This is a genomic window from Pseudoalteromonas sp. MMG005 (assembly GCF_018101015.1).
Taxonomy (GTDB): Bacteria; Pseudomonadota; Gammaproteobacteria; order Enterobacterales; family Alteromonadaceae; genus Pseudoalteromonas; species Pseudoalteromonas aurantia.
In genome coordinates this window covers 1-47,064 of sequence record NZ_JAGJEK010000036.1, presented here as the reverse complement: position 1 = coordinate 47,064, position 47,064 = coordinate 1, and the positions used below count along the sequence as shown (strand labels likewise).

General features: G+C 40.1%; 38 protein-coding genes. 26 read left to right on the top strand and 12 right to left on the bottom strand.

The window, feature by feature from the left end; genetic code table 11:
• The first annotated feature begins 88 nt into the window (after positions 1–88).
• From J8M01_RS22755 to J8M01_RS24280, 6 genes are all read left to right on the top strand, one after another.
• The gene (locus J8M01_RS22755; RefSeq protein WP_211059445.1) at positions 89–2,455 is read left to right on the top strand and encodes a DPP IV N-terminal domain-containing protein; all 2,367 of its coding nucleotides are present in this window, start codon (positions 89–91) and stop codon (positions 2,453–2,455) included.
• A 705-nt stretch (positions 2,456–3,160) separates the two neighbouring features.
• Entirely contained in the window at positions 3,161–4,873 is a 1,713-nt protein-coding gene (locus J8M01_RS22750; RefSeq protein WP_211059444.1) for a VWA domain-containing protein, read from the top strand.
• A 20-nt stretch (positions 4,874–4,893) separates the two neighbouring features.
• Positions 4,894–5,511 carry a sigma-70 family RNA polymerase sigma factor gene (locus J8M01_RS22745; RefSeq protein WP_211059443.1) on the top strand — a complete coding sequence of 206 codons (618 nt, stop codon included), beginning with the start codon at positions 4,894–4,896 and terminating at the stop codon, positions 5,509–5,511.
• Positions 5,508–6,221, top strand: coding sequence for a hypothetical protein (locus J8M01_RS22740; protein ID WP_211059442.1), 714 nt, complete (start codon positions 5,508–5,510; stop codon positions 6,219–6,221). Before J8M01_RS22745 ends, J8M01_RS22740 begins: the two co-directional genes overlap by 4 nt.
• A gap of 876 nt (positions 6,222–7,097) precedes the next feature.
• Positions 7,098–7,937 carry a hypothetical protein gene (locus J8M01_RS22735; RefSeq protein ID WP_211059441.1) on the top strand — a complete coding sequence of 280 codons (840 nt, stop codon included), beginning with the start codon at positions 7,098–7,100 and terminating at the stop codon, positions 7,935–7,937.
• A 40-nt stretch (positions 7,938–7,977) separates the two neighbouring features.
• A complete protein-coding gene (locus tag J8M01_RS24280) occupies positions 7,978–9,726 on the top strand; it encodes a PKD domain-containing protein (RefSeq protein WP_211059440.1) in 1,749 nt (582 codons plus the stop codon).
• 52 nt (positions 9,727–9,778) lie between these two features.
• Here the strand turns inward: J8M01_RS24280 and J8M01_RS22725 are convergent, their stop codons facing one another.
• Entirely contained in the window at positions 9,779–10,849 is a 1,071-nt protein-coding gene (locus J8M01_RS22725) for a serine hydrolase domain-containing protein (protein ID WP_211059439.1), read from the bottom strand.
• Positions 10,850–11,133: 284 nt separating this feature from the next.
• Positions 11,134–12,069: a fibrinogen-like YCDxxxxGGGW domain-containing protein gene (locus J8M01_RS22720; protein WP_211059438.1), complete on the bottom strand. Its 936-nt coding sequence runs from the start codon at positions 12,067–12,069 to the stop codon at positions 11,134–11,136.
• 725 nt (positions 12,070–12,794) lie between these two features.
• Here J8M01_RS22720 and J8M01_RS22715 point away from each other — a divergent pair.
• The 5 genes from J8M01_RS22715 to J8M01_RS22695 all read left to right on the top strand — a co-directional run bounded on the left by J8M01_RS22715 (position 12,795) and on the right by J8M01_RS22695 (position 17,444).
• A complete protein-coding gene (locus J8M01_RS22715; RefSeq protein WP_192506409.1) occupies positions 12,795–13,640 on the top strand; it encodes an enoyl-CoA hydratase/isomerase family protein in 846 nt (281 codons plus the stop codon).
• Positions 13,640–14,041 (top strand): nuclear transport factor 2 family protein, encoded by a 402-nt coding sequence (locus J8M01_RS22710; RefSeq protein WP_211059437.1) that lies wholly within the window; start codon positions 13,640–13,642, stop codon positions 14,039–14,041. The genes J8M01_RS22715 and J8M01_RS22710 overlap by 1 nt, the downstream gene beginning before the upstream one ends.
• An 89-nt stretch (positions 14,042–14,130) precedes the next feature.
• A complete protein-coding gene (locus J8M01_RS22705; RefSeq protein WP_211059436.1) occupies positions 14,131–14,937 on the top strand; it encodes an SDR family NAD(P)-dependent oxidoreductase in 807 nt (268 codons plus the stop codon).
• A gap of 49 nt (positions 14,938–14,986) precedes the next feature.
• Positions 14,987–15,592 carry an NAD(P)H-dependent oxidoreductase gene (locus tag J8M01_RS22700; protein WP_211059435.1) on the top strand — a complete coding sequence of 202 codons (606 nt, stop codon included), beginning with the start codon at positions 14,987–14,989 and terminating at the stop codon, positions 15,590–15,592.
• A gap of 1 nt (position 15,593) precedes the next feature.
• The gene (locus tag J8M01_RS22695; protein ID WP_211059434.1) at positions 15,594–17,444 is read left to right on the top strand and encodes a monovalent cation:proton antiporter-2 (CPA2) family protein; all 1,851 of its coding nucleotides are present in this window, start codon (positions 15,594–15,596) and stop codon (positions 17,442–17,444) included.
• 331 nt (positions 17,445–17,775) lie between these two features.
• Here J8M01_RS22695 and J8M01_RS22690 read toward each other — a convergent pair whose 3' ends face one another.
• On the bottom strand, positions 17,776–18,669 hold the full coding sequence (locus tag J8M01_RS22690) for a LysR family transcriptional regulator (protein WP_211059433.1): 894 nt from the start codon (positions 18,667–18,669) through the stop codon (positions 17,776–17,778).
• Positions 18,670–18,780: 111 nt separating this feature from the next.
• Here J8M01_RS22690 and J8M01_RS22685 point away from each other — a divergent pair, with 111 nt between their 5' ends.
• Positions 18,781–19,770 (top strand): zinc-dependent alcohol dehydrogenase family protein, encoded by a 990-nt coding sequence (locus tag J8M01_RS22685; RefSeq protein ID WP_211059432.1) that lies wholly within the window; start codon positions 18,781–18,783, stop codon positions 19,768–19,770.
• A gap of 169 nt (positions 19,771–19,939) precedes the next feature.
• Here J8M01_RS22685 and J8M01_RS22680 read toward each other — a convergent pair whose 3' ends face one another.
• Together J8M01_RS22680 and J8M01_RS22675 are read right to left on the bottom strand one after the other, a co-directional pair.
• Positions 19,940–21,703, bottom strand: coding sequence for a HAMP domain-containing sensor histidine kinase (locus tag J8M01_RS22680; protein WP_211059431.1), 1,764 nt, complete (start codon positions 21,701–21,703; stop codon positions 19,940–19,942).
• A gap of 1 nt (position 21,704) precedes the next feature.
• Positions 21,705–22,406, bottom strand: a complete 702-nt coding sequence (locus J8M01_RS22675) for a response regulator transcription factor (protein ID WP_211059430.1) — start codon at positions 22,404–22,406, stop codon at positions 21,705–21,707.
• A 166-nt stretch (positions 22,407–22,572) separates the two neighbouring features.
• On the opposite strand from J8M01_RS22675, the gene J8M01_RS22670 reads away from it, so the two are divergent.
• From J8M01_RS22670 to J8M01_RS22660, 3 genes are all read left to right on the top strand, one after another.
• Positions 22,573–24,717, top strand: coding sequence for a TonB-dependent receptor (locus tag J8M01_RS22670; RefSeq protein ID WP_211059429.1), 2,145 nt, complete (start codon positions 22,573–22,575; stop codon positions 24,715–24,717).
• A gap of 353 nt (positions 24,718–25,070) precedes the next feature.
• Positions 25,071–26,414: a serine hydrolase gene (locus J8M01_RS22665; protein ID WP_211059428.1), complete on the top strand. Its 1,344-nt coding sequence runs from the start codon at positions 25,071–25,073 to the stop codon at positions 26,412–26,414.
• A gap of 247 nt (positions 26,415–26,661) precedes the next feature.
• A complete protein-coding gene (locus tag J8M01_RS22660) occupies positions 26,662–27,066 on the top strand; it encodes a hypothetical protein (RefSeq protein WP_211059427.1) in 405 nt (134 codons plus the stop codon).
• A gap of 97 nt (positions 27,067–27,163) precedes the next feature.
• Here J8M01_RS22660 and lodB read toward each other — a convergent pair whose 3' ends face one another.
• Together lodB and lodA are read right to left on the bottom strand one after the other, a co-directional pair.
• Positions 27,164–28,294 (bottom strand): lysine-epsilon-oxidase maturase LodB, encoded by a 1,131-nt coding sequence (gene lodB, locus J8M01_RS22655; protein WP_211059426.1) that lies wholly within the window; start codon positions 28,292–28,294, stop codon positions 27,164–27,166.
• Between the two features lie 6 nt (positions 28,295–28,300).
• Complete coding sequence (lodA, locus tag J8M01_RS22650; RefSeq protein ID WP_211059425.1) at positions 28,301–30,385, bottom strand: CTQ-dependent lysine 6-oxidase LodA; 2,085 nt, start codon at positions 30,383–30,385, stop codon at positions 28,301–28,303.
• Positions 30,386–31,024: 639 nt separating this feature from the next.
• Between lodA and J8M01_RS22645 the strand changes: the two genes are divergently transcribed.
• The 4 genes from J8M01_RS22645 to J8M01_RS22635 all read left to right on the top strand — a co-directional run bounded on the left by J8M01_RS22645 (position 31,025) and on the right by J8M01_RS22635 (position 33,735).
• Positions 31,025–31,447, top strand: a complete 423-nt coding sequence (locus J8M01_RS22645) for a hypothetical protein (RefSeq protein WP_211059424.1) — start codon at positions 31,025–31,027, stop codon at positions 31,445–31,447.
• 239 nt (positions 31,448–31,686) lie between these two features.
• Complete coding sequence (locus J8M01_RS24065; RefSeq protein ID WP_247671246.1) at positions 31,687–31,959, top strand: MerR family transcriptional regulator; 273 nt, start codon at positions 31,687–31,689, stop codon at positions 31,957–31,959.
• Between the two features lie 35 nt (positions 31,960–31,994).
• Complete coding sequence (locus J8M01_RS24060) at positions 31,995–32,186, top strand: hypothetical protein (RefSeq protein WP_247671245.1); 192 nt, start codon at positions 31,995–31,997, stop codon at positions 32,184–32,186.
• Positions 32,187–32,538: 352 nt separating this feature from the next.
• Positions 32,539–33,735: a serine hydrolase gene (locus tag J8M01_RS22635; protein WP_211059423.1), complete on the top strand. Its 1,197-nt coding sequence runs from the start codon at positions 32,539–32,541 to the stop codon at positions 33,733–33,735.
• A 49-nt stretch (positions 33,736–33,784) separates the two neighbouring features.
• Here the strand turns inward: J8M01_RS22635 and J8M01_RS22630 are convergent, their stop codons facing one another.
• The gene (locus J8M01_RS22630; protein ID WP_211059422.1) at positions 33,785–34,510 is read right to left on the bottom strand and encodes a transporter substrate-binding domain-containing protein; all 726 of its coding nucleotides are present in this window, start codon (positions 34,508–34,510) and stop codon (positions 33,785–33,787) included.
• A 300-nt stretch (positions 34,511–34,810) separates the two neighbouring features.
• Here J8M01_RS22630 and J8M01_RS22625 point away from each other — a divergent pair, with 300 nt between their 5' ends.
• The 5 genes from J8M01_RS22625 to J8M01_RS22605 all read left to right on the top strand — a co-directional run bounded on the left by J8M01_RS22625 (position 34,811) and on the right by J8M01_RS22605 (position 39,894).
• Positions 34,811–36,334: an EAL domain-containing protein gene (locus J8M01_RS22625; RefSeq protein WP_211059421.1), complete on the top strand. Its 1,524-nt coding sequence runs from the start codon at positions 34,811–34,813 to the stop codon at positions 36,332–36,334.
• Between the two features lie 642 nt (positions 36,335–36,976).
• Complete coding sequence (locus J8M01_RS22620) at positions 36,977–37,387, top strand: DUF6326 family protein (protein ID WP_211059420.1); 411 nt, start codon at positions 36,977–36,979, stop codon at positions 37,385–37,387.
• 18 nt (positions 37,388–37,405) lie between these two features.
• Positions 37,406–37,546, top strand: a complete 141-nt coding sequence (locus J8M01_RS22615; RefSeq protein ID WP_211059419.1) for a hypothetical protein — start codon at positions 37,406–37,408, stop codon at positions 37,544–37,546.
• Between the two features lie 187 nt (positions 37,547–37,733).
• Positions 37,734–38,468, top strand: a complete 735-nt coding sequence (locus J8M01_RS22610) for a DUF4386 domain-containing protein (protein WP_211059418.1) — start codon at positions 37,734–37,736, stop codon at positions 38,466–38,468.
• Between the two features lie 322 nt (positions 38,469–38,790).
• Positions 38,791–39,894 carry an AraC family transcriptional regulator gene (locus J8M01_RS22605; protein WP_247671244.1) on the top strand — a complete coding sequence of 368 codons (1,104 nt, stop codon included), beginning with the start codon at positions 38,791–38,793 and terminating at the stop codon, positions 39,892–39,894.
• A gap of 82 nt (positions 39,895–39,976) precedes the next feature.
• Here the strand turns inward: J8M01_RS22605 and J8M01_RS22600 are convergent, their stop codons facing one another.
• The 4 genes from J8M01_RS22600 to J8M01_RS22585 all read right to left on the bottom strand — a co-directional run bounded on the left by J8M01_RS22600 (position 39,977) and on the right by J8M01_RS22585 (position 44,234).
• Positions 39,977–40,414: a hypothetical protein gene (locus J8M01_RS22600; RefSeq protein ID WP_211059417.1), complete on the bottom strand. Its 438-nt coding sequence runs from the start codon at positions 40,412–40,414 to the stop codon at positions 39,977–39,979.
• Between the two features lie 94 nt (positions 40,415–40,508).
• Positions 40,509–41,384 carry a hypothetical protein gene (locus J8M01_RS22595; protein ID WP_211059416.1) on the bottom strand — a complete coding sequence of 292 codons (876 nt, stop codon included), beginning with the start codon at positions 41,382–41,384 and terminating at the stop codon, positions 40,509–40,511.
• A 738-nt stretch (positions 41,385–42,122) separates the two neighbouring features.
• Positions 42,123–43,151, bottom strand: a complete 1,029-nt coding sequence (locus J8M01_RS22590; RefSeq protein WP_192506430.1) for a methionine synthase — start codon at positions 43,149–43,151, stop codon at positions 42,123–42,125.
• Positions 43,152–43,259: 108 nt separating this feature from the next.
• Positions 43,260–44,234, bottom strand: coding sequence for a DUF1852 domain-containing protein (locus J8M01_RS22585; protein ID WP_211059415.1), 975 nt, complete (start codon positions 44,232–44,234; stop codon positions 43,260–43,262).
• A 675-nt stretch (positions 44,235–44,909) separates the two neighbouring features.
• Here J8M01_RS22585 and J8M01_RS22580 point away from each other — a divergent pair.
• The gene (locus tag J8M01_RS22580; RefSeq protein ID WP_211059414.1) at positions 44,910–45,722 is read left to right on the top strand and encodes a sulfite exporter TauE/SafE family protein; all 813 of its coding nucleotides are present in this window, start codon (positions 44,910–44,912) and stop codon (positions 45,720–45,722) included.
• Between the two features lie 602 nt (positions 45,723–46,324).
• Positions 46,325–47,064 (top strand): hypothetical protein (locus tag J8M01_RS22575; RefSeq protein WP_247671243.1); only part of this gene is annotated, 740 nt, incomplete at its 3' end.

Below are 47,064 nucleotides of genomic sequence, written 5' to 3'. Positions count from 1 at the left end.
CATAGGTGTTGTAGTAAGGGTTGCACAATGCAAGACCTGACCCTGTGACCTCATATGACCTTGTGCTCTTCAATTAAGGAAATAACAAATGAATTGTATACTTTATGCAATCTATTATAGTGGGCAGAATAAAGAATATGAAGTGGAGATAAAAATGTTTAAAAAAGTGGGGTTATTGATAACTTGCCTATCGTTAACTGCTTGTTCAATAACGACAAAGAATCAAGCTGTAATGGTAACTCAGGCAGATTATAAAAGGGCTGAAAAATTTTTACCTAAAAATGTAGCAACTAAAGTGCGTAATTTAGCTGTTGAACCACAGTGGATCAATCAAGCAAGTGATTTTTGGTACAGCGAAAAAGATAAATCAGGAAATAAAAATTACGTTAAAGTACAGCCAGCTTCTGCTGTGGTTTCCCCTTTATTTGATCATGAAAAACTCAAAGCCAGTATTAATCATGATCCAAACCAACCTTTTTCAATAGAGATAAAAGCGTTAGATTTAAGCAATGGCCGTTTAAAGCTAATCAATCAGAACCACGAATATCAATGCGACTTAAAAACGAGTCAGTGTAATAAACTCGCTGCACAAGTAAGCCCTACGCAACCTGAATACAGTTCACCAAACGGTTTATATTCTTTAAAGGTAAAACAATGGAACTTGTATTTAACTGAACATGAAACAAATAAAGTAACCCAGTTAACTTTTGATGGCAGCGAAGGTTACCCCTATGCTGTGCACAATATGAACCCAAAACAGTACATCAATAAAGATGCTAGCAATGTAAAGCAGCAACTTAGTGTATTTTGGGCGCCAGACAGTCGCACTGTTATCACACATAGATTAGATCGCAGACAAGTTGGCAAGCTACATTTAGTGCAATCTAGTCATGACCAAGGATTAAGACCCAAACTCTATAGCTATTATTATCCATTGGCGGGTGATAAACATGTCCCATTAGGTGATATTTACTCAATTGATATTGCGAGTAAAAAAGCCACTTTAGTTGATACGCCTAAACTACAGCAAACCTATTATGGTGGACCGATTTGGGGATGGTGGGAAGATAACAATCGCTTTTATTTTATGGATCAAGCGAGAGCGAAAAAACGTATTAGTCTACATGAATATAACCCTGACAATCAGCAAGTAAGATTAATCGTTGAAGAAAAATCCGCACAATTTATAGATCCTTGGGCACAACATGTACAGATATTACCAAATTCAAACGATGTGATCTGGAGTAGTCAACGCTCAGGTAAGCAACAGTATTACTTGTATGACCTTAGCAATGGTCGACTAAAAAATAAAATCACGCAATGTGATTGTTATGTTCGTATTAATAGAGGTATAGATGAAGAGTCGCGCACTTTATATTTTGAAGCCTCAGGTGAATTTAAAGATAGAGATCCGTATTTACGACATTTATACAAAGTACAGTTAAATGGGTCTGAACAAACGTTATTAACACCTGAGCCACTAGAGCACAGTACGCGACTTTCTCCAGACTTTAATTATTTTGTTGATATTGCGTCTGACCATAAAACAGTTCCTAATAATACGGTACGTAGTACCATAGATGGCAAAGTCGTCGCTTCCATAGGCTCGCCTGATATCAGTGAATTGCTCACGTCAGGCTGGCGTGCACCCCAAGCCTTTAAAATACAAGCTGATGATCAACAAACTCAACTCTATGGCTTAATGTATAAACCAAGTAATTTTGATGCCAATAAACGTTACCCTATCATTGATGCAACGTATACCGGCCCTCATGGTTTCTTTACGCCTAAATCGTTTTGGACCTATTATCAGCATGCACAATCTTTAGCGGAATTAGGGTTTATTGTCATAAAAATGGATGGCAGAGGTACCAGTAAGCGAGATCGTAATTTTCACTTAGCTGCTTATCAAAATCTAGCCGCTGGCGTAGATGATCATGTTTACGCAATCAAAGAACTCGCTAAGCAGCATGCATATTTAGATGTAAATAGAGTCGGGATATTTGGTTTTTCGGCCGGTGGTTATGATACAGCTCAGGCTATGTTTAGACATGCTGACTTTTTTAAAGTGGGGGTTGCCGCCTCAGGCAATCATGACTTTAGAGTGGATAAAACAGGCTGGAATGAAACATGGTTAGGTTACCCTGTTGCTGAACACTGGGATCAACAAACAAACTTAAACCCACAAAGTGTTGCCAAATTAAAAGGTAAGTTACTCCTTGCACATGGCGAATTAGATGAAAATGTTAACCCTGCTGCAACGATGCAATTAGTGAATCAGTTGATCAAAGCAAACAAAGACTTTGATTTGATGATTTATCCAAATCAAGATCATTTTTTAAACAACAGTGATTATTTTATTAGAAAGCGCTGGGATTATTTTGTAGAGCACTTACTTGGCACACAACCAGTAAAGGAATATCAATTTTCAAATAGTGAAAAACACAATGAATAATCTTATTAAAAAATTAATTTAACACACGCACAAGATAAGCGGCACTGAGTCAGCGCCGCTTATATTTAATTTATTTTTAGGTCCGCCATGCTTAACCAGCAAACTTACCTTTGACAAAAAGACGGCCGATTACTTTAGTGGGTTGATCTTCCTTGGATGAATATACACGTCTTTTTTTGTGCTTAACTTGCATTTTATAGTAGAGGGGAATGTCTTTACGCAGCAGCGCTTTTAAAATTGATCGGCCAGTAATGCCAATAAAAGTAGGGGCCACAGACATGAAACGTAGGCGTTTTAGACAAGGGTTTACGTATAACCAAATAACTGTGAAAAGTTGATTATTATTACTTGTGTTATTAACAACATTGACTCACAGGTTCCTCATAGTGTTAGGAATGATGGTGAAACTTGAGAGGTCACAAAGACACTATCAAGCGAACTCTTTAAAAACTAACAACATCCTTTTATTACAATTTATTGGCCAATGAATTGCCTACGATAAAGCGGGGAAACTGTATATGCAAAGCTGTTTAATACCATTAAGTGGCTTCGGAATATAGAGTCAGAGCTTGAATTCATCTGAGCATAAGTTGTATGGGGTTTGTGTCGAACTCAGCCTCTATTGACAAAAAACGGTTTAAATTTCACCCCCAAATGCATAGTCGCTCGTTTATAGCTGTAAACCTTCTAAAAAAGAGATTGATTATGAACACAAACAAAACCTTCATAGCTTTAACCATTAGCATGCTGCTCATGGTGGGGTGTTCTCATAAAAAAATTAAGCATGAACAAGAAATAGATAAAGCAAGTCAACAGGCACAACAAGAGCGAGCCTCTGATCTTGAAGCCGTTAAAAAAGTTATGGTGGCAGAAAACGCGCTTGGTGGCGTGCAAGAAAGTAGCACTGAAGTTGAATACATGAAGCTTAGCCGGCCGGTGCATAAAAAGGCACTACACTCGATGAGAGGAAGGGTCGCACCGCAACCACCAGCAATAGATCATCGACCTTACTTTGAGAATCGTGAAACCTATCTACCCACCGATAGTAATGGGGTATTTCAGGCAGTCACTACGCCACTTTCGACTTTTTCTGTTGATGTTGATACGGGCAGTTACGCCAATATTCGTAGTTATTTGAGCATGGGTAAATTACCACCTAAAGGTGCGGTGCGTGAAGAGGCATTTATAAATTACTTTGATTATAACTACAGTGTGCCGGAAGACGTATCACAGCCTTTTGCAACCTACACAGAAATTGCGCCAGCACCTTGGCGTGATGGTCGTCATATTGTGCGCATTGGCCTACAAGGTTATGACTTACCTATGAGTGAGAGAAAACCGTCAAATTTAGTCTTTTTGGTGGATGTATCGGGCTCAATGCATGAAGAAAATAAATTGCCATTGCTGGTACAAAGCTTAACCATGATGGTACAGCAGTTATCCGCGCGCGATACGGTAAGTTTGGTAACCTACGCGGGTAACGTACAAGTGGTGTTAAGTCCAACTAAAGGCAAAGAACAGCAAACAATTGTTAATGCATTAAAAGCGCTTAAAGCAGGCGGGGGAACTTATGGCGAAAGTGGTATTAAAATGGCGTATCAAGAGGCGAAAAAGGCATTTATCAAAGGTGGCGTGAATAGAGTGATTTTAGCCACCGATGGTGACTTTAATGTTGGTATTACCAGTATTGACGCATTAAAGGAGCTAATAGCTGAACAGCGCAAGCAGGGCATTTCATTGACTACCCTTGGGTTTGGTCGCGGCAATTATAATGATGCGATGATGGAGCAATTGGCCAATATTGGAAATGGTAATCATGCTTACATTGATACCCTACACGAAGCACAAAAAGTCTTATTAAGACAGATGAGTGGCACCTTACAAAGTATTGCTAACGACGTAAAAGTTCAGCTTGAATTTAATCCGGCACAAGTGAAAGAATATCGCCTGATTGGCTATCAAAATCGCTTACTTAAAGATGAAGATTTTAATAATGATAAGGTCGATGCGGGCGAAATCGGAGCAGGCCATACGGTCACTGCACTGTACGAAGTTACCTTAGTGGGTAACAAAGGACAGGTTGACGACTTACGTTATCAACAGCTGAAAATGGTAAATAGCAACGACGAATTATTACAGCTAAAAATACGCTACAAGCTACCGGGTGATGATAAAAGTCAGCTAATAAGCTTAGTTGTGGATAAAAATCAGGTGTTACCAGAGTTTAATAGCGCAAGTTCAGATTTTAAATTTGCAACATCGGTTGCGGCATTTGCACAAAAGTTGAAACACAGTCAATATTTAGGAAGTATGGGTTATCACGACATCGCGCGTATCGCACGAGCGAACAGAGGCCATGACCCATTTAACTATCGCGGAGAGTTTGTTAACTTGGTTGAACTTGCCAGTGCACTTTAATTCAGCTTAACCTTTAATTTATGACACAAATAGCTCAACAACACGCAAACATGGATGAAACGTTAATGCTCGAATATGGCAAAGGTAATGACACTGCCTTTGCTGAGCTTTATGCGCGCCATAAAGGGCCGATGTATCGTTATATATGTCGTCAATTGGGCTCTAAGCAGCATAATAAAGCGCAAGAGTTGTTTCAAGAAGTATGGATGAGGGTGATAGACAACCGCAATAACTACACGGCTGAAGCCAAGTTCACTACATGGTTGTATCGCATTGCACACAACTTATTGATTGATGAACACAGAAAAAACCAGGTCAGAGGTGAGCATTTAACCCTCGTGAGTGATGAACAAGATGAGGGAATACTTGCCTTTCACCAAGGTAAACAAGAAGGTTCAGTGCATAATGACTTTTTACAACAGGCTATCAAACACTGTGTTGAATTGTTGATGCCTCAGCAGCGAGAAGCCTTTTTACTGCGCCATGAAGCAGGGTTTGATCCCAGTCAAGTGTGCGAAATTGTTGGGGCAAAGCCAGAAACCGTAAAAACTCGACTGCGCTATGCTATGTCACAGTTGCGAGACTGTTTGCAGCGTAAAGTGGGAGCCACAGAAGTAGGAGGCGAGCGAGAAATATGAGCAAGCAATTTAACGATGACGACATCATCAAGCTGTATCAACATAATACGGATGATTTGCCTCCTAGACAATTAGATGAAGTCATTCTGGCACGTGCTGCACAGGAAGTTAAAGTAGATGAAAAGCCAGTCAACACAAAAACCAACCGCTGGTGGCCGTATTCAGGCATAGCAGCAGCGATGGTTGCTGTGGTCGTGTTGGCACCTTGGCAGTATGACCAAGACCCGGTTTTCGTGTCTATTGAATCGGCTGATATCAATGGAATAACCCAAGCGCATACCGTGGTAAATGAAGCTGAATTAACAATCAATAAAGCAAGGCGTAAGGTGTTCAGTGACGAGCAGGTTATTGCACATGAGACAACGCAAAACATAGCAGCAAGTGGGCCTCAATTAGAAATGACTGAGCAGCCACAAGTTGAAAATATTGTGGTAACTGGCATGACGGTTGAACGCGCAGTGCCAGAGCATAGAGGGCATACCATAAAACCCACTTCATCGGCACTTTACGGTATAGCGTTAAGTGAACCATTACCAGAGTTTGCCAAAATCATCATAAAGCTGGGAAATAATGATCAACAAGGTGCTGAAGAGGAACTCATCAAATTATTGGAAGAAAAACCAGAATACCACGAGGGAATACCTGAACCTCTCGAAGCTGTGTATCAGGCATTATTGAAAAACGGTAAATTGCAGCGGCCATTGCAATAGTAAGGCAGCCATGAAGCAGCGTCACTTACTTTGATCGAAAATAAAATTAAAGGAAGGTAGCTAGTCAATAAAAAAGTGAGTTAATCCATAAATGTTTACTTAAATCAATGGATTATAATTAAGCGCTAAAATGCTGATGAAGAGGCGACGAGATCGCCGCAATTAAACTTACAGTATCTCTGATGACCTCATACTGTGCTTGTTTGAGCGCACCATCCATATGGCCAAAGTTGCAAGGTGGCCGCCATCATCAATAAAACGGCAATATTCATAGCATTGGCGAGAAAAATAGCTTTGGTTACGCTATTTTTTCGTGATCTCATTTCATTACATCTTTTTCTGGTTACTCAAATATTAACCTGAACGCTACGTGCGCTTTCTTGAATTTTCTAGCAATGAGGTTTCATCAAAAATATAACAAGGCAGTTTTTTTCTTATTTTAACCTCAGGTTTGGATAAGGGTTTTGGAATAGAAAATGTTTTGCAAACAAACTTACAATCCAACGATGATATTTTGTTCAATATCAAGGCGCTTTTATGCAGTAATAGCGGGCTATTACAAATGAAAGCAACGCCGAGAGTGAGAAAAATAGCTTTATTGGGCAAATGCGCTTATCCAGAGCTGAGGTTATTTTACATAGCGTGTATTCAAAAAACAGCCAATACAAAATTTAACTTACTTGTAACTAATACGTATAAAAAATGCAACTTAAAGATTGGAAAAGTACATATTGTATACAATATTTAATGTTGCTTGGTGCTATTCAGCCTACAAGCAAACTGGAAATTCTCTCTGCATTTAATGTTGAACATTAAAACGACTGAAAAATGTTAGATAGCATTGCCGAGACTCATCATCACATAAGGAAGATAATAATGAACATAGTCAATCTAACCCGATGTAGTATTCTAATAATACCGTTGCTGATAACCACGACTTCAGCGCTTGCTGGCACGTTTGTGAGTAACAATGGACATAATAAAGTAATTGAAACTTTAGTGGCAGATTCTGAGCTTATTTTTAGAGGAACATCCACTGAAATAACTGAAGGTCTGTCTGTAGAAGGCATCCCCTACACTTTTGTCACCTATGATATTGAAGAAGTGATTAGCGGGCAATATTTTGAAAGTACCATCACTTTAAAGTTTGTTGGTGGTACCTTTGCAAATGGTAATACTTTATCTGCCTCAAACTCCCCTCAAATTAAACTCGGTGAACAGTCTATATTATTAGTGCAGCAAAGCACTGATACAGGCTGTGATTTTGTGCAGTGTGAACTAGGGCGTTTTTTACTTGAACAAGGGAGCGTTATAGCGGCTAATGGTCAAGCGGTGATTGTAGATGAGCATGGCAGTGTTGATTATATGTCAGCGAATGGGCTAAAAAATCGAGATAATCGGCAAGCTAACACTACGTCGAATATTGGTAATTTCATTACAAAACTGAGAAATATAGATAAGCAGGTGCTATCTCAAAGAGGGGATTCATTTAAACGTAATACTGTAAAAAACGTTGATAAAAACAGCACTTTTAAAGCATATATAGGCTTAACACAAGCAAGTAAAGCACCTGTGGAGCTAGTTGCTCCAAGTGAAGCATTAGTAAAGAAAAACATATCTCATGGTAGTCGGCATGACAAATGGGAAGAAGCGCAAGTGAAACGAAATAAGGGTAATCCAGTACTGACTGTTAGCTCACCTTACACTCAACAATAACCATGCGTTTATAGCCATCAAACAACTATGAGAAATACACATGAAAGGTAATAAATTTAAAACCAAACTTACGACTGCATTTGTCGTTACTCTAGTAAGTAGCAGTGCTTCTGCACATAAGTTTTTAATAGATCCCGCATGTAACGTGAATAAAAAATGGCGGAATCAAAGTAGTATGACTTTTAACGCTAATCCAACGGGATTTGCAGGCGCTTTTGCAAAATGGAAAACGTCATTTCAACAAGCAATGAATCGAGTGAATGATACGCCTGCCAACTTTACTATTTATGTACGAACGGACGACGACAACAGTGTTGGAACCAATAATGGTGAAAGTGAAATTTGGTGGAGTACAGGGACTTCCGCTGTGGCATATACCATAACAAATAGCTGTGGTAACACGGTTGAAACTGACATTGTTTTTCACAACAACATTCCTAACGGTGGTTACAATGACAAGATGGATGAAAAAACATCTTATCGCGGCTATGGTCTAGAGCGTCGATTATTCGAAACCACCGCGATACATGAAATAGGCCATACACTCGGACTTGCTCATGAAAATCGCTATTATAATATTATGGGAACAGATTACACGCATGTGCATACGAGCGGAGAAAATTCGTTAAGATCATATGTCGGTGAAGACGCCGCGAATGGCTTAATCACGCTGTACGGTAGCTCGACTCGACAAGATGTGTCGGTATCGGCTTGGCGGCGAACTGGGTCATCAGGGGAATACAGTTCACATGGCCGTAATCGATTACTCGACAGCAATGGCACTGAATTAAGTTCAACTAAAGTGGAGTCTAGCTGTACCAGAGATTACTGTGAAATGCGCCATAACGTTGACCTTGGCCAGCAAGTTCAAATGGAGCTGACTTTAGAAAACAGCGGTAGCCATGCTCAAAATGTTCAGCTTGGCTACTATATTTCTACTAATGCAACCATTACAAATACCGATACGTTAATTACAACCGACACAGTGTCTGTTTCGCGCAGGGTCCCAGACGAGGTTAAAAAGAGCATCGTCATTCCAAACAATTTACAACCAAATACCAATTACTACCTTGGGGTGATCATTGACAATGCCAATCAAGTCTCAGAGTGGGATGAACAAAATAACACCAGTTATATTCATATTCGCACTGGTTCGGGGTCATCTAATTCAGCACCTATCGCAGAAGCTAACGGCCCTTATAGTGCAGTAACTAATGCAGTAATTAACTTCAGTAGTGCAAATTCTTATGACTCAGATGGCAATATCGCGTCTTACAGTTGGGATTTTGGTGACGGCAGTGCACCTAGCTCAAGTGCCAATCCAAGCTATCGCTACACAACAGCTGGTACCTATACCGCAACATTAACTGTGACTGATAACCAAGGTGCAATTGCGTCAGATGCAGCAACCGTTACAATAACTGGAAGCCCGACAGGGGGGAGAATTGACAATGCATGCGCAACGGCGGGGCCAACAACCGGGTCCAGTTTAACCAGCGGTAATACGATTTGTTTACCTAATGGCAGTCGTGATGCGGATATTCAATACTATTTCATCTATGTGCCGGCTGGTATTTCAACATTAACAATTGAAACCGATCATGGCACAGGTGATGGTGATGTTTATTATAAAGCCTCAACTTGGGCGACAATAAGTAACTACGACCAACGTGGCTTTAGCGATAATAATACCGAGCTGGTGAGTGTGAATAATCCTGCTCAAGGGTATAGGTTTATTAGTGTTGTCGGGCAACGCACAGGTATGGCAATGAAGGTAACTTTGGAATAGCTATTACTCAAGAACCAAAGGGGTCAAGCTCTGACCCTTTTGCTTGTGTTGTTTACCCGTTCGTGATTATTTTATTTAATTGGTTACTAAACTTTGCAGCTGGGAAGTTTTGTACATTGGATAACACCACAATGAGCTTTTTGCTTTTAGGATAGCGGGCGATATAGGTACTAAACCCGTCTATTCCGCCAGAGTGTACGTATCGTAATTCGCCATTAGATTGGGTAATAAACCAACCAAGACCAGCGTTGCCGAGATCTGGAGTGAACATGGATTTTTGGCTTGCCTCGTTCAGTAGGGTGTTGTTGTAGAATGATTGATCCCACTTGTGTAAATCGTTAGCACTTGAAACCAATGCGCCTGCTGCGAAGGGTACGGTCATGCTCAATTTTGTTATATTTGCACCACTTGGGAGGTAGCCTTGAGCAATATTATTCTGTCCTAACTCATCTTTACCATAGCCACTTTGTGCCATTTCCAAGGGATGGAATATCTCTGTGTTTATAAAGTCTTGATAGGTCATGCCACTGACCTTTTCAATTAAGTGCCCCAATACAATGTAACCAGAGTTGGAGTATTTATATTGAGTGCCAGGGTCAAACTCAAGTGCTCTGTCTTTAAATAAGGCAATTAGTTGCTCAGGAGTATGCGGTGTGTTTTTAATATCTTTAAACGTACTTAGCGCAGTAAAATTGGGCAGTCCTGCGCTGTGCTGCAATAGATGCTTAATACGTATTTTATCTCCGTTGGGGAAGTCAGGGAGGTACACATTAAGAGTATCTTGAATACTAAGTAACCCTTGCTCCTGTAATATCATAATGCCCGTAGCAGTGAATTGTTTAGAGATTGAAGCCAGCCTGAAAACGGTATCTGCATCAATCAGTTTTGTATCGTATCGATTAACTTTATTAAAGCCTTTACTGAATAATACCTGTTCATTTTCAACAATCAGTATCGCGCCACTAAAGTTTTGCTCTATGGCATATTGCTCAACTGTTTGGTTCATCTTGGCGGGTTTAATCTCAATGGCTTTTTCGTTGCTGCCACCACATGCACTCAGTAGTGCAATTAACAGTGTAGGTATTACCAAGGTTGTTCTGATTCGAAATAGGCATGGGATCATACGAAACGTCCTTAATATGTCGTTTTAATACTCTTATCATATAGCGAATTTATGGCTGGTTTCTGTATGAAAGTGTTTATCAAAGCGCTACATTTTTAAACAAAGTAAACGCATTAAATTGCGCGTCAGTGCATAAGCTGACTTTGCTTTACGAGCAGTACTTGTTGGCAATAAGCAATAATGAGAGATTTGTAGATTAATTAACAATGGGCATAAAAAGGTTGGCAAATAATGACAACCTTTTTTGGCTAAAACCACAGTTTTTGTTTTAGCTCGTTGAGTTTTTATCGGATGTAAATTTGTATATTCAATGGAGCGTAATACATTTTGCCACTGCTTAGGGTGCCATAGTTACCATTACGATTCGAAGGCTTAAAGTCTAAATTGTAAATTGACACGGTTGTGAAGTAAATCCCGTTACTTGGGTTGCTTAAATAGGTATAGTCAGAACCTTTGTAGGTACACCCTGGTTCAGCATGAAATACAGGTGTATTTACAAGGTCGTCAACTAAAACCTGACAATTCGCCGTATCTAACTGTGTAAAGTCAAACACAACATAATTGTCATTATTGCCATCGGTGACCATGATCTGTGTCGCGTTTGTTTTGAGCGCTTGCCACGTTGCCGCATCAATATAATGGTTTTTTTGAACATTAGGATCCGTTAGTTCTTGAGTACGGGCATGCGACTCGCGGCCATTCTTCTCTCGGGTGTTTACGAGCGTCCAGCCACCTTGATCTATATCCATGTTGCAATACACATTGGCTGTCGTTGGATTACCATCAACGGTCAGTTCAATAGCATGAATACCAGATTGAGAAGATGGGTCTTTAATTTTTACGTCGTCACATGATTGCCCATGCAACCCAGTATTCGATTGCAGTGCAAGTTCAAAGTCGCCAGACTCAAGAGCGTTACTGTACCAAGTCCCTTTATAAAGCCCATCAATCACGCGTTTTCCGAGGTAATGTTTTTTGGTATTCCCATTTGTTGATGTGAACTCGATCACATTATCATTATGTTGATATTGTCCTTTTGACACTTCACTGTCAGATTTGAGTATGAAGTCACCTTGCATACGCAATAGTTCAGAACTTGATAGTGTGTAAGATGGGTCTAGTTGCCCATTTAGTGACGTATCTTCTTTGAGGTCAATATATTGAGGGGTTGCATAGCTAAAAGTGCTTGTCATAGCTAATATAAGATAATATTTTTTCATACCGTTCCTTTGTAATTGAATTGCTAATTAAAGTTATATTAAACAGTATTTTAGCTTATATTGTTGGTGATGTTCTAGTCCTGGTTTTGGCCCTCCGGATGTAAATCAGAGTTTGTTTATAAAAGCAGCTGTATTATTAATTTGTTTCTAAATTAGGTCTGAAGCTTTGCACAATCACGGCGGTACCATGTCACCTTGCTGACGTAGTTCAGGACCCACTGTTCAGTGACGCGTGTATTTGTGCTTTTTGATGATCAACAGCCACCTGCTCAATAGCCCTTTATTGGTTGGCAGCAGTGTCTCGTTCGGGTTAGCGATTGGGTTTTATCTAACCTCAGCTCTGGATAAGCGAATTTGCCCAATAAAGCTATTTTTCTCACTCTCGGCGTTGCTTTTATTTGTAATAGCCTGCTATTACTGCATAAAAGCGCCTTGATATTGAACAAAATATCATCATTGGACTGTACGTAAGTTTGTTTTCAAAACACTTTCTATTCCAAAACCCTTATCCAAACCTGAGGTTATCTAGATTTTATTATTTAATAAATATTAAAACTGATTGTTTAATTACTGGCATTATCAAGTAAATGCAAGTGTTCTAGTATGGCTTATAGCAAATTGAGAGTGAGCTTATCACTGCAAATTGCACACTTCCCCCTACGTGAGCTTGAGTAAACATAACGATACTAAGCTCTTAAAACAATAGATTGGTTGGAGAGTATATTATGAAGTATTCAGGTTTTCAGACATTTAAAACACAACAACGAGACGGCGTTCTTACGGTGACTTTCGACTTTGGTACTGTCAATGTACAAGGTCAGGAAATGCTTGCAGACTTAAATAGTTTGGCAATGCGATTAGAGCGTGACCGCAATACCAAAGTCGTGGTTTTTCAATCAGCTAACCCTGAAGTGTGGGTTTGTCATTATGATACTGAATTATTAAAGGATATGTCGACTGAGGCCGTATCTCGCGACGAAGTGGCGCTTTTAGATTTACAGTCTGTGTGTGAGCGGATCAGTAAAGTACCTCAAGCAACCATTGCTAAGCTTGAAGGTTTTGCTCGCGGTGGTGGTCATGAATTAGCGCTTGCATTAGATATGCGTTTTGCCGCACGTGGCAAGTTTAAATTTATGCAGATGGAAGTGGGCATGGGTATTTTGCCATGTGGAGGTGGTGCATCACGCATGGCACGTCAAACTGGCTTGGGTCGCGCATTAGAGATTATTTTAAGCGCCCGTGATTTTGATGCTGATGAGGCAGAAGCTTATGGCACCATCAATAAAGCACTTGAGCCAGATCAAATTGGTGAATATGTTGATACGCTTGCGAAACGTATCGCTAAATTTCCTGCTGAATCTATCAATGCTTGTAAACAAGCGGTGTATGAGTCTATTGATAAACCCATTGATGAAGCGCTAAAAGCAGAAGCATACTGGCTTTACCAAGCCACTAGTAAAACCCCTGCGGTTAAGCGTTTTAGCATAGCTGATGAACAAGGATTGGAGCATGACATGGAAAACCAGCGTAACTGGAACGAGTTAGTGATGAATGTTCAGGACATAAAATAATGCATAGACAGACTCACCTGCAGCTGGTTAGTGACTTTTTTATGCGATTTGTTAACTCAGACATTGAAGGCTTACTGGCACTGCTTGATGACCAAGTTGTTTGGAAAATGATGGGACAGCAAGGTGGTTTGCCAGTCTCTGGAGAAATGGATAAAGCGGGAATTACTGAACTGATGCAAAGTGTTCGAGCACAAGTTGCAGGCCGTTTAAATATGACCCCCACGGCGTGGACGATTGCAGGTGGGCGCGTTGCGGTCGAAGTCGAATCTTCAGCTAAGCTAAAAAATGGTCGCGATTACAATAACCTTTATCACTATTTATTCACGATTTCTGACGGAAAAATTGACGCTATCAAAGAATATGGCGATACCGATCAGGTGAGGAGAGTATTCTTAGATTAGTTGGTAGAGGTTAATTAAAATATAGGGGCGATGAGCCCCTATATTTATTAATTACAGATTGATAAGTAATGCACTTGAGGAATTCGATAATGAAAAAAACAATTCTAATAACAGGCTCTACCGACGGGATTGGTTTAGCAACAGCTAAGTCACTTGTGAAGTTGGGACATAGGGTACTGCTGCATGGTCGTAGTTGTTCAAAGCTTGCAGATGCAACAAAGCTATTGAGTGAATTTACTAAAGCAGAGGATATTTTTACGTATCAAGCTGATTTATCGAGTATACGTGATGTGCAAGCGTTTATTGTTAAAATAAAACAAGAACATCAAAGGCTCGATACGGTGATTAATAATGCGGGGGTGTTTATTGTCCCTGAAAAAGTGTCTCCCGATGGGCTTGACGTTCGTTTTATGGTGAATACCATTGCACCTTACATCCTGACACACGCTCTTTTGGCACTGCTTGATAACACTGGGCGTGTCATTAATGTATCCTCAGCGGCGCAGTCCTCTCTTTCTGCTGAGGAGTTATGCACACCAAGTTCATTATCAGATAGTGCTGTTTACGCGAAAAGTAAACTGGCTTTGACTATGTGGACGCGTCAGTTAGCTATGTCGCTTGGAGAAAATGGCCCGGTTATTGTCGCAATTAATCCGAAGTCTTTTTTAGGCAGTAAAATGGTTGAACAAGCGTATGGTGTGACGGGCGGAAACTTGCAAATAGGCGCCGATATATTGGTGAAAGCGGCGTTATCGGAAGAGTTCTCTGATGCGTCTGGACTTTATTACGATAATGACATGGGCCAGTTTACATCGCCTCATCAAGATGCGCTTAACTCAACTAAAATAACTAAAATTACACAAACAATTGAGCGTATTATCCATTCATTGGGTTAAAAATAACCGCAACTCGCAAATAGGTGTACGTTGAGAGGAAAGAAGAGCCATGAAGAAAATTCTGATAAATTTTGCTCATCCTGCAAAGTCGCGGTCAAATATTAATATCGCATTGCGCAATGCAGTTGAAAACATTGAGCATGTAACGGTGAATGACCTGTATGCCAACTATCCAGATTTCATGATCGATATAAAACGAGAGCAAGCCTTATGTGAAGCGCATGACATTATTATTTTCCAACACCCTTTTTATTGGTATTCAACACCCGCAATTATGAAAGAGTGGTTAGACTTGGTGCTGGAGCATGGATGGGCATATGGCACTGAAGGAAAAGCATTGGCAGGTAAAGTGTTTTTTCAGGCGATCACCACCGGTGGCGATGCGAGTAACTATCAAAAAGACGGTTACAACGAATTCACTTTAAAAGAGCTTACAGCACCCTATAGAGCAACCGCCAAATTATGCCGTTTAATTTGGCTACCACCTTTTGTGGTGACTGGTGTGCATCAGGGCTTAGAACCAGAAGAAATACAAAGTTATTCAGCAGAGTATAAGCGCACACTCATTGCTTTACGAGATTCGTTACTCGATTTAGAGGTGCTAACACAGCAAGAGGTTTTGAATAACAACCATTCAGTTAGTCGGAGCGAATAGTATGGAAGCGTTTTTACTGCAGTTGTTTATCTTTTTGGCGGCCGCGGCCATATCAGTGCCGATTGCAAAGAAGCTCGGACTTGGCTCTGTGCTGGGCTATCTGATGGCGGGTATTGTCATTGGGCCTTTTGGTGCTGCGTTAATTCATGATGTTGAAGCAATCATGCACTTCACTGAGTTTGGTGTGGTAATGATGTTATTTTTGGTTGGGCTTGAACTCAAACCTTCGCTGTTATGGCAGCTTCGAACACCGATTTTAGGGTTTGGTGGGGCACAGGTGTTGATCAGCAGCGTGTTCATTTGGGGTGTCGCTGTTGTTTTTCTACCTTGGCAACAAGCACTCGCCATAGGACTTATTTTATCATTGTCTTCAACTGCGATTGTACTGCAAACCTTGCAAGAGAAAGTCAAAATGAAAACCGAGGCTGGTCAGTCGGTATTTGCGGTGTTGTTATTTCAAGATTTGGCCGTAATCCCCATGCTAGCTATTCTCCCTTTGCTTGCCACGCTCACGATATCTGGTGGTGCTCACCATGATTCGGTGCTATTTGATATCAGTACACTACCTAATTACATACAAATATTGGTGACTATTTCGGCTATTGTATTCGTGCTTATGGCGGGTAAGTTTGCCTGTCGACCAATTTTTAGAACCATTGCCAACACGGGTGTAAGAGAAATCTTCGTCGCTGCGGCGTTAGGACTGGTTATAGGGACGTCACTTCTGATGATGACGGTCGGGTTATCACCCGCACTAGGTGCATTTTTGGCAGGGGTGGTACTTGCGGATAGTGAGTTTCGCCATGAATTAGAAAGCGACATTGAGCCATTTAAGGGCTTATTATTGGGTATATTCTTCATTTCAATTGGTGCGAGTCTTAACTTTACACTGATCAGTGACAGTTTTTTATTAATACTGGGTTTAACTTGTGGGTTAATGGCCATAAAAGGATTGGTATTATTACTCGTGAGTGTTGTATTTAAAATTAGTAAGCAAGAGCGGCCGCTGTTTGCTATTGCATTGGCACAGGGAGGCGAATTTGCCTTTGTGTTGTTTCAACTGGCTAAAACAAGTGGTGTGTTATCCATTGAGGTTATTGAGCCTTTGATTTCAGCGGTGGCTATTTCTATGTTTTTGGCGCCAGTTATGTTTGTTATTCATGAAAAAATGTCTCGCAAACCAAATAAGAAGCCAGTAGAAGCAACGAAAGACGTTATTGAAAAAGGGGATCATAAAGTTATATTGGCTGGATTTGGTCGCTTAGGGACTGATATAGGAAGGTTTTTAATATCAGCGGGTATAAAGCCTGTCATCCTTGATCATGATGCTAATAATATCAGCCTTCTGAGAAAGTTAGGCTTTGAGGTATATTATGGTGATGCCACAAGGCTTGATTTGTTGGAGTCGGCAGGTGCTGCCACGGCAGAGTTACTGGTGATTACATTAGGTGATACCGAGTCTGCAAAACAACTTGTTGCGCTGGCAAAAAAACATTATCCGCAGTTAAAAATAGTCGTGAACGCCCATGATCGAGGAGCCGCATTTGAATTTATGGACTTAGATATTGAACATATCTATCGCGAGACATTAGGCACGGCTTTAAATATGGGGCAAGCAGCGATGAAACAGCTTGGTGTTGACCCATATGAAGTACATCGTCTTAAGCAAATTTTTTATAAGAAAGACGTTGAAATGATGCCGGAGCTATACAAACTGCGATGCGAAGAAGAAAAGTACATAGTGTTATATCAAAAGCATCATGAACATTTAGAGGAATTGATGAAGTTAGATCATAACGAAAACTTAATGGCGCTTGATAAAGCGTGGACAGCAAAAAATCCAGCGCTCTAGAGGCGACGACAATAATGGCATAGAGCGCACTATCTTTATGTCATTATTTTTATAAAGCCTTTTCATCAAAAATGGCGTTATCAGCGACAAACCCGTTTGCTATTCTGAGTTTGCGGTAATGATTGCGCATGTTACGTCAATTCACGTTAACTAGGCTGCTTTGTGTTCAATCTTATGTCATTAAGGCGTTACTATGTTAGGAGAGAACCATTCATTGATAAATGAATTTCCGGCACATAAAGACACAATTAAGCGGCTGCATCTTGACAGTAAAATCTGATTGGTTGTGATGAAAAGCAGACTTTTTTACTGAGGTCTGCTTTTTAGGCTTTCATGCTTCCCAGTAAGGTATGTCACCATAATATGCTTTAAAGTAATCAATAAATGCACGGACTTTAGGGGCCAACAAGCGTGAACTTGGGTACACAGCCCAAATAGCGGTGTCAGACTCTACTGGATACTCTTTTAATACTTGCACAAGTTCTCCTGTTTTAAGTGCTTTATAAGCGCACCAAATAGAGCATAAAGTTAAGCCTGCGCCGTTCATACAAGCATCTCTGGTTGATTCACCATTATCAATGCGTATTGCGCCTTTGGGTTTGATTTTTTTGAGTCCGTCAGGTGTGTTAAAAAGCCAACTATCAATCCCTATAAAGTTAATACACTGATGATTTAGTAGATCTTGAGGTGTGCTGGGTTCACCATATTCTTTAATATAATCAGGTGATGCACAGACAATACGATGATCGCGTGTGAGCTTTCGTGCGACTAAGGTCGAGTCATTCAGTGACGCATTTCTGATGGCAATATCAAAACCGCCTTCCACCATATCAACGATGCTATCACTTTGGCGTAAATCAATTTTTAACTCTGGGTATTGTTTTACAAAACCATTTAATGCAGGGACTATATGCATTCGTGCAAAGGATGATGGCGCTGCAACTCTGATGGTACCCTGTGGGATGAAACTGCCTGCACCAACAGACGCTTTCGCACTATCAACGGCATTCAATACTGTTTCAGCATGAGGCAAAAACTCACGCCCTTCTTCAGTTAAAGACACTTTTCGGGTGGTTCTATGTATCAGCTTTACACCTAATGCTTCTTCAAGCTTATTGATATGCATACTTGCAACAGGTGCAGATAACCCCATCTCGTTGCCCGCCATACTGATGTTGTGAGTCACCGAAATTCTCACAAAAAGCCTTAAGTGTTCATTATTCACTGTAGCCACTCATTATTAATAAAAAGTAAAAACTGATTAATATTATGAGTGTATTATCAAGGAGGTGCTTTGTAAATATACTTTACTCAATCCAATTCAGGGGAAATGATAATGAAAGCAATGACAATTAATACGTTTGGCGGTACTGAAGTATTTACAGCGTCTGAATTAATAAAACCAGAAGCGACAGCTGGGCACGTGGTAATAAAAGTGGCCGCAACGAGTGTGAATACTGTTGATATGATGATCCGCCAAATGGGGGTGGATTTAGCCCCCTTATCACCTGCGTTACCTGGCGTATTAGGGATGGACTTTGCTGGTGTCGTGGAATCTGTCGGGGTAGGCGTAACAGGTTTCTCTGTTGGTGATGAAGTATATGGTTGTGCTGGTGGCTTAGCAGACTTACAAGGGGCGTTAGCGGAGTATATGCTTGCCGATACAAAGCTAATTGCTCACAAGCCTAAAACAATTTCAATGCGTGAAGCGGCCGCTATACCGTTAGTTGGCATTACCGCGTATGAAGGACTTATACGTGCTGGCGTTAGCCAAAATCAAAAAGTACTGGTGCATGGTGGAACTGGCGGCGTAGGTCATATAGCGTTACAATTGGCGCGCTATTTTGGTGGTGAAGTTTATGCTACTTGCAGTGGCAATGCTCAGTCTGAACTCATTAAAAAGTTGGGGGGGACAGCCATTAATTATAAAACCGAATCAGTGACTGATTATGTTGCTACGTATACTGATGGTGCAGGCTTTGATGTAGTGTATGACTCTATTGGCGGCGCGAATCTGCTTAATTCATTTGAAGCAGCTGCATTAAATGGGCAAGTTGCTACGACTGTGTCTATGGCCGAAATAGACCTGACGACAGCGCATTTTAAAGGGTTATCTTTACATGTGGTCTTTATGCTGATCCCAATGCTTTATAATCACAAACGTGAACGCCACGGTGAGATTTTGGCTAAAATTGCAGAGATTGTAGATGCCGGTAAATTAACCCCTATTGTTGATGAACAAGATTTTAGTTTAGAAGAAGTCGGTAAGGCACATACTCGACTTGCAAGCGGCCAAGCAATCGGAAAAGTGGTGGTGTCAGTTTAGATATTAAATCATTTTTCTTGTCGAGAGGGGCGAAGTTAAGCCCCGCTCGGATTACCCCCTTCGATGCTTTAACCTCAGTCGTTGCGCTAATTGCGATTATAGTCGCAATGCCTTTTGCTCTATGTAGAGCTGAGTACGTAACTCACTTAGGTCGTATCACCATGAACCTTTAACTCATCAGCTGTTGGAACTTGCATTTAAAGCGTATTTTCATCGATAGGCCCGGCGACATGCGCTCTACTTCAATGGTGCCTTGTTGTGCTAATACAAGCTCGTTGACCAGCGCAAGCCCTATCCCTGTACCTTGGGTTGAGCGTGTTAATTCACTGCCTCCGCGATAAAATAATTCAAAGATTTTACTTTCTTGTTCCGCACTAATACCATTACCATAATCACGAATTTCCATCACGATATAGTCTTTATTTTTAGCATCTGCTGTAAAGTTGAAATCGACTTTTTTGCGTTGTTCATCTTCGATAGTGTCACTATCAAAAAACTTTACGGCGTTATCAGTGATGTTGATCACAACCTGTGAAAATGCATCTAAGTCAATGAGTAAAAGTACATTTTCTGGTTTTTCGAAGTCACTTGAAATGTTTAGCTGAAAATGGCTGTTTAGCAATAACGACGATACTTTTGACTGGATGATATCCGTTAAAATACTGAGCTTGGTATAGTGTGCATTGACACTGTGTTGTGGTTGGTTGAGTTTTGAAAGCTGCAGTATGTTGTCAATTAAACGAGATAAGCGTTCACTCTCACTGTGGATGAATTCGTAATACTCAGACTTGTATTCTTCTGAGGACACCATCCCTGATTTTAGCATTTCAGAATACATACGAATGGATGTTAATGGTGTCTTGAGTTCATGGCTTACCGAAGACACAAAGTTGAGACGTTGCTCTGCGAGCTTAAGCTGTTTGATACCCAAACGATAAAAGCCAAAACTGCCCAGTATAATCCCACACAGTAACAACGTCATTAATCCAAGACTATATATCGCCGCAGGAGGGAGCGTGAGTTTTGCCGTTGAATATGTGAGCTGATAACTTTTAAAAGGCCATCGTAGTTCGTGGCTATTGATGGTTAATTGATTTAATGGTGCGTGTAGCAATTTGGTTTGGGTGATGACGGCTTGACCATGGGGGTTGCTGTCATAAATAAAATAAGTTTTATCCGAACTCGTTTGTTCAGGCTGTACGGTGACTGTGATCGTACTTTTAAATTGCACGGTTTTGAGTATACGTTCAATTTGGTTGTTTAAATAGGCATTTACGTCGATGACGTAGCCTTGTAATTTTTTGACTCCATTCACGAGTACAATACGATAAAAAACAAGGTATCCTGGTACATCGGATAATAAAAGAAACTTCTCATTGTTAGCCGATAAGTTGTTTTTAATGAGGGCCTTTAACTCGGTTGACTTGGATGTTACTTGATAGAGTTTTAAAGCGAGCCTTTTTCGTTTTTTCGACTCAAGTCCATCATGCTCTTCTATTTTGAACCCTTTGGGATCATTGACGATGCTAGGCCAAACTGGGCTATTGAATTGCCCATTTTTATCTAGTTGAAAGTAACCGATGAGGCCGACATAGCGCGCATTATATTCAGGGTTTGAAAGCGGAGACCTAATTCGACTCACTTGTTTGTTATCAGGGTTGTAAATATGCTGATAATAATCAAAGGTGCGTGTGTTTAAGGCATTATCAAATACGACGCGTTTAAATAATTTGAGATTTAGTTGTGATGTTATCTTTGCTGTTTTATTTTGATATTCGGTTAAAAGATCTTTTTCAAATTGATGATATCCTTTGTAAAGTACGACGCTGATAGGGGCTAATAATAGAAGCAAAAAAAGACCAGTAAGGTAGCGAAGCCGACTTACGCGTTGCGGATAACTTAATAAACGGGTATTTGAGAGGAGGTGTTTCATATTACGACTGACAACTAAATAGCTGATATCCTTCGCCTCTTAGCGTCACTAAGTGTTCAGGTATTTTAGGGTCGCTTTCAATTTTTTTACGTATTTTAGCGATATGTATATCCACTGTGCGCGTATCGATATGTTCAGTTGATTTATATCCCCACACTTCTCTTAATAATTCATCGCGTGATACAGGGGATTTTTGCTGGTTTAAGTAAATCAAAATACTCACTTCTCGGCGGGTATAGCGCATCTCTTGTTGATATGAGCACCCGGTTAGTTTTTGCGTACAAATACGCACATGTTTACCAATGGCGAGAGTATGGTCATTACCAGATAATCCAGAGCGCCTTATTAATGCAGTGACTCTTAATACTAACTCGGATGTAGAAAATGGTTTAGCTAAATAATCATCAGCGCCTAACGTCAGGCCGTTAATGATATCTTCTTCAGCATTTTTTGCAGTTAACATTAAAATAGGTTGTACCTGAGAGTGTTGCCTGATTGCATTGCATATTTCAAAACCATTCATCGATGGCAGCATCACATCTAAAATAATGCAACTGTACTTCTGTGCTAAAGCGCGCGTGAGCCCTTTTTTACCATCCATTTCACTTTTAACGTCAAACCCATGAAATACAAAAAGATCGGTAAGACCACGCAGTATACTTGGCTCGTCTTCGATAATAAGCAGAGAGGGTTTTATATTCATATTATTTTCAATTCTTTGGCTCACTTATGGAGACTATATCATTATTTTTAATAGCTAAAATGCAAAGTTTTGTAAAAGTTTTATAGCGTTGTTTTTACTTTTTGTGCCTACTTGACGCGTGGTTTACTGGCTAAGATGCCCTGAACTTAATGACAGGGCACTAACAATGATAAACAGTGATATTCAACCACCTCTATTATTTAAGCGATCGGCTCTACGCCAAGCAATTTTAAGTTGTGTTTTAATGGGCGGTTCTTGTACTTTGATTGGTTTTTCAAACGTCAGCGCTGCAAATGAATCAGCTGCCAATATCGACAGATATGAGGCTCGTACTTTTATGGCGTTAGACCCGCAAACTTTATACGATATTTTAGAAAATACGCCGGGTGCAAATAGTCTTTTAAACGCACTGAACGACACGTCAGAAAATCGCGGTTTTGGTTCTGCGGGTGAGCAAATTTTAATAAATAGTAAGCGAATGTCGGGAAAAGAGAATAGCCTTGCTAAAGAGTTGGATAGTATTCAAGCACAGGACGTTGATTATATTGAACTGATCCGTGGTACTCGGTCTGATTTAGATGTACAAAGTAACGGGTTAGTGATTAATGTGGTTCTTAAAAAAGACATAGAACCCTCTATTTTATGGACATTGGGGACAGTCAAAACGGCTGATATTAAACCCTATTCAAGGGGGTCATTGACGTATAGCGCAAGTATCGACAATTTTAAATATAGACTGGGTATGAGCCACTCAGTGAATCCTACAGAAATAAGTTCAAGTGAGTATTTTACCTCTATTGATCAAGTTCATACACAAACAAATACTCGGGTGCGTGACAACATCTACACAACAAGTCAGTTATCAGCCAAATTAGAATATGTATACTCTGATAAAACCTCAATGCAGCTCAATGGTATTTACGAAAAAATTAAAGTCGACGCAACCATCAGCAATGACGGTGAATACTTAGTGAAGAACACACAAGAGCATAAGGCCTTAGTTTATGATTGGGCTAGAGATAAGTGGGAAATTAGTGGAGATATCAGCCATGAGTATAATGATGATCATCAATTAAAATTACTGTTCATCAGTAATCGAGCGGACTCAGACGATAAAATTTGGCACAGTGTATCTAAAGGCGGCAATATACTGCTTCCTGACTACACATTGCCGCGCATATATACCTCAAAGGAAAATGTCTTACGCATCAATTGGCGCTATAAATTGAATACACGTCATACTTTTGATTCGGGTTTTGAAGTCGCGATAAATGAACTCAATGAAGATTTACAATTTATTCGTCAATCAGGCGTTACTTACCGCTCTACGGAGTTGAATGATATTAAAGAAACTCGTTACGAAGCCTTTAGTAATTATAATTTTGCAATGTCTGCTGCGCTTAACCTGCAATCATCATTGATATATGAGCGCTCCACCATAGACGTTGCGACTGACTTACTGTTAGTGAGCGACACATTACACAACGCACAAAGTGATACTTCTCGCACGTTTAATTACCTTAAGCCACGTTTGAACCTAAGGTATGATTTAAATGAGATTTATCAAATGCGTTTTAATTACCAACGAACGGTGAGTCAACTTGAACTGAAAGACTTTGTGCCCTGGTTTGACAGCTATGAATCTCGATTAGAAGAAGCGAACCCAGATTTAAAACCCGAAGTACGTGATGAGCTTTCATTCGCTTTTGAAAAGCAGTGGCAAAACACCAATGGTAGTTTTACCGTCACGCCTTATTATCATAAAGTCAGTGATTTAATTAATGAGGTGTTATTAGCGAAGCGATCGGGTGACGGAAATATTGACAGGGCTAAAGAGTACGGCGTTAAATTAGAAACAAATTTTGGGTTAGAAGCGCTTGGACTAAATAATACCTTGGTCAGTGCCAACTATACATGGCGAGAGAGTGACGTGGTACACCCTTTTACTGGGGAGCGAGGGCCGATTGAAAGAGTGAGTAAAAATGAATGGCGTGTAAAGCTCAACCAAAATGACATTTTACCTGGGCTATCGTTAAGTTTAACGCTTGAAGATAAGAGCCGTTATGAATTTTATTACTATGATTACCAAGGTAATGTTGACACCAAAATCACAGCAAATGCCTTTATTGATTACCAAATGACGAAGAACCTAAAACTGCGTTTAAAAGGTGACAATTTACTGAATGATAGGTACACAGTAAATAAAGCGCGTCATACAGCATTGTTTACTGACAGTGATTTTTTAAGACAAGAGCGGCGTGATAATGAACGTGCGCCTAGGTTTTCATTAATATTAACAGGCCAATTTTAAGCTGTATTTTTGCCAAACGAGTGGTATGGGGCTGAGTTTACAGTGTGCGGCATAAAGTGCGTGTTAATATTATCAATGGAGTTTATGGATTAAAGGTGTGCGATAAACAGGTGTGCGATAAACAGGTGTTCGCCTTTTTTATTGCCTCATATCTGAGCAAATTATCACGTGTGATGACCTTGAGATTAAAAGGTGGTAGCCAATAAGTTGGCTATCAACAACTCTGACCCTTTTGATATTCCTGACCCTTTTGATATTCTGACCTTTTCGATGTTAAGCGCTTTTAGCTGCCCTAATTTATTGTCGAACGTTTCGTCTTGTTTAACAAAGCGACAAACTAAAACAGGACCATTATGAACAATAAAACAGGTTTATTAACCGGGGGGTTATGTGTAGCGTTACTCAGTGGCTGCAATTCGGACCCACAAGTATTAATAGGGTACAGTGCAAACCAACTATGCTCGCGACACTTTATCTCGGATGAGCCCGTCGATTTTATAAAAAGTCGGGTGATCCCGGAAGCATTGGCAACCTTACCAGATGACACTCAAATACACGTCGATTCAGGTAATCATGTGGTTACTCTTTCAGCCGCGATTGATAATGAAATAATAACGCGAACATCCGTTTATAGAGAAGGTTTTGGGTGTACTTTGTTATTTGATTTAACAAAAGAGCAATTACGGGCACAAACCGCTCATGTGAATACGCCAGAAGCTTCACCGAGTGCGCCGATTGATAAGGCGGTTAATTCAAACCTTACGCTAGATAAGTTTTTTAAGACGAATCAATATGATTACGCGTGGAGTGATAACACATTTGCCGTTGCCGTAATGCACAAAGGAAAGCTGGTCGCAGAGCAATATGACGACCATCATCATGGCGACACCCGAGTACTGAGTTGGTCAATGGCCAAAACGCTCACCGCATTAATGACCGGCGTTTTGATAGACCAAGGTAAGTTAGCGCTCAACCAAACGGTGTCTTTTGGCCAGCATGGCATGACCATTAAGAACCTGCTTAATATGAGTTCAGGCGTCAAATGGGCCGAAACGCCAGACATTCATGGTTATGAAGATTTGGCACCGATGTGGTATTACCATGGTAACTCAGTTGAATATGTATCGGCATTAGGGAAAGAGTATACGCCAGGCAGTCGGTTTGAATATGCGACGGGGACCACGCAATTGCTTAGTTCAGCAATAAAAACAGCCTCAGGAGGAAGCTTTCAAACGGTGAATGATCTATACCAATCACACCTATTTAAACCTTTAGGGATCAATAATGCCGTCGTAGAGTTTGATGAAGCAGGTAACTTTCGAGGTGGCGCTCGTATGTTTTTGACCATTCATGATTGGCTAAAAATTGGTGAGTTATTTATCAATCAAGGTCGTTGGGGTGATCAACAGGTCGTGCCTGAATCTTGGCTTACAGAGGTGATGATGTCGCCGGGTGTATCAAAACATTACGGTGCACAGCTTTGGCTTAATGATTTGCAGTTTTGGCTACCTAAATTGCCAAAAGATACCGTATCTCTTCGAGGTCATCGTGGTCAGTATGTGATTATTATTCCTTCTAAACAGCTTGTGGTCGCACGTTTTGGCGCATACGGCTCGGTAGTAAATCAAAATATAGGACTTGCCAATAAACGCGTTTTTAGTGCTGTCGTGGATGTTTTAAAGCAACTAGAAAAATAGTAAGTTTAAGAATAAAAAAGCGCGTTTAAAATGGGATAGAACTAACAGGTCAGAAGTCTTTCATTTTAATCTTTTTATTTTTTATAAAATATAAATGGCGGATATTGTTGAGATAGCTTAAATAGAGTATTCTTTCCGAAAAATCGGTACTAATGCCATATGCATGCTTTTGGTCGTGTTTATTGGGTATACGAAACGCAACAATTGCCCTTGATAACTTACTCAATAGCATGCTTTTTAAGAGATTATGAAAATTAAATTATTTACACCAATTATATTAGCCACAACTTTATCAGCATGTAGTTCTACATCAAATGGTGGGGGTTGGCCTGAAGAACTAAAGCTTGCTGCAAATCAAATAAATAGTAGTTTGCCTATGATGATAGATGCAGAGACAAGGATTGACTCTACATTCGCTTTTATGAACACGTTTACATACAATTATACGATAGTTACTTCATCGGTAAATGAAATCAATGTTCAAGCGTTTAGGGATTTGATGACGAAAAAGATCTTTAATACAGTGTGTACTAAACCAGATATGGCTTCATTCGTACAAAATAACACTGAAGTGAATTACGCTTATGTTGACTCCGAAGGTAAACATATAACTAAAATATCTGTTGATACGCGCCAATGTGAAAAAATATAAAAAGGCGCTAGTAGGGGCCGAATACTTCAGCTTCATGAATTTTGATTTTTGAGCGGCTAACGACAGCCGCTTTTTGGTAGTGAACTGTGGATGCAGATTACGCCACTTGGTGCACGTGCTGCTGGCGTTTCGCCCAAAAGGGGGCGTCATTCCAGCGTTGCTCTTTGTGATAAAAATGCTGCTTTAAACCTAAATATTCCTCAAATTGCCGGATTAAATCTTGCTGATATATATGACTATTTTCATTAAAATTAGCAGGGCTTGTAGCGTTGCCTATGATGGTTGCTACTTGGCACCCAGAGGTCATGGCAAAACCCAGACCCATAGAGGAAATAGGGTCAAATGCGCATGCGGCATCTCCTACAGGTAAATAGTTTTTTATGTGACTAAATTGATTAAAGTGAGTACCGGCGGGTCTGATCCAAAGGTTATTATCAATAAAATGTGCCCCCTCGACTCTTTTTGACATATATTTGCTGTGTTTGAGGTGCTGTTGCCAATGTGATTGACGGTTTAACTTCATTTTTGAGATTAATTCAAAGTCGCTAAAGTAGGTAACGACAACCATCTGATCAGACAATGCGGCACTATACCACCAACCATACTCGTCACTTTCAATTAATTGAATTTGTTCAAATGAGGTCGAGTCAGATTTATAAAAAGCCCCAACGCCAGTGAGTCTATCGTGTTGTGTAACAGACGCACCTAATGATTTACTTAATGATGAGTTTCGTCCTGAAGCATCCACCAGATAATTGCACGTTATTGCAAACTTCCCATGTTCTGGATGATTCACTTCAACCACATAACGACCATCTTGCAATTGAGTGACCGCTTTGTGTTTAGTTCGAGGAAATACAGTGCCACCACGATTCAGTACGGTTTCAAGGAGGGTTAAGTCAAATACCTCGCGGTTAATCTGAAACGTTGCTCTGTCTGGTGCAAAAATAGCGTGCCGATTAGCAGATTTATCGCTGCCCCAAAAAGCACTATTGCCCTGGGTTGGCGTAAAACAGCTGGTGCCAAAATGAGACTTTGGCAGGCGTAAATAGTCCAATATTGAAAAAATGCTCTCTGAGACGCTCTCTCCTACTCGCAGCCTTTGTAAATCCGAGCTTTCGACTAATGTAACGGATAATTTGGTGTGATTAAGCAAGTTTAATGCGGTGCTGGCCCCTGCGGGACCAGCGCCAACAACCAGCACATCACATTCGTGTGCATGTATCATTTTATATTACCGTCTTGTACGAGTACCACTGCGAGGTACTGCTCTACCAGCCGGTTTGGCTGTGATGGGAGCAGACATTTTTTCTTCCATACCTTTAAGTAAGGCTTTTGCTTTTGAGCAGCCTGAAGAAAGGTGGCTTTTAACATCATCAGGGATGTAAAAAACAGGAATATCAGTGCCATTATCTTGTGGGTTACCAGTAATGTCTGAAACTGGCACGTCCTTATAAGCAAACAATTGGTGATTACGTTCACTTTCAGTAAAAAATGGAAAGTTGGGTTCGCTCGCATTTTGATTACGAATAAATCCAAGCGCAGGCCAATGCTCTACCATTTGTACAAAGCTGTTAATGCCACGGGCATAGTTTACTTGTTGGCCAGCAGGCAAGTGGGTTGCTGACTGATCGTCCACTTGATTGGTCAACACGTCCCACGGACTTTGAGGTGGCCACCAGTAACTGTAATAAGTCGGCGCAAGAGGGATCATACTTGGCTCTTCAGCTGTACCTTCATTCACTTTATTGACTGTTGGGTCAGTGAAATTCACATTTTGAATGGTACAGTTGAAAAAGTCAGCCTGCCATGGGCAAGCCATGCGTTTGGTTAAATCACCCGGTTGGCACCCGCCACCTTCACACTCATCACGCTCTGGGTCTAAACCATTAGGGAAACCACTCCCTATACTTTGATCTTTAATGACATACGGTGCGACGTAAATCACGGGGTTCTGCATGCTCCAAGTTACTTCTATACCTGGGCACATTGGCAAGCCGACACAATTACCAACACTGCCTTGGTCAGCATGAAATACACCAAAACTATCTTGTGCTGACGTAGTTGGCAGTGGTTTTTCATTTGAGAAATTCCCACTGGCCCATTGGCTTAATAAGAAATATTGCGTCTGAGTTAAGGTGAGAAACTTATCGACAATATTATCTTCGGCATTACTGACCGAATTGCTACCTGAGTTAACCGGCATTAATGGCAGGTGACCTTCAATCCCATGTTCAAACAGCTGTTGATTGGTTTGCTCAATTGGCGGTGTTTGTTGCACAGTTGCAGGGTTGACCGGCTTTCTAAAATAGTTGAAATAGGCAGACCTGTTGGCTTGATTTTCTTCGGAGTTGTCTTTGAAATCAAAAATATTAGAGACGAATGCCGACATAGATTGTACGTTTGATACCCATTGATAGCGACTAATTCGCTGTATTATTGGCTCAATATCACGATAGTAATTAGCTTGATATGACGGTTGAAATTCGCCATTGCTATACATTTCAGCACATAGGTTTTGTTCACGGATAGCCACGTCGAACATGGTGTCGCTTAAGTTGGAAATATTAACGATTTCTGGGGCAAAATCAGGAGAGCCGACTATAACCCATGCTGATAACTTTAACTCTTGGCCATCGTTAAAAGTGATGGTGCAATAAACTGTGCCATCAGCAATATCATCATGCCAAGAGTCAGCTCCACCGTACGACTCAAGGGGTTCATTACCACCGGCATTACCGTAGCCTCCGATGACAATTAAACGTCCTTCGTTGTCGGTGATTATATTACCCAAAGACTTAATTTCAGTCCCTTGACAAGGTTTTGGGGGAAAGCTGACAGGGTAATTGTTGGAGGCGCTCGCGTCATCAAAAATGGCTTTGGCATTGGGCCCTGTGATTGTTCTTGGTCCAGGGTCAATAATTAAACTGCGACGGTTGGTTTCACTGGCGTTGCGCCATGGTGTACCTCGATTACTGTAGCTGTTCTCTTCACCAAATAACAGATTACCTTGCAACTCATTAAATTCGTACCAAGCCGCCTTTTTATTCGCAATGTGCACAGTCCATGTGATCGCTTTGACATTATCACTTGCTAAAGTGAGCTCGTTATTGTCTTCATCAATAATTTTAAATGGCTGGCCTTGTCTGCGGATCCGTCCTTCCTGATCCTTAAATTGATTTACTGGGCTATCGATTTTGTTGCCCCATTCATCGGCTTCAAAGGGCAAACCACCAATTTGTTCGGGTGCTAAATAGAATTGACCTTCGCTATTGCCTAATCTGGCGACGCCAACGGAAGGGTGAAGAGAATAGTTCATATTTATATCCTTTAGATATATTAACTACGGCATATAAAAAGCACCGGTTAAAAATGTTCAACAGGGCTCACTCATCATGCTGAAAAGCTTCAGCTGAGGAAATGAATGTAGCAGTAAAGTTGAAATATGGATATTTCATGGCATTACATGACGCCACTGCATAAGAATCCTCAAAGCATGTAAGCTTTTGTTGTGAATAATTAAAAAATGAAGCGATAAGCGAAATAAGCTTGTTTTGCTAATGTGATAGGTATCTCAATGCATATGAACTTGGCGCTAGAATTATTGCTGAAAAAGCACCACATTCCCCAATTTGAGTGTTTGCAATTAGTAAAAATCAGGGAAAAGAAGCGCTGAGCAATAAAGCAAAACAGGCGTTAAGCACACTCTAATTGGCATGCGAAAGCGACGCAATAAAACGTACCGATTATAGGGGGGGGAGTAAATGAATAGCCCGACATAGTGCCCCCTATATTTCTGATTTGATTGTTGTTGAAGCTGAAAATCAATAATAGCTTACGCAGTTGTCGCTTATTTTTGAGTTTTAAACAACGCGCGGTTGACGTGTCTATGGGTATCGCCTTTATCATCGGTTATTCGTTTTTTGAGACGGTTAATTTTTTAATGAGTTGGTGGTAAATGATGATTGAACAAGCAAGCTTAGATGATAGAGCATTTATAGAACAATTTGAATGCCAAACGTTGGCACCTGTATATTTCAACCATATAGGCCATATTCGGGTAACCTGTATTTACTTATGTATGTATGACTTTGTAACAGCAAGAAACCGAGTCTGTCATGGTATAAAAGCGTATGCCGAAAGTTTGGGTGCAAAAGGTAAGTTCAATATAACAATGACAAATGCAGTGGTGACACTAATAGCAACTCGTTTAGAGGCTTGTAATGACAAATCTTGGCAAAGCGTGATAGCGAATAATCAAGATATTGTGTTGGATACGCCAGGTGTATTGCGTCAATATTTCACGCCGGAAGTTTTATTCAGTAAGCGGGCAAAAGTACAGGTTATGGAGCCCGATATAAAACCCATTGAATGTTTATAATTTACGCTACTTTAAGCTTACTCACTAACCTCAGGCTTGGATAAGGGTTTTGGAATAGAGAATGTTTTGAAAACAAACTTACGTACAATGCAATGATGATATTTTGTGCAATATCAAGGCGCTTTTATGCAGTAATAGCGGGCTATTACAAATGAAAGCAACGTCGAGGGTGAGAAAAATCGCTTTATTGGGCAAATTCGCTTATCCACAGCTGAGGTTAACTATAAATAGGAGGCGTTATGCTAACAATCACAGCATTAGCGAGAGAGTGCAATGTGTCACGAACAACCATTTTATATTATGAGCGAATGGGGTTATTGACGCCCAAATGCTGGACTGATAATGGTTATCGGGGGTATGGTGATAACGAACTTGCGCGTTTAAAAAGCATCGTGGCTTATCGTGCTTTTGGTATGCCGGTTGCTGAGATCAGGCCATTGTTAGAGGAAGGGGGGAGCAGGCGCAGCCTCAGCTACTTAAAAATCAATTCAAAAACATTGATGCGGAGATAGATAAACTAAGAAAACAACAACAAGCAATTGTTGTTATGCTTCAAGAACCTGACATGTTAAACGAGCAAGTGGTGTCAAAAGCGCGTTGGGTAGAAATCATGGTGTCACTTGGGTTTGATGACAAAGATATGGCCGCATGGCATCACAGTTTTGAGGCTATGAAACCTACGCAACATCAAAGATTTCTAGAGTCACTGGGCATTACGGCTGAAGAAATAAAAAAATAAGGATGTTATAAATAAACACTTTTTGTTGTTCTGATCATGTTAGGTATTAGATAAATCAGTTTTGCATTTAAAGTGGTTGCTTTTAAGTTGTTAATTTTAATTGTTTTATTTTTCCATTTGAGACATCAGTAAAAAGTCACTACAACCTCAAGTATTTTTCAACTGGCTGTTAGATTATGTTTTTTGATTTCATCATTAAATATTTATTTTTAGATTGAACTGGAATAGAGATGGAATTAACCGTTTCTTGTGAGGTATTACTTAGTGGACCATAGGCAACAGCGGGGGCAAGTGGCAAACGTACTGAATAAGTTCAATTAACAACGTATCAGTAAATAAAAAGGGAAATAGAATGGCCAGTAAACTAACAATTAAAATCTTGGTTATGACGACATTACTCAGCGTTGCGAGTAATGGTATTTTTATATCTACCGCCAACGCAGAAAGTCGCATTGCACCAGAGGTAACCAATGCGGAAAAATCACTGTCATTTTGGGATTTGCCTTATCTTAAGCAGGCCTATATTTCGGCGGCACCAAAAGATAGAAAAGAGGGGATTTCTGTTGGGCAATTGGGGGACAGAGTGGCTAAAAAAAATATTATTAAGTTAGCCGAAGAAATAGCGCAAGGTAAATACGGTCTTTATGACGGCTTGTTAATTAGTCACAAAGGTAAGCTGGTGTTTGAATCTTACTACCGACGAGGTCGTGTAAATTTGGCAGCAGGGCAGGCATCGGCAGCAAAAACTTATACCAGCTTGGCACTAGGCCGTGCAATTCAATTAGGCTATTTAAGCATGGCTGACTTAGACAAGCCGCTTGTCAGTTTTTTGAAAGACCTAGATACGACTAAGCTCGTTGCAGGGGCTGAAAAAATCACCCTGCATAAAGCGCTCACCATGCGTGGTGGTATTCGTGTGAGTGACGAGCAAGTGAAGGCATTGGAGGGGACGCCCGCCAAATTAAAAGGTCAAAGGCAAGTTCAAGCGTTACTTGAACATAGTACGCCTATTAATTCTGAATCTCAGCGTTATTCATATGGTAATTTTAATCCGACCTTGGTGATGCAAGTACTGGATGCTGTGGTGCCAGGTACTGCGCAGAGTTTCATTAAAAAGGAGTTGTTGGATAAACTGGGGATCACCAACTATCGTTGGCAAAATGCCATCAGTGGCTTGCCCGAAGCGGGTTGGCGTGTGAGTTTAACGTCGCGCGATATGCTGAAATGGGGCACTTTGCTTGCCAACAAAGGTAAGTGGCAGGGCGAGCAGCTTATTTCAATGGCTTACTTAAACAAGGGGACCCGAGGTATTGTACAACCTGCTGAAGCGTGGATCCCAAAAGCTTATCAGTATGGGTATTATATTTATCAAATGGATATACCTGTTAAAGGCAAAAGCTATAATGCCAATTTTGCTTGGGGTGGTGGGGGGCAATACATCATCTCCATTGCAGAGCTTGATTTAATTGTGGTGATTAAAGGTCATGATAGAGAAGATAAGATCATGCCACATGCTTTAAAAACCATAGTTCCCGTGTTTGCTCATTAAACGTGTCAGAGTAAAAATCAATGAAAGAGGTCAACATGGTTGGCCTTATCTATTTATTGATATCTACGTGGTTTTGTATTTTTTCAAAAGCGGCTTTAAAGCGCTGAACTAACAGAGGAGAAGTGCTTTTACTCATGGCGATATAAAGTTGGAATTCATTTGGATTAAAAGTAAACACTTTCTTTAATAATTCGTACTGAAGGTCAGAGCTTTCTACGTGAGTTTTGATCATTGCATCAGTGGCGATAATTAAATCTATTCTTTTAGAAAACAACATTTCTATGTTTTGTTTGTTGGTCGTTGTTAGGTACAGATCCAAATTTTTGTCTAAGTTATTTTGCTTTAAATAGTGGTGGGTACTGTCTTCTCGGGTTACAGCGATTGAGTATTGGTTGGCATCGTCAATGGTGTCAATTTTAACATGTGAATGCTCTTTCAGTGTCCATATATGCCCTTTAAGGGGGCTTATCGAACCTATCCAATGGAAAAGTTTCTCACGATCTTTTGTTCTTGCAATGGAGAATATAAGCACGTTCGGTTGCTCTAATGCGACCTTGTAAGCCCTTGCCCAAGGGTATACTTCAATGGGCGCATTAAAGTTGACTTCAGCCATTATTTTTTTCACTAGTCGTACTGCCACACCTTTAACAGGTCTGTTTTGCTCACTGATTTGAAAAGGCGGGAAGTGCTCTGTCACGACTCTGATTGATTCAGCGTTGGTAGTAACGTTAAAGCTGAAGAGTGTAATAGAAAGCACAAATAATTTGTTTCTCATTGTCACGGTTAAATGACCTTAATTGGATCAAGGGTACTATTTATTGTAGTTAAACCTATAGAAGTGGTGAGATTTATATGATTGATGCGGTTTCTTGCATCATTGAACTTTAGCGTTTTAAGGACGATCGTTAGCAGCAACGGTTTTCATTTTTTTAAGCGCCGCTATAGAAAAAATGAAAGGTGTCAGCCTTGTTTTTATTGCAACTGCCGCCTTTAAATGTTGACCTCCTTCATATTCTAGACAACCATATGATGTAACCTCCTAAAAGCACATCATAATGTAACAGCAGGTAGTTTTATGAAATTTCAACGTCCATGGGCGTCAGCTTTATTATTGTTAACGTGTATTACTATTACCTTAACTTTTCATCACCACATTGCGAGTTTTTACGTTAAGCATGCGATTGATTCTGAGTTGGAGTTCTTGCTAGAAAAGCTCGAAACGCATGTGGGAGAAGCGATTGACATGAATGAGCAGTTTATGCGAGAACTCACTTTTGATTGTTCAGCATCTGATATTACGAAAATGCAGCGGGCGGCATTTACAAGTCCGCATGTGCGCTTATTTGAGATTCATACACAAAGTGGCAAACAATGTTCAAGTCATGGCAGGGCGGTTGAACAAAGCGAAGAAGACTCTTGGCATACTCTGAAAGATAACGTGTTTATTGGCTCTGAGTTAAATAATATTACCCATACCCATGACCTTGCTGTGATTAATACAGCTCCTAATTACAAACTCATTGCCGATATAGAGCCTATTCATATCCCTCGGGCATTTTGTGATGAGTGTGCTGTATTAAAAGTTCAATTGAATAACCTCGATATTTTGGTGAGTGATATTGATAGTCAAACAAACGACTTGGCTTTGTCTTCTTTTATTTATTCAGATAAATATCCATTTTCTTTGTCACTGTCGGTGTCGAAAAACTATTTATCGCCTGTAGAGCATTGGAGTGGTGCGATTAGTTTAGGCATTGGTGCAACTTTAGGGTTATTACTGGTTTTTGCTATGCAATGGTTGTTAAGTCAGAATCAAACTATGGAAGCTTTGATAAAGCAGGGACTGCAAGCGCATGAGTTTAAGCCATATTACCAGCCTATTTTACACTCTAAGTCGGGAAAAATAGTGGGCTGCGAGGTTTTAGTACGCTGGGTAAAAGAAGATGGCACGGTTATTCCGCCTTATCAGTTTATTCCATTTGCAGAAGATTCTGGCCTTATCATTCCAATTACCGAGCAGTTACTTTACCGAGTTGTGCGTGATATTAAAAAGTTGAACTGGGCTGACACTGATAAGTTTATGAGTGTGAATATAGTACCTGAACATCTTTATAGTAATGATTTATATGATTATATTTTATCTTTAAAAACAGATGATAGCTGGAGTTTTAACAATTTATCGTTGGAGCTCACGGAGCGCAGAAAAATTGAAGACTTACAGCAAGCTAAAGTGACTTTATCTAAATTCTACGAGATGGGTATTGAGCTTAAACTTGATGACGCGGGGACGGGTTATGGTGGATTTTCGTACGTACAAGAATTGGGTATTTCCACGATTAAAATCGACAAAATGTTTGTTGATGTGATTGGCACCGATGATATGAAAAGCTCGGTACTCTCGTCAATTATTGCGTTTGCTGAGGCTTCTTCTAAAAAGACCATTGCCGAAGGGGTTGAAACGAATGAGCAAGTGGAATATTTGGCCAAGCACGGCGTCTATAAAATACAGGGCTATGTTTACGCCAAACCCATGCCGTTCAATGAACTGGTGGAGTGGAAAAAGGTAGCTAAAAACCTCATTACGATGAAACATAGTTAACCTCAGGTTTGGATAAGGGTTTTGGAATAGAAAATGTCTTGAAAACAAACTTACGTACAATTCAATGATGATATTTTGTTCAATATCAAGGCGCTTTTATGCAGTAATAGCAGGCTATTACAAATGAAAGCAACGCTGAGAGTGAGAAAAGTCGCTTTATTGGGTAAATTCGCTTTATTGGGTAAATTCGCTTATCCAGAGCTGAGGTTAGTTAGTATTAAGTGGCTCGTTTTTAGCGATTCGTTCTACAGCTGAGCCAGGTTACGAAGTAACTTGGCTGAATACCTCGATATCATACATTTCCGATTGGCCTAGATTTTCTATTTATCGCGTTACGTACTGTTTTTATATAAGTTATTGAAATTTAAGTTTTGTTTGTTTTGGTGATTACGTCACACCGTTATGTTTATCACTAGCAAGCACTGCGATTTTCCTCTGAAATGGCCTCTGTTTTATGATCACAGCGCCAGCTATTACTCTAAAAGTGACAAAAATGCTTCTGAGAAATAGCCGAAAAGCATAAATCGGCAAATATTTTAAACAAAATTGCAAAAAATCGTTCGAATAGGCCCATTGGAACGACAGTCGGACGCAATTGAGACATGGTTCATATCGAATCTTAATACTTGAACGGAAAATGATATGAAAATCTTTGAATGGCATGGCACACGCAACCAGTTACTTTCTTTATTGTGGATTTTTTTAACTGTGAATTACATCTATTGCGATGTGTTTACATTACATCTGGCCCAATATCTAGAAGCATTTTTGTCGGGGGAAGTCGGTGATATGAAAATCACTGAAGAATTTTTACTCGCTTTTGCTGTTGTGTTGCAAATACCCATGATCATGATTGTTTTGTCGAGCACCTTAACTTTCAGGCTAAGCAAATATTGTAATATCGTGGCTGGGCTTATTACCACTTCAGTTCAAACCTATACCGTGACAATGGGCGGCACACTTCATTATATGTTTTTTAGCTTTTTCGAGATTTGTACGGGGTTACTCATTATTTATTTGGCAATCACTTGGCAACAAGAGTCCGCAGAGTAGGTCGTTATAGCCGTCTTTATGGAACATAAAAATGAACAGCTTGACATAAACACACACTCGCTGGGATATATGGCATTTCTTAGCTATGCCATTGCATTATTACGATATGAAGCACAGCTGAAAATAGGGTACTTGCTATCAGTGCATGTTGCTATGTGAGCCTTAATGCTGATGGTGGACAGTATAAAAGGCATGAAGAAAGTAGGTTTATCGCTGGATGATTGCATCAACGCGGTCATTTCAGCTGTTTTTTAGTATTAGGGTTTTATTTAAGAAAAGATACTTACATAGCATGTTGATTTTAAATGTTAATTTAAGTGTGACGATAGAGAGGAAAGAAATAAAAATGCAGAAAGAAAAAAATCAAAATATGCAACGTTTTTACGCAAGGCTTGCAGGGTTGTCTTATATTATTTTTACTGTGGCTGGATTAGTCAAAAACTTTTTGTTAGATACAGGGTTATCAGATATCAATGCGCTTGACGCAAATCGTATCTTTGCAAATGAAATGCATTTTCGCTTCGAAATTTTGGCAGAAATGGTGATGTTTCTGGGTGTAATGATGGCATCAGTGTCATTTTATTTTGTGTTGAAGAGTGTCAATAAACAGCTTGCACAAACCGCTTTATGCCTGAGATTAATTGAAATTGTTTTTGGTGGTGTTGCTGTTATTTTTAGTATGGCGATGCTGGCATTGTCGAGTAAAACGTATCTTTTAGAGATGTTTGATTTGGAGCAAGTGCATACGTTAGTACGTGTTGTTGCAAGCTTTAGAGCTCCAGCTTATGAATATAGTTGGATATTCATGGGGGTAGCAGGCGTTATTACATTTTATTTGTTTTTTAAAACACGTTATATACCAAGAGCGTGGTCAGTATGGGGCATGTTTACATACACAAGCTTGATATTGTACCCGATAGCAAAGTTACTGGCCCCAATTCCCCACGAAGTAATGTATTTACTGATGCCAGGTGCGCTTTTTGAATTAGGCGTTGGTATTTGGTTGCTCACAGTGGGGATTAAATTGCCAAAAAGTGATGCTGATGCGTTAGACGTGAGTCAACTAGCAAGCAAAGAGTAATGCTCATTCGGTGCGACATGAATACAAATTGATTCAATGATTTGAGTTGCATGGTTTTAGTAACACGGTTTTAGTCACATGGGTGACCCTAGGCGCTTTGATTTAAAGGTTAACCCACAAATGACGATATCATAAGATGTGGTTATCAGGAGCTACCCAATAGCTTAAGACACTTTGATGAAGTGAAAGCTATTGGGAACACACTGCCGGTGGACCATTATGCTATTTGACTTTACAATTACTTTTGTAAAGTCAAAAGCGCATACTTGGTAACAAAATGGTCAACCTTTTACCCACAATTTTATACTCCTGCATGATGGGCATGGCAATATTTGCTTTGGTAGAAGTTTTTAACAAACCAAAGCAAAGACACACCTTTTTTTTGAAAGGGTTGTTGTTATTGCTATTGATACATTTAGCGGGGGAGCTATTTATCTATTCTGGGGCTTATGTTTACGCACCGGCATTGGCGGGTGCTCAATTTCCGTTTCGGGCGTTGCTCGGTCCAGCGTTATATTTTTATGCCCATGCGATGATGTCACCCGCTAAACCCGTGGGTAAGCGGCTTTATTTTTTGGCATCAGTTGGACCCGTTTTAGTTGTATTGCTCATGCTGCCCTTTATTTTTATGATAAGCCCTACTGAAAAATTGGCGCTGGCAACGCCGTCGACGCGGGATCCTGAGCTTTGGAAAATAGCGGTGTTTACCTGTTTGTCTACGACATTTGTTTTTATCGCATTTACGGCTTTATTTTTAGCAATGGCGTTTAATCTCCACAATAGGCATTGCCAGCAGTTGATGGAACGCTTTTCTGACATTGAGCAACGAGCAGTGGGGTGGTTTAAAGTTGTATTGCTCATTTGGGGCGTTGTTTGGTTTATGTATGCTGTTGAGTTTGCTTTAGGCGCGCTGGGGTGGCGTTGGTTTGGCTCAGGTATTGTACTGCCTATTTTTGAAGTAATTGCACTGGCTATTTTTGTGCAAAAGGCCTTAGGCCAAAGGGGACTGCATAGCGCCGAGCAAGGTTTACCGCGTACGAGTCAAGGTAGAGCTGCGTTACTCAGCGATGAAAAAATGCAACGGGTTGCGTCAAAACTTGAGCAGTCGATGAAAGAAGATAAGTTGTTTTTACACAATGATTTATCTTTAAAGAAGCTCTCAGAATCGATTGCTGAAACCGAAAACCATATATCAGAAACCCTGTCTCAGCTTTTACAGACTAACTTTTTTCAATTCGTGAATGGTTTTCGCGTTGAAGAAGCAAAAGCTGAATTGAAAGATAAGGGGAAACTCGTGACTAATATTGCCTTAGATGTGGGCTTTAACTCTAAATCGACATTTAATACCGCATTTAAAAGGGTGGCCGGATGTAGCCCATCGGCCTATCGCAATTTACTCAATGACAATAAGCCAGACATGCTTTAAACATGCCTTGTTATCGTTATTTAAAAAGGTATGTCTGGGTGTATAAGGTAAGCAGCTTTGATAAGGGCTTAAGCTATATGGTTCATGGTTTAGTTTTATCTTTTTGTATAAGCGTATTTGCACCATACCAAGCGGCAATAGAGTAACAGATGACGAATGGCAGGGGTTCTACGCTCAGCCACAAGAACAAGTCTGACCATGAAGAAAAGGCCAGCGTTTGCCCAAACTCATGCTCATATTTAGTAACGCCAACCAATAAAAATGTGATAACAGCCACTTGCAAAGTGTGCATGACTTTAAAGCGATGAGCACTTTGCCTATGAACAAACGGTGCTTGCTTGTTTAGAGTGACCCAGCGCAGGGCATAGATTGTAACGAAAAACCACACCGTTATTTTAAAGATATTTGTATTAAGTGAATAGAGAAGATCGACATTATCTGTATCCAGATAGTCAAAAAACGTAAAAATAATGAACTGTACAAAAGACGTTAACACACTGAGTAAAATAATTTTAAGCACGATGTTCCTTAAATATAACTTGTAAACAATAAGTATATAGATGTTAAATATCAACCTCAATATAAAATGAGATTGATATTTTGCTTGCGTTTGATTACGGGCAAGGCACTTGAATTACTTGACCATTGCTAAATGTTCTGTAGCACACCGATTTAGTTGGTGGTGGTATGATAACAATTACGCCACCATTACTACCGCCGTCATTTCCAGTACCATCACCTCGGCCACTACCCGCTCCTGCGGCACCAGCATTGAATTGTGCCATGTTGAACGTTTTTCCATCTCGGGTAACAGCTATGATTTTACCGCCCTTTATTGTTAGCTTGTCACCAACTTTGAATTTTGTTTTATCGGCTCCTTGAAATATTTCACCGATAACCCCGCCCACAATAATCGTGGCTATTATATTATCGAAAGTCGAACCTGCTCCCTTTAGGTATGCTACAGCTCGACTAGCAGGGTGAGCAGTGAGTGCGTTAACTAAAAAGGTATATCTAATCCGCTTTGCAGCATTTATAGTATCAATGTCATCCTGTGTAACTATATGATAGTATTGAAAGTTTTTTAAGTAATTTGATAATTGGAGAATATATGGTTTTTTATCTTTATGATAGTCATTCCACGCTTCACAATCATAGTCCCTATCGTATTCACAACTTAATGCACTATCAATAGTTGAGTTCTCTGGTTTTCCTGTAGACATAAAAAACGCGTTAGTGGTTGTGCGGCCTTGTAGGTTTTGTAAATACTCTAAGTAAGTTTGAGAATTAACTTCAACGCCAGAATCGCGCATAATAAAAAGGCTGTCATCTTCTAACAGACTTGTACCTTCCAAGCTTATGTAAGACTGAATTGACTCGTCTAGTTCACAATAAGATGTTTCACATAGAAATATAATTTTTTGTTCTTCTGATTTTGAATAAAAGCTCAGTAGTAGTAAAGAGATTAAAGTAATGAGACGGGTAAACATTTTCCTTCCTTTTAATAAATATTTTGCATTAATGTAATGTTTGTACCTATATTTGTCAAGTTGTGATTCTTTATTTTAACTCATGTAGATAATGTGTTTTATCTATGTTTTATCTATGTTTTATCTATGTTTTATAGATTTATTTTTAGTTCTATGGTTTTTTGGAACAGGTGGCGTTTTAAGACTTGTGTTCTGTATTTCAAGTGGAGGGAATTAAAGTGATACTGTGCTGTTTTTTTGAACTATCTTTGATGGTGTTTAAAGTATCTATGAAAAAGCAATGTGCTAAAAAGCCTTATTAGAGCAGTGCGTATATCATTGTTTAATCTAGAGCTACTGATGATGCTATTGAGATTGACGGGCCGAAAATGAAGTGGGAATGAGCTTTCAGATTAGCATGTATAGAATAACGACGGCTATATGGCCTTGATAAGGCTCAACGCATGTTTTTCACGTTGAGCCTGTTGAAGAAATACATATAAAACAGGGTTTAGCTGTATGAGTTAACCTCAGCTCTGGATAAGCGAATTTGCCCAATAAAGCTATTTTTCTCACTCTCGGCATTGCTTTCATTTGTAATAGCCCGCTATTACTGCATAAAAGCGCCTTGATATTGAACAAAATATCATCATTGGATTGTACGTAAGTTTGCTTTCAAAACATTTTTATGCCAAAACCCTTATCCAAACCTGAGGTTAGTTAAGTTGTATTGCTAAGTTGTATTGCTAAGTTGTATCGTTAAGCCGATAACTCTTTTCTGATGATCTCGGCACCAGCACTTAACGCGTTCAGCTTTCCTCTCGCGACGGTATGCGACAGAGGGGCCATACCACAGTTTGTACATGGGTAGAGTTTATCGGCATCGACAAACTGCAGGGCTTTTCTGAGAGTATCTGCGACTTCCTCTGGTGTTTCAATCGTATTACTGGCCACATCAATCGCACCGACCATCACTTTCTTGCCACGAATGAGTTCAAGCAAATCCATAGGCACATGAGAATTGTGACACTCCAATGAAATAATATCGATATTTGATTTTTGTAGTTTTGGAAACGCTTCTTCATATTGACGCCATTCAGACCCAAGTGTTTTTTTCCAGTCTGTATTGGCTTTAATGCCATAGCCGTAACAAATGTGCACGGCTGTTTCGCATTTTAACCCTTCGATGGCGCGCTCTAATGTGGCAATGCCCCATTCATTGACTTCATCAAAAAATACGTTAAATGCAGGCTCATCAAATTGAATGATATCGACACCTGCTGCTTCCAACTCTTTGGCTTCTTGGTTGAGTATTTTTGCGAATTCCCATGCCAGCTTTTCGCGACTTTTATAATGGGCATCATACAGGGTGTCTATCATGGTCATCGGGCCAGGCAATGCCCACTTGATGGGTTGCTTGGTTTGCTGACGTAAAAATTTGGCATCTTCAACAAAAACAGATTTTTGGCGACTAACAGGGCCAACAACGGTTGGCACACTCGCATCGTAGCGATCGCGTATTTTAACGGTTTCACGTTTTTCGAAATCTACGCCGTTGAGGTGCTCAATAAAGGTTGTCACAAAGTGCTGACGGGTTTGCTCGCCATCACTGACAATATCTATCCCAGCGTGTTGTTGATCTTGTAATGACAATCGCAAAGCATCTTGTTTGCCAACAATGAGCTCGTTGTCTTGCAATTTCCAAGGAGACCATAATGTTTCAGGTTCTGCAAGCCACAAAGGTTTAGGTAAACTGCCCGCAGTTGAAGTCGGTAATAATGTTTTCATGTTAAATGATGCCGTATATTTTATTGATGATAGAACGTGGCTATTTTCAAGAGTCTTGCCACGTAACTGCTGCATGTACTTATTTCATATATCAACTATGTATATTAATTACACATAGTTGGCAGACCATTGCTCAAGCACATTTTGGTGTGGTTTGATGAAATGTTCTTCAGTAAATTTACCTTGCTCACTTGCCAATCTGCTGCGCTCTTCTCGGTCATAAATTATTTGAGTGAGTGAATGGTCCAAATTCTTTAAGTTAGGTTTGTAAGACGTACCAGCGACCGCATTGGCATTATAGATTTCAGGTCGATAGATTTTCTGGAACGTTTCCATGGTGCTGATGGTGCTAATCAGTTCAAGCGTGGTGTAATCATTCAGCAAGTCACCAAAGAAAAAGAAAGCCAAAGGGGCGACACTGTTTGGCGGCATGAAGTAACGCACCTGCAAGCCCATTTTTTTGAAGTATTGCTCAGTCAGAGATGATTCATTTGGCTGGTATTCAACGCCTAAAATCGGGTGTTGATTTTCAGTACGCTGATAGATTTTGTTATCAGACACACTGAGGCATATCACGGGCAGTTTCTTGAAATTTTGTTTATACACTTGTGAATTCACAAAGTACTGAAAAAGTTTGCCGTGTAGCTCGCCGAAATTGTCAGGAATGCTAAATTGAGGCTGACCTTTATTGTGTTGTTGTAGCAATACACTAAAATCGTAATCGCGCACATATGAAGAAAAGTTATTGCCGACAATGCCTTCAATACGCTTATTGGTTTTGTGATCAATGATGTGCGTTTTCAGTATTTCAATTGACGGAAAAGTTTCACCTCCGCCTTCAATATCCATGTTTACTGAAACGATTTCTAGTTCAACAGAGTAACGGTCTCCTTTGATATTATCCCAGTTAGCTAAGGCATTGAAACTATTATCAATCATTTTTAATGCATTTCGTAAATTTGCTTGACGGTGGCTGCCTCTCGCTAAGTTAGCAAAGTTGGTGGTAATACGTGTATTGTCTGAAGGATGATAATTTTCGTCGAGACTTATGCTCTTAATCGTAAATGTAAATTCTTTGTTCATGATAATCTGGTATCCAATTTTTGAGATAAAACCTGAATTAGTTGATTGCTCTTGTTGTGCTTTCCAATCTACCTATCTGATTTAATCAGCGAGTAATTTAAACCGTGTGTTCTATTTAGCGTATGTGCCTTATTGAGCATCAACGGTTGTCTTGCTTTGCGTTAAGAGCATGGCACTATTTATACGTGCTTAGATGCATGAAGAAAAATGGTTTAATTTCAGATACAACATGAGTCATATTCAAGGTGCAACTAAATCGAAAAAGGTCATCCAGAATACGCATGAAACTGAGTGTTAAAACATTAAAATACCACCTAAAAGTCTGGGTGTTTAGATGGCTAGATATCCACCTTGTGTTTTTTTCATATGAAACATTAATAAAATTCAAGAGTTATCATAATTAAATGTTAAATCGGGCCTTAGATATATTGATATACTCAAAATGGATGTGGTGAGCTGAGGATAAAACTTAAGCGCCATAGTTGGCTTACATGGTGTGGTTGAGGTGTTTATGTCTTGAATCATTTTCATGATGATAATCTGATAGTTTACGAAAAGGTTTATGATTGGCCGCATGTTTCGTGAATTGTGATACCAACCTCATACTGAGTTTGCCGCTAAAGAGCACAGTCATGTTGCGTGATTGCCCTTGAACTATAATTAGAGATGAATGGAATGAGTGAATTAATATTGTTGATTGTGTATTGTGCCATACTCGGGAGCGGGGTTGGCTTTCTTGCTGGGTTGCTAGGTATTGGTGGGGGGCTGGTTATTGTACCAATACTGAGCAGTATTTTGCTCTACTTAGCGGTTTTACCACCTGAGCAAGTGGTTATCGTTGCAATCGCGACGTCATTGGCATCGATATTATTTACCTCGACTTCTTCTGCAATAGCACATCATAAAAATGGGAATGTCCCTTGGGATTTAGCGCCCTGGATCATGACAGGTGTTGCGCTAGGCGCGCTGATCAGCGGTTTTATGGCTGCGCTGCTACCAGAGCAAGCTGTTCGCATCATTTTTGCTGTCAGTGTGGTACTCATTGCGGTAAAAATGTTTGTAAGCAGCACTAAAAAAGACACAGCTAAAACGCGGAAAATACCAAATAAAGGGATGTTAACCATTTTTACCACTATTACCGGTGGGCTGTCTGCCATGATCGGCATTGGTGGTGGCGCGTTGTTAGTCCCTTTATTGACCTTCTTTTCTCTGGATATGAAAAAGGCCATTGGCTGTGCGTCTGCGTGCGGGATTGTTATCGCATTGTTTGGTTCGATAGGTTATATCAGTTCTGGTAGCACACACTTCTCATTGAAAGATGGCTTTGCAGGATTTGTTTATTTACCGGCTTTATTGGGGATCGTGTGTACGTCTTGGTTTACCGCGCCTCTTGGCGCAAAAGCAACGAATCATTTACCTGTGCCGACAATAAAGAAGATCTTCGCAGGGCTATTGGTTGTTATGGCGGCAAATATGATATTGAGTTAATAGCCGAATTAAAGTCAGAGAGGCTGGGAAGCGCCTCTTTGATACGTGAGCTTGTTGTCTGTGTTTCACCATAATTAGGGAGGATTAAGTTGCAAGAAGAACAGCATTTCCCCATAAGATGTAGCTTAACTTAAGCATATCACTTTTTATCAGCGTGATATTAAAAAACCAATAAATGTCGAGCAACATGAGTTATAAACTCACACCTACTTTTGCTATTAAAAATAAGTTTACCCCCATGATTGGCTTCATCATAATACCTAACATAACTTGACGATTACTTAAATCTTTGGGCTGCAGCGTTACCGTGTTTTGTTAATGATGCACGCTAGCTAAGGAATTGTTTCAATGCACCATGAATGGGAGCGGTAAAAGTGTCTTTGACGGAAAGTATACATGAGTGTAGCGCTATATTTTATGAAATTTCAATGTAAATTATTTGTTTTTAAAATGTATCTTAAATGTATTTGTTTTTTCTGTATTGATCACTACGCTGAAAGGGCAACGTTCAGTATAGGGATACTTTTTATCACTTAACTGTGGTTGCTTAGCCTTGGTTTACTTATATAAACCATTACATATATGGATATGGAGTTTTTATAATGAAATTTATTACAAGTTTATTGCTAGGCGCATTGGCCGTCCCTGCGTTTTCTGCTATCAGTGCACCCGAATCGTACGGTGTCTTATTTTTAGATAGAAGTGGGTCTATGATGACACAAAGACCTGACGGCCAATCACGGTGTGCTTTCTCAAAACAGCAAGCGATTAATAAAGTGACACAGTTCTTTTTGGATAGTTCAATTAATGGTCAAAAACTGAATGTAAAAACGTTTAGTAACGGCGGGCAAATTCAGTCCATTTCCAGTGGCTTTGTTGATTTTACGTCTGCTTTTATGGCGCTCCAACAGCTGGATAGTGAAGGCTGTACAGGGTTGACCGCACTTGCAGAAGCGATGTGTGATGGCGCAGATGAGCTTCGCAATAATTTTTCGGTTGAAGCGAGTCAAGGTGCTATTTTGCGCGTGTATGGGTCTACCGACGGGGATGAGAATGCGAGCCCTGTGGCAAACTGTGGCGGGTCAAATTGGCAAGCACAAGTTACTTCAAAGTACTTTCTAGAGTTACCACAAGTACAGTTTAATGCAACGATTTACACTGGCACGGTGCAAAACATTGTTAATGTAAATTCAGCAGTTGCTAATGATACGTCAGCGAATGCGAGTTCACAAAAATTAAATGCGCAAAATATTCCGACATTTGAATTTTTGAAGCAACTAGCCACTAAAACAGGTGGAAAAGTTGAGCTGGTGAGCGACAGTGATGGTGGCTCAGGGCAGTG

Excerpts from the sequence above, each read along its gene's own strand:
- J8M01_RS22755 (WP_211059445.1), top strand. The coding sequence starts at position 89 with ATGAATTGTATACTTTATGCAATCTATTATAGTGGGCAGAATAAAGAA.
- J8M01_RS22750 (WP_211059444.1), top strand. The coding sequence starts at position 3,161 with ATGAACACAAACAAAACCTTCATAGCTTTAACCATTAGCATGCTGCTC.
- J8M01_RS22745 (WP_211059443.1), top strand. The coding sequence starts at position 4,894 with ATGACACAAATAGCTCAACAACACGCAAACATGGATGAAACGTTAATG.
- J8M01_RS22740 (WP_211059442.1), top strand. The coding sequence starts at position 5,508 with ATGAGCAAGCAATTTAACGATGACGACATCATCAAGCTGTATCAACAT.
- J8M01_RS22735 (WP_211059441.1), top strand. The coding sequence starts at position 7,098 with ATGAACATAGTCAATCTAACCCGATGTAGTATTCTAATAATACCGTTG.
- J8M01_RS24280 (WP_211059440.1), top strand. The coding sequence starts at position 7,978 with ATGAAAGGTAATAAATTTAAAACCAAACTTACGACTGCATTTGTCGTT.
- J8M01_RS22725 (WP_211059439.1), bottom strand. The coding sequence starts at position 10,849 with ATGATCCCATGCCTATTTCGAATCAGAACAACCTTGGTAATACCTACA.
- J8M01_RS22720 (WP_211059438.1), bottom strand. The coding sequence starts at position 12,069 with ATGAAAAAATATTATCTTATATTAGCTATGACAAGCACTTTTAGCTAT.
- J8M01_RS22715 (WP_192506409.1), top strand. The coding sequence starts at position 12,795 with ATGAAGTATTCAGGTTTTCAGACATTTAAAACACAACAACGAGACGGC.
- J8M01_RS22710 (WP_211059437.1), top strand. The coding sequence starts at position 13,640 with ATGCATAGACAGACTCACCTGCAGCTGGTTAGTGACTTTTTTATGCGA.
- J8M01_RS22705 (WP_211059436.1), top strand. The coding sequence starts at position 14,131 with ATGAAAAAAACAATTCTAATAACAGGCTCTACCGACGGGATTGGTTTA.
- J8M01_RS22700 (WP_211059435.1), top strand. The coding sequence starts at position 14,987 with ATGAAGAAAATTCTGATAAATTTTGCTCATCCTGCAAAGTCGCGGTCA.
- J8M01_RS22695 (WP_211059434.1), top strand. The coding sequence starts at position 15,594 with ATGGAAGCGTTTTTACTGCAGTTGTTTATCTTTTTGGCGGCCGCGGCC.
- J8M01_RS22685 (WP_211059432.1), top strand. The coding sequence starts at position 18,781 with ATGAAAGCAATGACAATTAATACGTTTGGCGGTACTGAAGTATTTACA.
- J8M01_RS22680 (WP_211059431.1), bottom strand. The coding sequence starts at position 21,703 with ATGAAACACCTCCTCTCAAATACCCGTTTATTAAGTTATCCGCAACGC.
- J8M01_RS22675 (WP_211059430.1), bottom strand. The coding sequence starts at position 22,406 with ATGAATATAAAACCCTCTCTGCTTATTATCGAAGACGAGCCAAGTATA.
- J8M01_RS22670 (WP_211059429.1), top strand. The coding sequence starts at position 22,573 with ATGATAAACAGTGATATTCAACCACCTCTATTATTTAAGCGATCGGCT.
- J8M01_RS22665 (WP_211059428.1), top strand. The coding sequence starts at position 25,071 with ATGAACAATAAAACAGGTTTATTAACCGGGGGGTTATGTGTAGCGTTA.
- J8M01_RS22660 (WP_211059427.1), top strand. The coding sequence starts at position 26,662 with ATGAAAATTAAATTATTTACACCAATTATATTAGCCACAACTTTATCA.
- lodB (WP_211059426.1), bottom strand. The coding sequence starts at position 28,294 with ATGATACATGCACACGAATGTGATGTGCTGGTTGTTGGCGCTGGTCCC.
- lodA (WP_211059425.1), bottom strand. The coding sequence starts at position 30,385 with ATGAACTATTCTCTTCACCCTTCCGTTGGCGTCGCCAGATTAGGCAAT.
- J8M01_RS22645 (WP_211059424.1), top strand. The coding sequence starts at position 31,025 with ATGATGATTGAACAAGCAAGCTTAGATGATAGAGCATTTATAGAACAA.
- J8M01_RS24065 (WP_247671246.1), top strand. The coding sequence starts at position 31,687 with ATGCTAACAATCACAGCATTAGCGAGAGAGTGCAATGTGTCACGAACA.
- J8M01_RS24060 (WP_247671245.1), top strand. The coding sequence starts at position 31,995 with ATGCTTCAAGAACCTGACATGTTAAACGAGCAAGTGGTGTCAAAAGCG.
- J8M01_RS22635 (WP_211059423.1), top strand. The coding sequence starts at position 32,539 with ATGGCCAGTAAACTAACAATTAAAATCTTGGTTATGACGACATTACTC.
- J8M01_RS22630 (WP_211059422.1), bottom strand. The coding sequence starts at position 34,510 with ATGAGAAACAAATTATTTGTGCTTTCTATTACACTCTTCAGCTTTAAC.
- J8M01_RS22625 (WP_211059421.1), top strand. The coding sequence starts at position 34,811 with ATGAAATTTCAACGTCCATGGGCGTCAGCTTTATTATTGTTAACGTGT.
- J8M01_RS22620 (WP_211059420.1), top strand. The coding sequence starts at position 36,977 with ATGAAAATCTTTGAATGGCATGGCACACGCAACCAGTTACTTTCTTTA.
- J8M01_RS22615 (WP_211059419.1), top strand. The coding sequence starts at position 37,406 with ATGGAACATAAAAATGAACAGCTTGACATAAACACACACTCGCTGGGA.
- J8M01_RS22610 (WP_211059418.1), top strand. The coding sequence starts at position 37,734 with ATGCAGAAAGAAAAAAATCAAAATATGCAACGTTTTTACGCAAGGCTT.
- J8M01_RS22605 (WP_247671244.1), top strand. The coding sequence starts at position 38,791 with ATGGCAATATTTGCTTTGGTAGAAGTTTTTAACAAACCAAAGCAAAGA.
- J8M01_RS22595 (WP_211059416.1), bottom strand. The coding sequence starts at position 41,384 with ATGTTTACCCGTCTCATTACTTTAATCTCTTTACTACTACTGAGCTTT.
- J8M01_RS22590 (WP_192506430.1), bottom strand. The coding sequence starts at position 43,151 with ATGAAAACATTATTACCGACTTCAACTGCGGGCAGTTTACCTAAACCT.
- J8M01_RS22585 (WP_211059415.1), bottom strand. The coding sequence starts at position 44,234 with ATGAACAAAGAATTTACATTTACGATTAAGAGCATAAGTCTCGACGAA.
- J8M01_RS22580 (WP_211059414.1), top strand. The coding sequence starts at position 44,910 with ATGAGTGAATTAATATTGTTGATTGTGTATTGTGCCATACTCGGGAGC.